Here is a 57,671-nt window from a genome sequence, read left to right on the forward strand (position 1 = left end):
ACCGCTACACCACCCACCGCAACCCCGACGGCACCTGGACCCTCACCCACCTCGGCAGAAAAGGCCGCTACGCCGGAAGATTCCGAACCTGAGCAAGAACAACAAGGCAACCGGTGCGGTTCTGTAGGGCCCACGCCCGGTTCAGCTGCCCCGCGTGGCCCAGCGGAATCTCCGCATCACCGTTCCTCGGGAGCGCCACGGCACGGCTCGGCGGGCTCAGTTGGAGACGCCGCAATCGCCGTCTCTCAGCGTGCAGTCGGCAGGGGGCTCGGCCGTGCCGTGGGCGTCGAGCGTGACTGTCACCTTGTCGACCGCGGTGAGCGGCTCATCGGACGTGATGGACAAGGTGTCGCCGTGCTGCTCCCACTGGAAACCGTCCACTGAGACGACCTGGCCGCCGATAGGGAGCTCAATCGTCCAGGACGAGAGGTCCGCGGCTTCGTTGCGGACGACCAGGCGTGCGCTGTAGCCATCCTCGTCCTGCCGCGTGACCTCGAAGGCCAGGCTGACGCGGGCGGTGTCCGCAGCCGGAGTGGCACTCCACTCGCCAGTGCCCGTTCCGGCGAAGGGTGCGGCGCCTTGCGTGGTGTCCGAACCGGCCGCCGGGTCGCCGGTCGAATCGCCGGTCCCGGCCGGAGGGCGCTCGGAGTTGCCAGAAGCGCCTGGCTTATGGGTCTTCGCGGCCTGTGGATCTCTAGTTGGTCCCATACGGCCGGCGCTCGGGATGCTGGGATTCACCGTGGGAGCCAGCGCTGAGGCAGGAGCCGGTGTGGCGAGAGAGGGCGATCCAGCGGCCGCAGGGCTCGAAGGCGTCGCCGTACCGGGCTGGGGTGTGGGGTCGTCGCCGGAAGATATGCCGGAGCCCGGGGCACCCGCGCTGGGGGGCGTCGTGGAACGGGGTGCAGCTGCGGAGGTCAGGCCCGTGGCGGTGAGCGCATCAGCCGCTGAGGCCGCGCCGCAGCGACTGGCGGAAGCACAGGTCGCGCCCGGGGGGTCGACGGTCAGCGCGGTGCGTCCGGCGACCAGCCGGACTCCGCCGAACGTCACCCCTATGGCCAGCAGTACGGAAACTCCCGACACAAGAGCCATCCGGCGAAATCGTCGCGGCGGTGCTGGTTCGTCCCACCCTGAGCCAGGAAACCCACCCCGGCCGCCACCACCCTCGTCTGAGAGCGTGTAGGCCCCGGATTGCTCGGGCGTGATTCCTCTGACCGCCAGTGTTCCGGCCTCAAGGTCTCTAGGGTCGGAGATCTCCAGTCCATGGCTGCCGAACGCAGCGCTGTGGCTTCCCGGGCTGCCGAAGGTGCGGCTCTCGGGGTCGAGGCAGTCGGCTTTGGGGCTCTCGTGCCTCAGCCGCTTGGCTTCGAGCGTTTCGGATGTGAACCGCTCCGATCCTGCGCCGGCGGCGAGGAGCGCGTTGGAGAGCCTGTCAGTAGCGGTCCCGTCCAGAAAGTGCCTGTCCACAAAGGGCCTGCCGAGGCCCAGGCGGTCGACGCCAGGGCTGTCGAAACCGGGGCTGTCGAAACCGGGGCTGTCGAAACCAGGACTGTCGGAACCAGGACCGCCGACGCCCGCAAGACCGTCTCCCGCGCGGCCGAGAGCCCGGCCGTTGGGAGAGGGACTGTCGGAAGCGGGCCTGTTGGGAGTACGCCTCTCGGGAGGGGCGCTGTCGGCACCACCGCTGTCGGCACCACCGCTGCCGAGAGCCGGGCTGCCGGAAGCGGGGCCGCCGGGGATGGGGATGAGGGCGGCGCTGCCGACAGCGGGGGCGTCGGGAGCGGGGCCGGGGCTTTCGGGAGCAGGGCCGGGGCTAGGGGGGGCGCTGTCCTCGGCTGCCAGGCTTTCGGGGGAAAGCGCGGAGAATCCCAGGTCGGTGAGGGCGTTGGAGCGCCACACGACCGTATCGGCATCGCCTGAAGAGGCTGTCCCGGGGCTGTCAGTAGGCGGGTCCGGCCAGCGGAAGGTGAAGTCGCCGCGCGCACGACCCGTCCTCGACCGATCGTCCGGAGAGGATGCCGGAACGGATGGCTGCCCATCTCCGGAGTGTCGTCCTGACGTGTGACGGCCCATTGGCGGTCCTTCCTGTTGGCGACCGCCATACTTCATAACAGATCTAATACGCCTTTGTCACAAATTTCACATCATCCCCTGAAGTGGTCCCAGCCCCCCGTGGTCTCGGGACGGCCTGTGACCTGCACTCCCTCGCCCTCTGTGACTCGGCCGACAATCCGCCAGGCAGGCGGGAGCCGTACTTCTTTGGGGAAGGTCGCGGCAAGCGCGTGATCGTCGCCGCCGGTCAGGACCCACTCCAGCGGGTCGGCGCCCAGCTCCGCCGCGGCCTCGGCGAGGATTTCGGGGACCGGCAGCGCGTCGGGATCGAGGGAGATGCGGACGCCACTGGCTGCGGCGATGTGGCCGACATCCTGAATCAGGCCGTCGCTGACGTCGAGCATGGCCGTGGCGCCCAGCCGGGCGGCCTGGGGCCCGCAGGCGTACGGCGGCTCGGGTCTGCGGTGGGCATCCACGAGACGGCCGACATACTCCCGGCTGGACTCCACCCGACCCGGCTCCACCCGACCCGGCTCCACCCGACCTGACTCCACCTGGCCGGAGTCCGCCCGGCCTGGACCCATTCGGCCGGCTTGTAGGAGGGCGAGCCCGGCGGCCGCGTGGCCGAGGCGCCCGGCGATGGCGACGACCTGGCCCGGACGCGCGCCGGAACGGGTCACCGGCGCTCGGCCGCCGAGATCTCCGAGCGCGGTCACGCCGAGGACCACGATGTCCGAGCGGGCGATATCCCCCCCTGCCACGGTGGCCTCCACGAGGGCGCATTCATCCCGGAAACCGTCGGTGAGCGCGTCGAGCCAGTCGGTGGGCGCGTCGCCAGGAAGCCCGAGACCGACCACTATGGCCGTGGGATCGGCCCCCATAGCCACTATGTCGGAAAGATTCTGTGCCGCGGCTTTACGTCCAATGTCGTACCCGCTGGACCAATCGCGGCGGAAGTGCCTACCCTCAATCAAAAGATCGGTACTGACAACGACCCGCCCGTCGGGCGCCTTCAAGATCGCGGCGTCGTCGCCGGGGCCCAGGAGCACAGCCGCACCCTGCGGTAAGCGTCCGGAAATACGCCTAATTACACGGAATTCGCCGAGATCTCCGACTGTGATGACACACCCCTTGTGCATTCGAGGTACGGTTACGCTCCGGCACTGATCTCTATCCGGAGGACGTGATGGTGCAGGCCTACATCCTTATCCAGACCGAGGTCGGCAAGGCGGCCAGCGTGGCCGGCGAGATAGCGGGAATCACGGGCGTCACCCAGGCCGAGGATGTCACCGGCCCCTACGACGTGATCGTCCGGGCCGAGGCCCGCAACGTCGACGAGCTCGGCAAGCTCGTGGTCGCCCAGATCCAGGCCGTGGAGGGAATCACTCGTACCCTTACGTGTCCGATCGTCCATATCTAGCCGCAAATCTATCCGGGAGGCCCTCCGGGCGCCTGCTCGGACCGGCTTCTCGGCCGCCCTGGAAACCGATGCGCACACCAGCCCTTCTCGCAATGGCGGCGGCCGTGCTGGCCGCCGTGACGGGATGCTCCTCGACGGTGCGGGTGGAACCACCCACGCCGATGGGCGCGGCGGCGGCCGCGTGCCGGAAACTCGACGCGGCGCTGCCCCACCGGCTCGACGGGCTCGATCGCGTCGCGTCCGAGCCCGCTTCGCCGTACGTCGCCGTCTGGGGGGCCGGGGAGATCGCGCTCCGCTGCGGCGTGGAGCGGCCCGCCGCGATGGCCGCCACCGCCGAGGTGTCGGACATCAACGGCATCGCCTGGTTCGCCGATCCTCGCAAGCCGACGCTGTTCACCGCGATCAACCGCGAGGCGTACGTCGAGGTGACGATCTCAAGGGAACACTCCTCCGGGACGGTCCTGGTCGATCTCTCCGGCCCCATCAAGGCGACCATCCCCGACTGAAGTCGCACGTCACGGAACCCGCCCAGCTTCACAGCGTGAGGCGGCTTGCAACCGGGGACGATGCCCAGACGGATCGCTAACGCAGGCCCGCCGGGCGGTTGAGCGCGAGCTGGATAAGGCGGTCCACGAGCCGGTCGTACGGCAGGCCGGTGGCGGCCCAGAGCTGCGGGGCGACCGACAGCGAGGTGAAGCCGGGCATCGTGTTGATCTCGTTGACGATCAGCTCACCTGAAGGGGTGTAGAAGAAGTCGACCCGGGACAGCCCCTCGCAGCCGAGCGCCTCGAACGCCCGGACGGCCATGGCGCGCAGGGCCTCCGCCGTCTCGGCGGGGATGTCGGCGGGCACGTCGAGCGCCATCTGATCGGGATAGTACTTGGCCTCGAAGTCGAAGAACTCGTGCTCGCCCCGGACCAGCACCTCTCCCGGAATGCTCGCCGTAGGCGGAGCGTCGCCGAGTGACTCCAGCACCGCGCACTCGATCTCACGGCCGAGGATGGCGGCCTCAACCAGCACCTTCGGGTCGTGCTCGCGGGCGTACTCGACCGCGGCCTCAAGCGACTCCACGTCGTGGGCCTTGGAGATGCCCTGGGAGGACCCCGCCCGGGCGGGCTTGACGAACACCGGCCAGCCGAGCTCCTCGACCTCCTTGAGGACCCTGGCGCGGTCGGTGCGCCAGTCACGGTCCCGGACGACGACGAACGGGCCGACGGGCAGCCCGGCGGCCTTCAGCAGGGCCTTCATGTACGCCTTGTCCATGCCGACCGCGCTGGCCAGCACGCCGGAGCCGACATATCGGACGCCGGCCATCTCCAGGAGCCCTTGGATCGTGCCGTCCTCCCCGAAGGGGCCGTGCATGACGGGGAACACCACGTCGACCTGGCCGAGGGAGCGCGGGATCTCACCGGGCTGGAGAGCCACGAGAGAGCCGGACTCGGAGGGGAGCGCGAGAGCCGTACCGGACTCGTCGACGACCGGAAGGCGGCCCGACTCGATCGCGTAGGTCTGGCTGCCAGAAGCCAGCACCCAGCGCCCGTCCTGGGCGATTCCGATGGGGACGACCTCGTATTTCGACTGGTCGATGGCCTCCAGCACGCTCCCGGCTCCCATGAGGGACACGGCGTGCTCTGAGTTGCGGCCTCCGAAGACGACTGCCACGCGCACGCGCGGCTGGGACTCGCGATCCTCGTTCATGATGCCCGAATCTACCGCGTCTGGCCGTCAAAACGGCTTGTCAGCCCCGCGTCGGGCTGGTGGAACGCAGCGTGTCGAGGGCCTGGGTGACGTCCATGATGAGGTCTTCGGCGTCCTCCAGCCCGATCGAGAACCGTACGGCTCCCGCGTCCACGCCCGAAAGGGCCTCATCGGAGCGGAGCACCGAAGCGAGGTGCGTGACCTTGGTGTGGGTCCCGCCGAGGGACGACGCGATCCCGGTCAGCCGCAGCGCGTCCGCGAGCGCCATCCCGGCCTCGTAGCCGCCGTGCGGGATCACGGTCACGCAGGCGCCGAAACGGGTGCCCTCGGGGCCGGAGTCGAACAGGTGCCGGGCGAGCTGGTGGCCGGGGTGGTTGGGCAGGCCCGGGTAGTCGACGCGGCGCACCGCCGGGTGCTTGGCCACCGACGCGGCGAACTCCATGGCGGTCGAGCACATGCGGCGCACGCGGAGCGTCAGCGTCTCCAGCCCGCGGCGCAGGAGGAACGCGTCGTCCGGGGAGAGCGAGGCGCCGGTGTCGACCCGCACCTCGCGGATCTGGCTCATGAGGTCGGGCCGGCCCACCACGACTCCCCCGGTGCAGTCGTCGTGCCCGCCGATGTACTTGGTCGCCGAGTGGACCACGAGGTCGGCGCCGTGCTCCAGTGGCCGGCACACGATCGGCGTAGCCGTGGAGGAGTCGATGACGAGCAGCGCTCCCGCGTAACGGGCGATGCGGTAGAGCCCCCGGATGTCGGTCACCATCATCGTAGGGTGGGCCAGGGTCTCCGCATAGACGATCTTCGTGGTCGAGCGGATCGCGGCGTGGACCCGCCGCAGGTCGGAGTAGTCGACGAAGTCCACCGACACCCCGAACCGGGACAGCACGTTGATCAGCAGCGAGTAGGTGCCGCCGTGGACGGGCGCCGGAGCCACCACGTGCGCCCCCGAGCGGAGGAACGCCATGAAGACGGCGTTGATCGCGGCCATGCCCGACGAGAAGGCCTGCGCCGACACGTCCTCCGGCGCGGCGGCCCCCTCCAGCGCCGCGACCGCGGCGGCGAACGCCGCGACGGTGGGATTGTCGATCCGGCTGTAGGCGAAGCCCGGCATGCGGTCGGCCAGCACGTCGGCGTACTCGCCCGAGCTCTCGAAGCTCCACGCGGCCGTCCGCCACACGGGAAGGCCTATCGGGACCTGGCGAGGCAGCGGAGGGGACGGAAGGTGGACGGCCCGGGTGTTCTCCCCGAGCTTCCTTCGACTGCGCCGCATTGAGCTCACACGCCGTAGCGTTCCGGCTTGGGAGTGCGGGACATCAGCAGCATGGCGGCCTCTCCGGGGGTCATGCCGTCGTGGACGACGCCGACGACCACTTCGGTGATGGGCATCTCCACATCGTGCTTCCTCGCGAGGTCGAGCACCGACTCGCAGGATTTGACCCCCTCGGCGGTCTGCCTCGTCGCGGCCACCACCTCGGCGAGAGTCATCCCGCGTCCCAGATTCTCCCCGAAGGTACGGTTCCGCGACAATGGGGACGTACAGGTCGCTATCAGGTCGCCCATGCCGGCGAGACCGGCGAACGTGTGCTGGTCGGCCCCGAGTGCGGCTCCGAGCCGCCCTATCTCGGCCAGGCCCCGGGTCATGAGCGTCGCCCGGACGTTGTCGCCCAGGCCCATCCCGACCGCGACGCCGACCGCCAGGGCGATGACGTTCTTCACCGCCCCGCCCAGCTCGACCCCCACCACATCGGGATTGGTGTACGTCCGGAACCACGGCAGGTGACAGGCCTCCTGGAGCCGGTTGGCCACCTCGTCGTCGGTGCAGGCGACGACCGTCGCGGCGGGCTGCCGCTGGGCCAGCTCGCCCACCAGGTTGGGCCCGGAGACCACGGCCACCCGGCTCTCCGGCACCTCGGCCACCTCGCCGATGACCTCGCTCATCCGCTTGCGGGTGCCGACCTCCACGCCCTTCATCAGGCTGACCAGCACCGCGTCCGGCGGGATCGCCGGCTTCCAGGCCGCCAGGTTGCCCCGGAGGGTCTGGGCCGGAACGGCGAGGACGACGAAGTCGGCGCCGTCCATGGCCTCGGCCGGGTCGGTGGTCGCGCGCAGCGTCTCAGGGAGCCGGAGTCCCGGCAGGTAGTCGGGGTTCTCATGCTTATTGTTGATCGCCTCGACGATCTCCGCCCGCCTGCCCCAGAGCGTCGTCCGGGTGCCCGCCTCGGCGAGGATCATCGCGAACATCGTCCCCCACGAGCCTGTACCGAACACGACCGCCTTGGTCACTGGTCGCTCACCACTCCTCCACTGCCGCCAGGCTCGCCGTCACGGGCCATCCCCTCACCGTACGCCGTAGTCAGCCGTTGGCAGCGTTCTTCGGGTCATACGGGATTTCAGGTGCCTTCTCATCACGGATCTCGGCAAGCTGGGCGGTGATGGCCGCCATGATGTCGGCGGTCGCCTCCCGGAGGACCGATCCACGCATCGGCAGACCGGCGTACTTCGACAGGTCCACCGGCGGCCCGGCCTGCACGCGGAACCTCTTGCGCGGGAACAGCCGGGGCTTCTTCTCCCCGTACGGCAGGAGCTCCTGGGCACCCCAGTGGGCGACGGGGACGACGGGCACCCCCGTGACAAGGGCCAGCCGGGCCACACCCGTCTTGCCGGCCATGGGCCACATGTCTGGATCGCGGGTGATGGTGCCCTCCGGGTAGAACAGGACGCACCCGCCGTCCCTGAGCCGCTGCTCCGCGATCTTGAGAGACTGGGTGGCCTCCGTGCTTCCCCGCGCTACCGGAACGGCCTGCATCTTCGTGACGACATGGCCGAGGACCGGCACCTTGAACAGCCCGGCCTTGGCGAGGATGACCGGCCAGCGCCCGTTGTTGTAGAGGAAATGCGACAGCAGAACCGGGTCCGACCAGGACAGATGGTTCGCGGCGATGATCAGGCCGCCCTTGCGGGGCACTCGCTCGCCCCCGCGCCACTGACGCTTGATGAAGAACAGCGCCAGCGGTTTGACGATCACGACGGCCAGGAGTTCCCAGAGGCGGGGCGGGCGCCCGGCCCGTTTACGCCTCGCCGGTTGGGCGGTGCCGGGGGGCCGCTGCTCGACCTCGTCGGGTCGTTCACTGGGCTGACTCACTCTGCCTCCAAGTCAACAGGGGATGGCCACGCGGAATGGTCACGGAATGCGCTCAAGTCTCCCGGCTGGCTCGGCGGAATGTCGAGGCGGGATGCTTAAGGTTATGCAGCTCGTGCGATGGTCCATGGTGGTGCCGGTCAAGACACTTATACGGGCGAAGACCCGGCTCGCCGGGGCGGCGGGGCCGTACCGGACCGATCTGGCGGTGGCGGTCGCCTGCGACACGGTGGCGGCGGCGCTGAGCTGCGCGCTCGTGGCCCGGGTGGTGGTGGTGACGGCGGACCCCGTCCCGGCGGAACGGCTGGCGGCACTGGGGGCGCACGTGGTGACCGATCCCGACAAGGGGCTCAACGCGGCGCTCCGGTTCGGCGCGGCGGAGGCGGCGCGGCTGGCGCCGGGCGACGCGGTGGGGGCGCTCCAGGCCGACCTGCCGGCGCTGCGGGCGGCCGAGCTGGAGAAGGTGCTGTCGGCGGCGCTGGAGTTCGACGAGTGCTTCGTCCCGGACGCCGCCGACGTGGGGACGACGTTCTACGGCGTACGGCCGGGCGTCCCCTTCCGGCCGGGGTTCGGGGGCGAGTCGAGGGCCAGGCATCTGTCGGGCGGTGCGAAGGAGTTGGCCTTGGACGGCATCTCCTCGGTCCGCCGGGACGTCGACACGGTCGACGACCTGAGAGAGGCCCTGGCCCTCGGTGTCGGCCCCGCCACCCTTGGGGTGATCACGACCGGCCTCCCACATCTGGACCGCAGGTAACCCCCTCCCCGGCGTGATCATGCACACGTTCCCCACTGTGACTCTGACCGGCACTTACCTGCGCGTGATCATGCACGCTCTCCCGAACATGGATCGTGAGCAGCCGAAACCACAAGCCTGATCATGCAGCAGACGGCTTGTGCATGATCAGGCTTGCCGATAGCGCCGCTGACCCCGGTGATGCGGGAACCTGTGCATGATCACGGCCGGTGTTCGCCGTGCTGCGCCATACAACCGGGAACCCGTGCATGATCACGCCGGGGCGGGGAGCTCCTCGGGTTCACGGGCGTGCTTGGGCAGGAGGAAGGCCACCGCGAAGGTGAGGACAAGCATTCCGGCCACCACCCAGAGGGTGGTCTTCATGGCGTGCTCGAAGCTCGTGCCGGTCGGGACGGAACCGAGCAGGTTGAAGAAGACGGTGCCGAGCAGGGCCACGCCCAGCGCGTTGCCGAGCTGCTGGACGGCCGTGAGCGTGCCCGACGCGGAGCCGTTCTCGTGCTGCTCCACACCGGCGAGCACGATGTCGAAGAACGGCGCCATCAGCAGGCCCATGCCGATGCCGCACACCACGAGGGCGGGCGTGAGCTGCCACGGGGTGACCCGCATGCCGTTCATGTCGAGGGTCAGCAGCACGCCGAGCACCCCCACAGTCATGATCAGGGTGCCGGTCAGCAGCACCTTCCGGCCGAACTTCTGCACCGCCTGGGCGACGCCGAATCCGACGATCATTCCCCCCGACCAGGGCACCATGGCGAGGCCGGCCTTCAGCGCCGAGTAGCCGAGCCCCATCTGGGTGTAGAGGTTGAACACCAGGATGAACCCGGCCATGCCGGAGAAGAACACCGTGCCGGTGAGCAGGCCCCCGGTGAAGGCCCGCTTGCGGAACAGGCTGGGCACGACCAGCGGGTCGCCGCCCTGGCGGTTCTTACGCGACTCGAACCAGCCGAAGGCCAGGAAGACCACGGCCGAGGCCGCCAGCATGACGAACGTCCAGGCGGGCCAGTCGTGCTCGCGCCCCTGGACCAGAGGGAAGATCACCAGGAAGCCGCCGAGCGAGGCGAGGACGACGCCGGGGAGGTCCAGCTTCAGCGGGTGCGGCGACCTCGACTCCGGCAGGAAGCGCAGCCCCGCGATGACCGCCGCGAGACCGAGCGGCAGGTTGACCAGGAAGATCATGCGCCATCCGGTGCCGAAGTAGTCAGCCTCGACGAGCCACCCCGCGAGGATCGGCCCGCCGACCGCGGACAGGCCCATGATGGGCCCGAACAGGCCGAACGCCGTCTGCATCTCCTTCGGCGGGAACATTTCCTTGATCATGCCGAGGCCCTGCGGAAGCATGACCGCGCCGAACAGGCCCTGGATCACCCGGGAGCCGATCAGCAACTCGGGCGACTGCGCCACGGCGCAGAGCAGGGAGCCGGCCGTGAAGCCGAGGGCTCCGATCAGGAACATCCGCTTACGCCCGAAGATGTCACCGAGGCGGCCGCCGGTGATGAGGCCCACGGCCATCGAGAGCGTGTACGCGGCGCCGAGCCACTGGATCGTGGCCCCCGTGCCGCCGAGGTCGGCCCGCATGGTCGGCGCCGCGATGTTCGTCACCACCGCGTCGAGAAGGTCCATGACCTCCGCGGCGAGGATCACGAAAAGTGCCGCCCAGCGCCACCTGTACGGCGGTGCCTCGTCGGCCGGCGCCGTGGACGCCATCACGCTGACGGGATTGCTCATCAGTCCTCCTGTTCAAAAGAACACTGTTCACATAGACGCGAGCGCCGTTCTATCATTGAACGGTGTTCAGCCACAAGTGCGATGTTCTCAAGATATATCGCCTTGTTGGGATCGACAAGATATATCTCAAGACAGGAGCGCCGTTCTTCGGACCGAGCGCCGTTCACTACGATGAGCGGGAGAGCGGGAGGCGGAAAAGCGTGGGAGGTCCTCATGAGTCAGTCGGACATGCCCACACCGCCGTGGGAGCGTCCGCGGAAACGTCCGGCGCCGGCCAGAGTCCCCCTGACGAGGGAGCGCATCGTCGACGCCGCCTTCGTCGTCCTCGACAGGGACGGCTACGAGCGGCTGAGCATGCGCCAGGTGGCCGCCGAGCTGGGCGTCGTCGTCTCCGCGCTGTACGTCCATGTGAACAGCAAGGACGAGCTGCTGGAGCTCATGTACAACACCCTGTTCGATGACATCGAGCTGCCGGAGCCCGACCCGGGGAACTGGCAGGAGCAGGTCAAGGACTTCGCGCGCGGCGGCCGCCGGCGGCTGCTGGCCCATCGCGACATGGCCAGGGTCTCCATGGGCCACGTCCCCTTCACGCCGGAGCTGCTCCCCCACGTGGAGAAGTTGTTCGCCCTCTTCCGGGCGGGCGGCCTGCCGGCCCCGGTCATAGCGATCGCGGGTGATCTGCTCTCGACCTACATGGAGGGCTTCACCATGGAGGAGAGCATGTGGGCGGAGCGCTACCGGGGGATGGACGCCAAGTCCTGGGAGACGATCCGGGACGAGATCCAGCAGTACTTCTCCTCGCTCCCGCAGGACCGCTTCCCCAACCTCGTCTCCATAGCCGAGCTGATGGTGGACGAGTCGAACGACTACCGGTTCGAGCTGGGCCTCGACATCATCATCCGCGGCCTCGCCTCATACGCCGAGAAACCAGACCATCCCGGACAACCGGCAGAGCCGGGGATCGAGGCGTGACCTACGCCACCTGGCGAATCCGAGGAGAGAGCACCACCGGCAGGTGGGCGACCACATAGCCGGCGCAGGCCGCGCAGAAGGCGGCCCGGACCCCGGCCACCTGTCCGGCGCCCACCGCCGCCAAATATCCGGTCAAAGGGATATCCGCACCCGGAAGGCGACAGAGGCTTCCGGAGGAGGCCGCGGGTTAGGCTGAGCGCGTGCAGGCCACGGTGAAGACCTTCGACGGTGAGACGCGCTCGGGCTCGGTGTTCCTCGACGACGGGACGGAGATCCCGTTCGACGCCGACGCCTTCGACGCCGGGCCGCTGCGGCACCTGCGCTCGGGACAGCGGGTCAACATCGTCATGACCGGCGAGCGCGTCACCTACGTCACGCTTTCGACGTTCCCGGTCCCCTAGCGCGCCAGCCGCACTCTCCGCGCAGTCGTCCAGCAGCGTTCGGCCAAGGTCCGTGAGAGTCAGCCGGTATGCCGCTCACCACGATCGCGCTCGCCACGATCCGCCTGAGCCCGGCATACTGGCTGGTCACGCACTGACGCCGGGACGACGGCGCCATGACGAACGGCGCCCGGTCGAGACCGGACGCCGTTCATGGCTCTGATTGGCCGCCTACTTCTTCTTGGCGGACGCCTTCCCTCCGGCGTTCACCTGGTCCCTGAAATCGGCGCCCGGGCGGAACTTCGGGGCCCAGCTCTCCGCCACCTTGATCGGGTCGCCGGTCGAGGGGTTGCGAGCCGTACGGGCGGGCTTGTGCACCATCTCAAAGGCGCCGAAGCCGGTGATCGAGACCTTGTCACCGCTGGCGACGGCGTTCTGGATAGCGTCGAGCACCGCGTTGACCGCCTCGGTGGCCGTCTTCCTGTCACCGACGCGGTCAGCGATCGCGTCGACGAGTTCCTTCTTGTTCATTTGGTTCCTCCCCCTTACGCGCTTGAAATTAGGGGACGAGGGCGCGGGACTCAATCACCGGGGGGCATGTTTCGCCTGCTCGGCGTGTCGGATGTGCCGTCCAGATAGGCGATGAAGGCGTCCAGCCGGGCGGCCGCATGGGCTATGTCCCGTTTTGCCACGTCACAGATTGCGAGCAGCCGACGCGTCAGGCGTGCCCGGTCCTCCTGTGGTAAGGCTAACGCCCTGACGCGGCGATGCGCATCACGCAGTCGCCGCGCCAGCAGGTCATCTAGCGCCTGAAGATCGTTCAGACGGTCGTCGGCAGCCATGGCTGCCGTCCATTCTCGTACTCTGCGATGTCGTCGGCGTGACGCAGGGTCAGGCCGATGTCGTCGAGGCCCTCCATGAGCCGCCACCGTGTGTAGTCGTCGATCTCGAACGGCACGGCCACGTCCCCGAAGCGGACCTCCTTGGCGTCCAGATCGACGGTGATCTCCCTGGCCGGTTCGGCCTCGACCTCGGCCTGGAGACGCTCGACGACGTCCTCGGGCAGCACGACCGGCAGCAGGCCCATCTTGGTGGAGTTGTTCCGGAAGATGTCGCCGAACCGGGAGGAGATCACGACGCGGAAGCCGTACTGCTGGAGCGCCCAGACCGCGTGCTCCCGGGAGGAGCCGGTGCCGAAGTCCGGTCCCGAGACGAGGATCGACGCGCCGGCGTAGGCCGGGTCGTTCAGGACGAACGACGGGTCCTCCCGCCAGGCGGCGAACAGGCCCTTCTCGAAGCCGGTGCGGCTGACCTGCTTGAGCCAGACGGCCGGGATGATCTGGTCGGTGTCGACGTTGCTGCGCAGCAGCGGCACGGCCCGGCCGGTGTGGGTGGTGAAGGCATCCATGATTGATCTTTCCTAGGGACGGAACGGCCGGGTCAGAGGTCGGCGGGCGCGGTGAGCCGGCCGGTGACGGCGGTCGCGGCGGCGACCTGCGGCGACACCAGGTGGGTGCGGCCACCCTTACCCTGGCGGCCCTCGAAGTTGCGGTTGGAGGTCGAGGCGCTGCGCTCGCCTGGCTGGAGCGTGTCCGGGTTCATGCCCAGGCACATCGAGCAGCCGGCCTCGCGCCACTCCGCTCCGGCGGCCTTGAACACCTGGTCCAGGCCCTCCTCCTCGGCGGCCTTCTTGACCTGCATCGAGCCGGGGACGATCAGCGTGCGCGTGACGACCGTACGGCCGCGCAGAACGTCGGCGGCGGCGCGCAGGTCCTCGATGCGGCCGTTGGTGCAGGAGCCGACGAAGACGGTGTCCACCTGGACGTCCCGCAGAGGCGTGCCCGCCGTCAGGCCCATGTACTCCAGGGCCCGCTCGGCCGCCGACCGCTGCACCGGGTCCGCGAAGTCCTCCGGGGACGGTACGGCGGAGCCGAGCGGAGCGCCCTGGCCCGGGTTCGTGCCCCAGGTCACGAACGGCGTCAGCGTCGAGGCGTCGATCTCCACGACCTTGTCGAACTCGGCGTCGTCGTCGGTGCGCAGGGTCTTCCAGTAGGCGACGGCCTCGTCCCACGCGGCCCCGGCCGGCGCGTGGGGCCGCCCGCGGAGGTACTCGAACGTCGTCTCGTCCGGCGCGATCATGCCCGCCCGGGCACCGGCCTCGATCGACATGTTGCAGATCGTCATCCGGCCCTCCATGGAGAGCTTGCGGACGGCCTCGCCGCGGTACTCGACGATGTAGCCCTGGCCGCCACCCGTGCCGATATTGGCGATGATGGCGAGGATCAGGTCCTTGGCCGTGACACCGACCGGCAGCTCGCCCTTGACCTCGATGGCCATCGTCTTGGGCCGGTAGGCGGGCAGCGTCTGGGTGGCCAGCACGTGCTCGACCTCGGAGGTGCCGATGCCGAACGCGATGCCGCCGAAGGCGCCGTGCGTGGAGGTGTGGGAGTCGCCGCAGACGATCGTCATGCCGGGCTGTGTGAGGCCGAACTGCGGGCCGATGATGTGCACGACGCCCTGACCTGCGTCGCCCATCGGGTGCAGCCGGATCCCGAACTCGGCGGTGTTCTTCCGCAGCGTCTCGACCTGGGTCCGCGAGACCGGGTCCGAGATCGGGCCGAGCACGGTCGGGACGTTGTGGTCCTCGGTGGCGATGGTGAGCTCGGGGCGGCGCACCTTCCGGCCGCTGAGACGCAGCCCATCGAACGCCTGCGGGCTGGTCACCTCGTGGATGAGATGCAGGTCGATGTAGAGCAGGTCGGGCTCACCCTCGGCACGGCGGACGACGTGCTGCTCCCAGACCTTCTCGGCCAGTGTGCGACCCATGGTGTGACGCCTCCTTGCGTTCGAACCCCCGGACGTCTCTTATGATGAGACGGAAATATCGGGATATGGACACTCTACCGGGTGTATCCCGATATCGCGTTTGCATCTCGGATAGCGAGACGGCAGTATCGGGGGATGGACAACTCTAGCGGGGTCGGAGTACTCGACAAGGCAGTTCTCGTACTCAACGCTTTGGAGGCGGGCCCCGCTTCCCTGGCACAACTCGTCCAGGCGACCGGCCTCGCCAGGCCCACGGCGCACAGGCTCGCGGTCGCGCTTGAGCATCACCGCATCGTCTCCCGCGACACGCAGGGACGTTTCATTCTGGGCCCCCGGCTGTCTGAGTTGTCCACCGCGGCCGGTGAGGACCGGCTGCTGGCGGTCGCCGGGCCGGTGCTCACCCAGCTCCGCGACCTCACCGGGGAGAGCGCCCAGCTCTACCGCCGCCAGGGCGACGAGCGCGTCTGCGTGGCCGCCGCCGAGCGGGCCAGCGGCCTGCGGGATACCGTGCCCGTGGGAGCGGCCCTCCCCATGACTGCGGGGTCGGCGGCGCAGATCCTGCTCGCCTGGGAGGAGCCCGACCGGCTGCACCGGGGCCTGCGGGGCGCCAGGTTCAACGCCGCCACCCTCGCCAGCGTGCGCAGGCGCGGCTGGGCCCACAGCATCGGGGAGCGCGAGCAGGGCGTGGCCAGCGTCTCCGCCCCGATACGCGGCGTTGGAGGCAAGGTCATCGCCGCCGTCTCCGTCTCCGGGCCGATCGAACGCCTCACCCGGACCCCGGGCCGCATGCACGCCGCCCCGGTCGTGGCCGCCGCCGAAAGGATCACCGAGGCGATGCGGCGGGCTAACTGATTAGAGAGCGGCCGCCGTTAGCCCTAGGCTGGCGGGGTGACAGATCGCATTGAGGCAGCCGCCGCTGAACTGCGTCCCCTGCTCCAAGAATTCATCCTCTGGGCGCCCGCCAACGCACCCGGCAGTGATCCCGACCTTGTGGGGCCGGCCGTCCTGTGGCACCGGTTGATCGTCCGCGACGACGTCGGGTTGTGGAAGCGTGGCGATCTGCGCACGGTGTTGCTCGAACGCATGCCTCAGGTGGTCGAGGACCCCGACGCCGCCGCCGACGGCATGATCCCGGCGCTCCGGTCCTACCTGACCTTCCTGTCCTCGACGGGCCGGTTGACGCCCGGCTCCGACTCGCTGGACACCCTCCTCGCGGAGCTGGAGGAGGTGGAGGACGACTTCGTCGACGCGATGGAGGACGCCATCGCCGAGCGGGACTGGGACGAGGAGGAGGACGAGCTCGAAGAGGGCGACGAGGACGAGAGCCTCGGCGACTTCGAGCCGTTCGCCGACGAGATCGCCGACCTGCCGACCATCCGGCTCCGGCCGGACGTCGAGCTCGCCGAGGCGGCCCGCCAGGCCCCGCTCATCGCCCAGGCCCGCGACCTGGCGCTCTGGGTCGGCACCGGCCGCAAGGTCGGCGAGGAGACGCTCCTGTCGGACGACGAGGTCCAGGAGGCCGTCACGGCCCTGGGGCTGTCCGAGCCGCAGGCCCTGTGGAACATCTGGAACCTCGCCATCGATCTGGAGTTCCTCGCTCCCGACGGGGACGACACGGTCAGCGTCGACTCCGACACCGCCGCCTGGCCGTTCGAGGACGACGAGGACGTGCTGGACGCGTGGATGCTCGGCCTCCACTCGATCGACTACGGCGATCCCGAACTCGACGACGACGATCTGACGCTGGCGCTGTCCGGGCTGACCCGCGCGCTGCTGGTCCGGGTCCTCGTCAACGGCGGCTCCCGGTCGCTGGCCGAGCTGCGGGACGAGCTGGCCGAGGCCGTCGCCGAGTACGACGACCTCGGTCCGGACGCCTGGGCCGCCGCCGGTGACCCGCTCGCGCCGGTCCTCGCCTGGCTGACCGGCTACGGCATGGTCACGGTCGAGGGCGGCGCCGAGGACGGCACGGTCACTCTGACCCCGCTCGGCACCGAGGGCGTCGTGCACCTCGTGGACGACGCGGACATCGAGGTCGACGCGCGTCCCGCCATCGACGCCATGACGGCCCTCGACCTGCTGTCGTTCAGCGCCGACATGTCCGAGGAGGAGGCCGACGCCGAGTTCGCCGCGTGGCTGGCCCTCAGGGAGCCCGCCCAGGCCGCCTCAGAGCTGCTGGCGGCCGCCGCGGAGGACGAGGCCGACGCCCTGGTCCGGGTCCAGGCCGCCAGCCTCGTGGGCTCACTCGGCGAGGTCGCCATACCGGCCTGGCTGGAGGCGCTCAAGGAGCCGTCGCTCCGGCCGTACGCCGCGACCCACCTGACCCAGCTCGACGTCGAGGACGCCCCCGAGCCGACCCAGGCGGACACCCACTGGCTGATCCTCGACATGTGGACCATCTCGGCCGGTCTGGGGCGGCCCGAGTTCGTGAGCAGCCTGGACGACATCGGTCCCGCCCAGCGGCTCATCGAGCTCCTCGACGTGATCTGGAAGGTCCCTCACCCGCACCTGGAGGAGCTGCTGGAGGCGGTCGGCGACGCCCACCCGGACAGGCAGGTGGGCAAGGCCGCCAAGCGGGCGCTGTTCAAGGCGCGATCGAGAAAATAGCGCAGGTCGTCGTGCCGTGGGCGTAGAGCTTGCCGTCGTTCGCGCCCACGAGCCGCGCCTCCGCCGTCGCGACGGTCCTTCCCACGTGTACGGCTTTCGCCTCGCACCGCAGAATCCCGGTGTGGGCGAAGGCCGGGCGCACCATGTGGACGCCCAGCTGGGTGGTCGTGTAGCCGCGCCCTGCGGGCAGGCGGGACATGACCGCGCAGCCGAGGGCCGAGTCGAGCAGGGTGGCGTAGTAGCCGCCGTGGACGGAGCCCAGCGGGTTGTACTGGTGCTCGCCGGTCTCCCCTTCGAAGATCGCGACTCCGGGCTCCACGTGGACGAGCGTGAAGCCGAGAGTGGCCGCGATCGGTGGCGGCGGGATCGTGCCGTCGATGAGGGCCTGGAGGAACTCCAGCCCGCTCAGCTCCGCGGGAGGCGTCGTCGGTGTCGCCCAGCTATGGGTACGCGAGTTCAGGGTCGTCTTCACGGTCGGCGTCATGGGTCTGATTTTGGAACCCAGCAGCCCCAGAGCGCAAACGCGAGATGTAGCCCCGACCGGATTCGCGCCCGCGCAGCGGGCCATGAACAGGGTGCGGCGTCCCGTAACGGCGAGAACCCCCGGCAGCGAGTGCCGAGGGTTCTTTGATGTAGCCCCGACCGGATTCGAACCGGCGCTACCGCCTTGAGAGGGCGGCGTCCTAGGCCACTAGACGACGGAGCCTTGCAGTGTGGTAGTCCCGAGCGGATTCGAACCGCCGCTACCGCCTTGAGAGGGCGGCGTCCTGGGCCACTAGACGACGGGACCTTGCACTGCGCTGTTTTCTATCCAGCAGAATCCCTTGTGGGGGGATCCAGCTGGGGTACCAGGACTCGAACCTAGACTAGCTGAACCAGAATCAGCCGGGCTGCCAATTACCCCATACCCCATCTGCTCGCGGAACCCGTGGGCCCCGCTTGCGACTCCGAAAGAATAGCCCAGCTTGGGACCCACTACCAAAACGATTGCGGCGTGCCCCGCGATCTCGTCTCCGGGGCCCCCTGTGCAAGGCTGGGACACACGCCATCACCGCGCCAGCACCATGTGAGGAGCCGCCAGAGATGACCTCGGCCGCGAACCCGTTCCTGAGCCCCAGCACCCTGCCCTACCAGTTGCCTCCCTTCCAGGAGATCAGGGAGGAGCACTACGGGCCGGCGTTCGAGCAGGGCATGGCGGAGCACCTCGCCGAGGTCGCGGCGATCGCGGACAACCCGGAGCCGCCGACGTTCGAGAACACGATCGAGGCCCTGGAGCGGTCCGGGCGGCTCCTCGACCGGGTCTCCGCGGTGTTCTTCAACCAGGCGTCCTCCGACACGACACCGGGCGTCCAGGAGATCCAGCAGGACGTCACGCCCAAGCTGGCCAAGCACGCCGACGCCGTCCACCTCAACGCCAGGCTCTTCGCCCGCATCCAGGCGGTCGAGGCGGCCGACGACGAGCAGCGGTGGCTGCTCGATCGCTACCTGACGGACTTCACGCGGGCGGGAGCCGTACTCGATCCCGCGGACCAGGAGCGGCTCAGGGAGCTCAACGAGCGGCTGTCCACGCTGGGGACGACGTTCCAGCAGAACCTGCTCGCCGACACCAACGAGCGCGCCGTCGTGGTGGACGACGTGGCGGAGCTGGACGGCCTCTCGGCGGACGCGATCGAGGGGCTCAAGGAGACCGCCAAGGATCGCGGGCTCGACGGCAAGTACCTCATCACACTCGTCCTGCCGACCGGTCAGCCGGCCCTCGCCGAGCTGACGAACCGGTCGCTGCGCGAGCGCGTCCACGAGGCGTCCCTCGGCCGGGGCGCGGGGAACGCCGAGCTGATCACCGAGATGGCCGCGCTCCGCCGCGAGCGGGCCAGGCTGCTCGGCTACGAGAACCACGCGGAGTACGTCCTGGCCGACCAGACCGCGGGGACCACCCAGGCCGTCACCGACATGCTGGACAGGCTCGTCCCGCCGGCGGTGGCCAACGCCCGCAAGGAGCAGTCCGACCTCGAAGAGCTCGCCGGCCATGCCGTACAGCCGTGGGACTGGTCCTTCTACGCCGAGAAGGTGCGCAAGGCGCGCTACGACATCGACAGCGCCCGCATGCGGCCGTACTTCGAGCTGAACACCGTCCTGGAGAAGGGCGTGTTCCACGCCGCGACGCGCCTGTACGGCATCACCTTCACCGAGCGGAAGGACCTGCACGGTTACCACCCCGAGGTGCGGGTCTTCGAGGTCTTCGACGAGGACGGCACGCCGATCGGCCTGTTCCTCGGCGACTTCCACGCGCGGGCCTCCAAGCGCGGCGGAGCGTGGATGAACAGCCTGGTCAAGCAGTCGGCCCTGGAAGGTTCCAGGCCGGTCGTGGTCAACAACCTCAACATCGTCAAGGGCGAGCCGACCCTGATGACGTTCGACGAGGTCAACACGATGTTCCACGAGTTCGGGCATGCGTTGCACGCGCTGTTCTCGGACGTGCGGTTCCCGCGCTTCTCGGGTACGGCGGTGCCGCGCGACTTCGTGGAGTATCCGTCACAGGTGAACGAGATGTGGGCGACCGATCCCGAGATCTTGGCGAACTACGCGAAGCACTACGAGACCGGCGAGCCGATGCCGCGGGAGCTGGTCGAGCGGATGCTGGAGACACAGAAGTTCAACCAGGGATACGCGACGGTCGAGTATCTGGCCGCCACGCTGCTCGACTGGGCCTGGCACACGGCCTACACGGGCGGCGACGCGGCGGCCTTCGAGTCCGAGGCGCTGCGTAGCGCCGGAGTGGATCTTTCGGCTGTGCCGCCTCGCTACCGCAGCACGTACTTCGCCCACATCTGGGCAGGCGGCTACAGCGCCGGCTACTACTCCTACATCTGGAGCGAGGTGCTGGACGCCGACACGGTGGAGTGGTTCACCGAGAACGGCGGGCTGCGGCGCGAGAACGGCGACCGGTTCCGCCGGGAGCTGCTGTCCAGGGGCGGCAGCGTGGACGCGATGACCGCCTTCCGGAGCTTCCGCGGCAGGGAGCCGGAGATCGCCCCCCTGCTCACCCGCCGCGGCCTCCTCTAACCCCCCTCGCGCGTGATCATGCACACTTTCCGCCAGAGGACGACTGGGCGGCACACTCCCGTGTCGTGATCATGCGCGAGTTCCTCCTTTGCGCCTCCGAGCTCGGGCGACGCAGTCCATGATCATGCACGCCAGCCCGTGCATGATCACCGAAAGCGTCCGACCTGCCCAGGTGGTACGCCCAGGACTCCGTACATGATCACCGAGCGGGGCGCGGCGGGTCAGAGGCACACACCGGGAACCCGTGCATGATCACCCCACAAGGGTGGCGAGAGCCGTACGGATCCGGTCGAGGGACCGCTCGCGGCCCAGGACCTCGATCGACTCGAACAGCGGCAGGCCCACCGTCCGGCCCGTGATCGCCACCCGGACTGGGGCCTGCGCCTTGCCCAGCTTGAGGCCATGGGCGGCGCCGACCTCCTCCAGCGCCTCCTTCAGCCACTCCGCGTGCCAGGTCATCGCCTCCATCCGCTCGGCGTAACCGGACAGGATCTCGGCCGCGCCGGGCTTCATCGCCTTGTCCCAGGAGGCCTGGTCGAAGACCGGCTGGTCCAGGAACAGGAAGTCCACGTTGGCGGTGATCTCCGACAGCACGGCGACCCGGGTCTGGGCCAGCTCGGCCACCCTGGCGAACACTCCGCGGTCCCACGCCGGGTCCAGCCATGGGTCGCAGCGCGCGATGAACACCTCGAGCGGCAGCGCCCGGATGTACTCGCCGTTGAAGGCCCGCAGCTTCTTCTCGTCGAAGAACGCCGGCGACTGGTTGACGTCCTCCAGCCGGAACAGGGGCATCATCTCCGACCAGGGCATGATCTCCCGGTCGTCACCGGGGCCCCAGCCGAGCAGCATGAGGTAGTTGACCATCGCCTCCGCGAGGTAGCCCTCGTCGCGGTAGGACTCCAGGGCGACCTTGTCGCGCCGCTTGGAGAGCTTCTGCCGCTTCTCGTTGACGATGACCGGGATGTGGGCCCAGACCGGAGGCCCGGCGCCCAGGGCCTCCCACAGGAGCTGCTGCTTCGGCGTGTTGGACAGGTGCTCCTCGGCGCGGACGACGTGGCTGATCCGCATCTCCATGTCGTCGACCACGTTGGCGAGGATGAACAGCGGCGAGCCGTCGCCGCGCACGATGACGAAGTCCTCCATCGCCGCGTTGGGGAACTCCACCCGGCCGCGGACCTTGTCGTCCACCACGGTGACGCCCTCGTCGGGCGTGCGGAACCGCACGGCGCCCTCGGTCAGGCCGCGGTCGCGGCAGAAGCCGTCGTACCCCTGGTGCTCGGAGCCCGTCCTGGCCTTGACGTCGTCGCGCGTACAGGTGCAGTGGTAGGCCCTGCCGTCCTTGAGCAGCTTGGCCGCCGCCTCGCGGTGCTGCTGCTCGTAGGCCGACTGGAAGTAGGGCCCCTCGAAATACGGCGAGTCGCCGTTGATGCCGATCCAGGCGAGGGCGGAGATGATGCCTTCGGTCCATTCCGGCCGGTTGCGCGCCGCGTCGGTGTCCTCGATGCGGAGCACGAACGTGCCGCCGGACTGCTCGGCCAGGGCCCAGTTGAACAGCGCCGAACGGGCGCCGCCGACATGGAACATGCCGGTGGGCGAAGGGGCGAAGCGCACCCTAATCACGTGAGATCACCCGGTTAGTTAGAGTTCCGATTCCTTCGATGCCGACGCTGACCTCGTCGCCGACGGCCAGCGGGCCGACCCCGGCGGGCGTGCCGGTCAGGATGACGTCGCCCGGGAGCAGGGTCATGACCGCGCTCACGTGGGCGATGAGCGCCGGGATGTCGTGCAGCAGCCACGACGTGCGGCCGCTCTGCTTCAGCTCGCCGTTCACGGTCGTGGTGAGCGCGAGGTCGCCGGCGTCGAGAGAGGTCTCGATCCACGGGCCCAGCGGGCAGAACGTGTCGAAGCCCTTGGCCCGCGCCCACTGACCGTCCTTCGACTGCAGGTCGCGCGCGGTCACGTCGTTGGCGCAGGTGTAGCCGAAGATCACGTCATTGGCTCGCTCGGCCGGCACCTCGCGGCAGAGTCGTCCGATGACCACGGCCAGCTCTCCCTCGTAGTCGACATGCCGCGACAGCTTCTCGGGGTACGCGATGGACTCCCCGGGGCCGATCACGGACGTGCTGGGCTTGAGGAAGAGAACAGGCTCGTCCGGAGGCTCGGCGCCCATCTCCCTGGCGTGGTCGGCGTAGTTCCGCCCGATCGCGATCACCTTGCTCGGCAGCATGGGCGCGACCACCCTGACCTCGGCGAGCGGATACCGCTCGCCGGTGAGCTGGACCCCGCCGAAGGGGTGCCCGTCGATTCTGGCGATGACCTGCTCGCCCTCTTCCACCACTCCGAACGCGACTCCGTCGCCTGTGGAGAACCTCGCGATACGCACGTCACGAGCCTAGTGCCGATCCCCCGGTGTCACGTTCGCCGACCATCGGCCCCCGCTGAGCTGCCATCTTCAGCAAACGTGCAGGAAAGGATCATAGATCCGACCTTATTGCGCATCTCGGTGCATCGTTACGGTCTGTCCCTATTTACGTAGAACGTGCCATTTTTGTCGCCACCTGCGGCAAGCCCTGACATCCAGCTATATTTCCGCCGTGTTTCACTCTGAGACGCAAGCGTCTCTTGACACCGCACGCCCCAAATGATCCCATCAATCAAATCAAATGTTAGGAAGCCTTCCTAACTAGTTCTCCCCTGCCCCCTTCTCCCCCCACAGATCGAACAGCAGGAGGCTCGATGAGATCTCCCACCCGAGCGCGGACAATTGTCGGCGCGCTCGCGGGCACGTTGATGCTCAGCATGCTTGCGGCCGTCCCCGCGTCGGCCGCCCCCACCAGGTACGAGGCCGAGAACGCCACCATCTCCCAGGGAATCCTGGAGACGACCCACACCGGCTTCTCCGGCACGGGCTACGTCAACGGCGACAACATCGCCGGTAGCTACTTGCAGTTCACCGTCAACGCGCCGGCCGCCGGCACGGCGACCATCGTGGTCCGTTACAGCAACGGCACGACCATCAACCGGCCCTCGGATGTCGCCGTCAACGGCACCGTGGTCTCGGCGAACCGGGCGTTCAACAGCACCACCAACTGGGACACCTGGGCGAACTCCACGCTCACGGCCCCGGTGAACGCCGGGTCCAACACCATCCGGTTCACCGCGACGAGCGCGAACGGCAACCCCAACATCGACTATGTCGACGTCGATGTGGCCGTTACTCAGCCGAGCAGCGAGTACCAGGCCGAGGACGCCACCATCTCCCAGGGTGTCGTCGAGTCGAACCACCTCGGATTCACCGGCACCGGCTTCGTGAACGGCGACAACGTCGCGGGCTCGTACACCGAGTTCAACGTGACCGCGACGACCGCCGGCAACTATGGCCTGGTGTTCCGCTACTCCAACGGCACCACGATCGATCGGCCCGGCAACATCACCGTCAACGGGACCACGGTCGCCAGCAACGTGTCGTTCCCCAGCACCACCAACTGGGACACGTGGGCGGACAAGACCATCACCGCCGGTCTGACGGCCGGATCGAACCTGGTCCGCATCACCTCGACGACGGCGAACGGCAACCCGAACCTCGACAAGCTGAGCAGCTCGGCCCCGAGCGACAGCCAGCCGCCCACGCCCCCGTCGAACCTGCACGTCGTGGGTGACGTCCGGCCCAACGCCGTGGACCTCGCCTGGGACGCGGCCACCGACAACGTCGGCGTCTCGCAGTACAAGATCTACAACGGCGGCAACGTGCTCGCCACCGTGGGCGGCAACGTCACCAGCACCACGGTGCCGAACCTGACGGCCAACACGCAGTACGTCATCACGGTCCTCGCGTACGACGCCGCGGGCAACCCGTCGCAGGCCAGCAACCCGGTGGAGATCACCACCCCGCCGAGCAACGACACCACGCCGCCGAGCACGCCGACCGGCCTGCGGGTGGCCAGCACCACGTCGACCACCGTCACCCTGCAGTGGAACGCCTCCACCGACGACATCGGTGTGACCGGCTACAACGTCTACAAGGACGGCGTCAAGTTCGCGACCGTGCCCGACACGACCGCGACCGTCGACGGCCTGACCAGCGGTACGACCTACCAGTTCTCGGTCGAGGCGTTCGACGCCAACAACAACACCTCGCCGCGCAGCGGGAACGTCCCCGGCACGCCGGCCGGCGCCGGCGGCGGTGACCCGATCTACGACAAGGACATCAACACCCAGATGGACCTGCCGTGGGGCATCACCTGGCTCCCCGACGGCAGCGCGCTGGTCGCCGAGCGCGACCGCTTCGAGATCACCCGCGTCACCCTCAGCGGGCAGCGGACGGTCGTCGGCAAGATCACCGAAGCGGTGACCACCGGCGGTGAGGGCGGCCTCCTCGGCCTCGCGGCCTCGCCGAACTACGCGACCGACCACTACATCTACGCGTTCTACACATCCTCCAGCGACAACCGCGTGGCCCGCTTCAAGTACGAGAACGGCGCGCTCGGCGCTCGTGAGCCGATCGTCACCGGCATCGCCAAGAACCGCTTCCACAACGGCGGCCGCATCAAGTTCGGCCCCGACGGCTACCTGTACATCACCACCGGTGAGGCGCAGGACGGCAACCGGGCGCAGGACCTCAACTCGCTGAACGGCAAGATCCTGCGCGTGACGCCCACCGGCGCCGGCGCTCCGGGCAACCCGTTCCCGAGCGCTCCGCGCGTCTACACCCTCGGCCACCGCAACCCGCAGGGCATCGCCTGGGACTCCCAGGGCCGCCTGTGGGAGGCCGAGTTCGGTGACAGCACGTGGGACGAGCTGAACCTGATCCAGCCGGGCAAGAACTACGGCTGGCCGAACTGCGAAGGCAAGTGCAGCAACTCGGCGTACACCAACCCGGTCCAGCAGTGGGACGTGGCCTCCGCGTCGCCGAGCGGCATCGAGATCGTGAACGACTGGATCTACATGGCGGCGGTCCGCGGCGCGCGGCTCTGGGTCATGAAGATCAACGGCAACACGACCGACACGCCCAGGGCGTTCTTCAACGGCCGGTGGGGTCGCCTCCGCACGGTCACCAAGACCCCCGACGGCGGCCTCTGGCTGACCTCCACCAACAACGACAAGAACGGCGGCACGCCGTCGACTCTTGACAACGTGATCGTCCGCCTGAAGTTCAACAGCGGCACCACGCCGTTCTCGCTGACCAGCACGGCGTTCGCCAACAACGGATCGATCCCGATCAAGTACACCTGCCAGCAGGACGGGGTGGCCGGCAACGACATCTCGCCGCCGCTGGCATGGGGCGCCGGCCCTGCGGGCACGCAGAGCTACGCCATCACGCTCATCGACACCGCCAACGGCAACAAGCACTGGACCATCTGGGACATCCCCGCCAACAAGTCGTCGCTCCCTGAGAACCTCGGCCTCGGCTACGACGTCCCGAACCAGTCGCCCGCCAAGCAGAAGGCGATGAGCACCGGCAACAAGTCCCTGCAGTACTTCGGGCCCTGCCCGGGCGGCTCCTCGCACAAGTACGAGTTCACCTTGTACGCGCTGGACACCGCGACACTGCCGGGTGTGACCTCCAGCTCCTCGGTGGCCGCGATCGAGACCGCGATCCAGGCGCACGACCTCGCGAGCGTCAAGCTCGCGGGCAACTCGTCCGCCGCCGCCGGCTGACGGAACTGAACAACTGAACAACTGAATACGCTCGGCCGGGTCGGGGTTCGCCCCCGACCCGGCCGAGCCGTTTCCAGGGCCGCTTTCAGGGCCGCTTTCAGGGCCGTTTCCAGGGCCGCTTTCAAGGGCCGCTTTCAAGGGCCATGTTCAGGGCGGCTTTCACGCACGCGCGTACGGCCGCGCCGCGCGCGGCGGCGCCGGACGGCCCCCGTATGGTGGTCCTGGTGGGCCGATCACGGGCCATGTCAGGAACGAGTCGTACGGGAGTCCATGTGCCTTCGGTCGTGAAGATCAACGTGCTGACGGTGCCCGGAGAGATGCGCCAGCAACTGGAGAAGCGGTTCGCCAACCGTGCCGGGATGGTCGAGTCGTCCGACGGGTTCGAGTGGTTCGAGCTCCTGCGGCCCGTCGAGGGAACGGACCGCTACCTCGTCTACACCCGCTGGCGGAGCGAGGAGGACTTCCAGCGCTGGCAGCAGAGCCAGGCGTTCCAGGCCGGCCACGCCCAGGCCGCCGCCGAAGCCCAGGGTCACGGACATGGGCAGGGCCAGGCGCAGGGGCAGGCGCAGGGACACGGGCATGGGCAGGGCCCGGCCGCGTCGGGATCCGAGCTGTGGACGTTCGAGGTCGTCGAGACCGCCGCGCCAAAGCAGCCCTGACGCCTCGGCGGCGCGAAGAGCCGGTCAGGCGTCGAGCGGGTTCGCCGCGATCCGCGCGCCGATCCCGCCGCTGACCGCCTCACTCGCGGCGCTGTACGGCTTCCGCTTCGCCTGCTCCTCGAAGGAGGACAGGAACTCCTCGCCGAACCCGAGCCTCAGGTAGCGGCCGATCACGTCTCGCCTGGCCTCCGGCGGGAACTCATCGGATGCGCATCGTCTTGTTAACGATGTGACTGATGTGGCTTATGTGTCCTTGACCGCGAGGCCGGGATTCGTGGAGCATGTGCCGCCCCCTCAATATGGTCGGAAGGAACCGGCGTGCGCGGCCGCAGTCGAACCCTAGGTCTGTTGGCGGCCCTGCTCCTGAGTTGCGGGCTCGCCACCCCCGCGCAGGCCGCCCCGGGCGTTCAGCGGACGGTGGAGTGCCAGGGCGACTGGCTCCCCGCCACGCCGACCTCGCCGGACATCATGAACGGGCAGCTGGAGTTCCTCGACCTCCCGGCCGTAACCGTGGGCAAGGACGTCAACTGGCACCTCGACCCGTACAAGAACAGGTCCTGGCAGATGGTGTTCCAATCCCTGCGGTGGATGGGACGCCTGGTCGCGGACTACGAGGCGACGGGCAAGGAGGCGTACCTCAGCCGGGCGATCGAGATCGCCAAGGACTGGGTCCAGGACAACCCGCCCGGCGGCAGCGCGACGAGCAAGTACGCCTGGGCGGAGCACCCCGTCGCGCTGCGCGCCCCCGCCCTGGTCTGCCTCAGCCGGCACGTCTCCGCCGCCTGGCTGACGGAGAGCCTGGCCGTGCACGCCCACAAGCTGGCCGACCCGCGGCACTACGAGAAAGGCCACAACCACGGGCTCGACCAGGACATCGGCCTGCTGCGGATCGGCTGCCGCTACGGCAACAAGGCCTGGCGGGACCTCGCCCTGAAGCGCATGGTGGGCTCGATGGAGCTCGACATCGACTCCCAGGGGGCGCTGAGGGAGCAGGCGCCCCGCTACGCCGTCTACGTCTACGACCGGCTCAGGGTCGCGATCGACACGATCGGCGACTGCAAGCTCAAGGTGCCCGCGGCGCTGGCCACCCGATGGGATGGCCTGCCCCGGCACATCAGCGCCGCCACGCAGCCCAACGGCTATATGGCCCCCATCGGGGACGGCCCGGCCGACGTCCAGCCGGCGGGGTTCGACCACGCCGACGAGACGGTGCAGGTCTTCAAGGCGGGGTACGTCTTCGGCCGCACCACCTGGGGAGACCCGCAGTCGGCCTACTACTCGATCAGGTTCGGGCCGGGCCTCAAGTTCCACGGGCACGAGGACCACCTGGGCGTGACCTACTACGCCCAGGGCCGGAGCATCCTCACCGAGGCGGGCTTCCACTCCTACGAGAACACGCCGTACCGGCGTTGGACGCTCACCCCCGAGGCGCACAACGTCCCGGTCATCGTGGGCAGGAAGCTCCGCGGCCACACCCCGACGGCGCTCACGCGCCGCTCGATCGGCAAGGACCGGCAGTCCTTCACGCTGACCGACCGGGCGTACGGCGTGAGCCGCACCCGGGCGGTGCTGGTCAACCACCGCCAGGACGTCATGGCCGTCCTCGACACGGCGAAGTCGGACCTGCGGAACCTGTGGCATCTGGACACCTCGCTGAAGGTCGTGTCCTCCGGCAAGGGCCAGGTCGTCGTGTCCGACGGCGCATGGCGCGCGACACTGGTGCAGCTCACCCTGCCCTCCTGCACGCCGATCAAGGGACAGCGGATCGTGCGCGGGCAGACCCAGCCCTACCAGGGCTGGATCTCCCCCGGATACATGCGGAAGGTGCCCGACGCGGTGGTGATCTCGCCGTCCGCCCGCTCGCTGCTGACCATCGTCGTGCCCGGCACGGACAAGCCCGCGGTGACCTGCTCCGGCCGTACCGTGATCGTCCACGCCCCGGCGGGTCCCGTGACCTTCAAGATCTCCGGCTCCGACCTGACCTGATGACCTACATGCCGATCAGGCACCGTGGCCGGCGCGGAGGAGACCGTAGGTCACGGCCTGCTCCAGGGCCTGCCAGGACGCCTCGATGATGTTCTCGTCCACGCCGACGGTGGCCCATTCGCCGGTGGCGTCACTGGAGGTGATCAGCACCCGGGTGACGGCGTCCGTGCCGTGGGTGCCCTCCAGGATGCGGACCTTGAAGTCGATGAGCTCCACCTCGGCGAGCTCCGGGTAGAGCTTCTCCAGGCCCAGCCGTACGGCCTTGTCGAGTGCGTTGACGGGACCGTTGCCCTCGCCGGTCGCGATGATGCGCTCGCCCTTGGCGTGCAGCTTGACGGTGGCCTCGCTGACGACGTCACCGGCGGGGCGGCGCTCGACGATGACGCGCCACGACTCGACCGAGAAGTAGCGCTTGCGCTCACCGGCGACGGTGTCCCGCAGCAGGAGCTCGAACGACGCGTCGGCGGCCTCGAAGGTGTGCCCGCGCGACTCCAGCTCCTTGACACGGTCGACGAGCTCCCGGGACTGGTCGCCCGTGAGCTGGTATCCCAGCTCGCGGCCCTTGAGCTCGACCGACGCCCGTCCGGCCATGTCCGAGACGAGCATCCGCATGTCGTTGCCGACGCGCTCGGGGTCGATGTGCTGGTAGAGGTTCGGGTCCACCTTGATCGCGGACGCGTGGAGCCCCGCCTTGTGCGCGAACGCCGACATCCCGACGTAGGGCTGGTGCGAGTTGGGCGTGACGTTGGTGACCTCGGTGATCGCGTGGGCGATGCGGGTCATGTCCCGCAGCGACTCCGGCGGAACGAGATCGAACCCCCGCTTGAGCTGGAGGTTCGCCACCACCGTGAACAGGTTGGCGTTGCCGGAGCGCTCGCCGTACCCGTTGGCGCAGCCCTGCACGTGGGTCGCGCCCGCCCGGACCGCTGCGAGGGTGTTGGCCACCGCGCAGCCGGTGTCGTCGTGGCAGTGGATGCCCACCCGGGCCCCCGTACCGACCGCCTTGTGGACCACGTCGGCCAGCTCGTCCGGCAACATGCCGCCGTTGGTGTCGCAGAGCGCGATGACCGATGCCCCGGCCTCGGCGGCGGTACGGAGCACCTCCAGCGCGTACGCCGGGTTGGACTTGTAGCCGTCGAAGAAGTGCTCGGCGTCGAGGAAGACGCGCTGGCCCTCCGCATGAAGGTGGGAGACCGTGTCGCGGATCATCGCGAGGTTCTCCTCGAGTGTCGTGCGGAGGGCCAGCTCCACGTGCCGGTCGTGGCTCTTGGCGACAAGGGTCACGATCGGTGCGCCGGATTCGCGCAGGGCGGCCACCAGTGGGTCGTCGGCGGCCTTCACTCCGGCCCGGCGGGTCGCGCCGAACGCGGCGAGCTGCGCGTGCTTCAGGTCGAGCTCTGTGCGAGCGCGCCGGAAGAACTCCGTGTCCTTGGGGTTGGCTCCCGGCCAACCGCCCTCGATGAAGCCGACGCCGAGACCGTCCAGGTGACGCGCGATGGCCAGCTTGTCGGCCACCGTGAGGTTCAGTCCCTCCTGCTGGGCGCCGTCGCGCAGCGTGGTGTCGTACACGTGGAAGCCGTCATCGGCCATTTCATGTCTCCTTCGCGGGATGTCGATCTCGCCGCGCGCTCTTCAGCCCAAACAAAAAGACCCCTCACGGACGTGAGAGGTCTGCGCGCTGGCGTTGTCCTTTTTAGCCAGCGCGCCTGCTGATAATGAGCAGACCGTAGTACATGGTGCCTTGGAGTCTGCCACACGCCCTCACCATCTGGCACGTCGATCTCATATTACGAGATGATTTCGGCATACGCCCTGCTAGAAGCCCTGCTGAGCGGTCAGCGACCCACCGGGGCACTCAGGACCGGGACTGCCACGTCGTCCCGCCGCGCTCCGCTCCCCCGCAATTAAGGTGGGGACCATGAAGGCTGCCAATTTCATTGACCCCGCCGTCGCCCACTACGCCGCCTCGCACACGAGCCCGCCCGACGACCTGCTGCTCGGTCTCGCCGAGGAGACCCTCAAGCTCACCGGCGACAGGGCGATCATGCAGATCGCCCACGAGCAGGGGACGCTCCTGACCATGCTCGTCCAGCTCACCGGGGCTCGCAGGGCCGTCGAGGTGGGCACTTTCACCGGCTACTCGTCGATCTGCATCGCCAGGGGTCTGCCCGCCGACGGCCGGCTCATCGCCTGCGACGTCAGCGAGGAGTGGACCTCGGTCGCCCGGCGCTACTGGGACAAGGCCGGCGTGTCCGAGAAGATCGAGCTGCGCCTCGGCCCCGGCGCCGACACGCTGAAGGCCCTCCCCCAGGAGGAGTGGATCGACTTCGCCTTCATCGACGCCGACAAGGTCGGCTACCCCGTCTACTACGAGGAGATTCTGGTACGGCTGGCGCCCGGCGGCCTGATCGCCGTGGACAACACCCTGCAGCACGGGGAGATCACCGACCCCTCCGCCGGAGGCACCGTTCCGGCGATGCGCGAGTTCAACGACCTGGTCGCGGCCGACTCCCGGGTGACCAGCGTCCTCCTCCCGTTCGCCGACGGCCTCACCCTCGTCCGTAAGAACTGACTTTCGATAACCCCTCTGTGAGCAGGGCGCCTTTGCGACTACATTGCGTATCGTGTCAATCACGTCGACGGCCGGATCGTGGTGAGGGAGCTGTCCACCGGAGAACACAACGACGTCGTGTCCCGCCTGATCCTGCAGTTGGCCGCCGTCGTCGCGAGCCGCGAATGGGGCCTGTGGACGAACATCAAGCTCTTTCTCGGCCCACAGATCGACCGCTATATCCCCGACCTCGCCGTGAAGCCCGGCTGGACACATCCAGCCGGGCTTCACCCGTTCTGCTGACCGGTGCGCGGCCTCCCCGTGCATGATCACCAGCAACGTACGGCCAGGCCCGCCGCCACATTGGGGAATCCTCGCATGATCACGAACAACGTGCGCCCAGGCCCGCGGCCATATGGGGGAACCCGTGCATGATCACCCCGGGTGGGGGTTTCAGCAGATCTTGTGGACCCAGTGGTGGGTGTCGGGGCGGGAGCCGTACTGGATGCCCATGAGCTCTTCGCGGATCTTCAGGGTCACGGGGCCGGGGGTGCCGTCGCCGACGGTCCAGCCGCGGTCGGCGCCCTTGACGGAGCCCACGGGAGTCACCACCGCGGCGGTGCCACAGGCGAAGACCTCGGTGAGCTCGCCGGACTCGCAGCCGGCCTGCCACTCCTCGATCGAGATCTTGCCCTCCTCGGCCTTGAAGCCCAGCTCGCCGGCCATGGTGAGGATCGAGTCACGGGTGATGCCGGGCAGCAGCGTGCCGGTGAGAGCGGGGGTGACGAGGCGGTCGCCGAAGACGAAGAACAGGTTCATCCCGCCCATTTCCTCGACCCAGCGGTGCTCGAAGGCGTCGAGCCAGACCACCTGGTCGCAGCCCTCCTCGACCGCCTGGCGCTGGGCGACGAAGGCCGCCGCGTAGTTGCCGCCGCACTTGGCGAAGCCGGTGCCGCCGGGGGCCGCCCGGGTGTACTCGGTGGAAAGCCACACGGAGACCGGCTTGACGCCGCCGGAGAAGTACGAGGCCGCCGGTGAGGCGATCACCATGTACTTGTAGCTCCCCGAGGGGTGGTTCACCCCGAGCGCGGGCTGCGTGGCGATCATGAAGGGACGCAGATAGAGGCTGTGCCCCTCGGTGGTCGGCACCCAGTCACGGTCGTTCTGCACCAGCAGCTCCAGCGACTGGACGAACGTCTCCTCCGGAAGCTCGGGCATGGCCATGCGGAGCGCGGACTGGTTGAACCGGGCCGCGTTGGCGTACGGCCGGAAGGTGACGATCGACCCGTTCGACTGCCGATACGCCTTGAGGCCCTCGAACAGCTCCTGGGCGTAGTGGAAGACCGAGGTGGCGGGGTCGAGGAGCAGCGGGCCGTACGGCTGGAGCCTGGCGTCGTGCCAGCCGCGCCCCTCGGTGTAGTCGATCGAGACCATGTGGTCGGTGAAGGTCTGCCCGAAGCCGGGGCTCGCCAGTACCTGCTCCCGCTCGGCCACGGTGCGGGCCTCCTGGTTGAGCTGCACATCGAAGCTGAGCTGGGTGGTCATGGCGAGCATCCTTCTTCTCTCTACGTTGTCAGAGTCATTGTGCGACGAGGCGGCTAACGAAAACCTAGGGCATCTAGAAGGTATGAAAAAGCGCATGGCGGCCCGAACCGGGCCGCCATGCGCTGTGGACGGGGTGAGCGGCCCGGCTTAGCCGGCTACTCGGGCGGCGATGTCGTCGCCGATCTCGCGGGTCTTCCTGCTGGTCCAGGCGCCCTGGCGCTCGACGAGGTCGTCGGCGACGGCCTGCTCGACGCGGGCCGCCACGTCGGCGAGGCCCAGGTGGTCGAGGAGCATGGCGACCGACAGGATCGTGGCGGTCGGGTCGGCCTTGCCCTGGCCGGCGATGTCGGGGGCGCTGCCGTGGACCGGCTCGAACATCGACGGCGCGGTGCGGACGGGGTTGACGTTTCCGCTGGCCGCGAGGCCGATGCCTCCGGCGACGGCCGCGCCGATGTCGGTGAGGATGTCACCGAACAGGTTGTCGGTGACGATCACGTCGAACCGCTGCGGCTGGCTCACGAAGAACATCGACGCCGCGTCCACGTGGCAGTAGTCGGTCTCGACCTCGGGGAACTCCAGGCTGACACGGTCGACCGTACGGGCCCAGAGGTCGCCCGCGTAGGTGAGCACGTTGGTCTTGTGGACGAGCGTGAGCTTGCGGCGCGGACGCGCCTGCGCCTTCTCGAAGGCGTAGCGGACGACGCGCTCGACGCCGAAGGCCGTGTTCAGCGACTCCTGGGTGGCGATCTCCTGCGGCGTGCCGCGGCGCATCACGCCACCGGCTCCGGCGTAGGGGCCCTCAGTGCCCTCGCGGACGACGATCATGTCGATGTCCTCGGGGCGGACACCGCCCAGCGGGGTCTCCACGCCGGGGAAGAGCTTGACCGGGCGGAGGTTGACGTAGTGGTCGAGCTCGAAGCGCAGCTTGAGCAGGAGGTCACGCTCGAGGATGCCAGGCGGCACGCTGGGGTCGCCGACCGCGCCGAGCAGGATCGCGTCGTAGCCGCGGAGCTCGTCGAGCACCGTGTCCGGCAGGGTCTCGCCGGTCGCGTTGTAGCGCTTCGCGCCGAGATCGTATTCAGCCGTCTCGGTCTTGACGCCCACGGCGTCGAGGACTTTGAGGCCTTCGGCGACGACTTCGACGCCGATCCCGTCTCCCGGGATGACTGCCAGACGGATGTTGCTCGACTCCATGCGTGTACCTTACCGGTTGTCTCGAAGATCGAAACACCGATCTCATCATCCGAGCGGCGTCATCGCCACCGCGCGCTCGAAGACGAGGTCCCGCGCCGTCGTCAGGCCGAAGGCCAGCGCACCGAGGAGCACGGCGTCGGCTCCCAGCGTGGACGCCTCGATCCGGGGCGGGCGGAGCGCCACGAGCGACTGCAGCCGCTCCGACACCGGACCGATCAGCAGGTCTCCCGCCTGCGCCCCGATGCCGCCGCCCAGCACGACCAGCTCGGGGTCGAGAACGGCGGTCACCCCGGCGAGCGCGTGGGCGACGTGGTCCGCCTCGAGGGCGACGACCTGCCTTGCGGTCTCGTCGCCGGCCCTGGCCGCGTCGAAGACGTCCTTGGAGGTGGCCGCCGCCATGCCGAGCCGTTCGGCCGTGGCGACGATTCCGTCCGCCGACGCGACCGACTCGAACATGCCGCGCCCCGGGTTGATCAGCGGGTCGCCCTCGCCGACGGGCATGTAGGAGATCTCTCCCGCGGCTCCCTGGGAGCCCCGGTAGAGCTTGCCGTCGATGACGACGCCCATGCCGATGCCGGTGCCGATGGACACGAAGACGAAGTGGGAGACGCCCTGGCCGAGGCCGTACGCCCCCTCGCCCACGGCGGCCAGGTCGACGTCGTTCTCCAGCACGTACGGTGACCCGATGACGTCGGCGAGCCGTTCGACGGCGCCGGCCTGCTCCCAGCCGGGAAGGTTGGGGGCGACCCGCAGCGCGCCAGTCTCCTTGTCGTGGATGCCCGGCGTCCCGAAAACGGTCAGCGTGATGTCGCCGGGCCCGAGACCGGCCTCCGTGGTCAGCTCGGCCGCTATCCCGGAGAGCTGGTCGAGCACCGCGTCGTAGCTCCCGGCCCGGGACGGCTCGTCCTTGCGCGCGACGATCTCGCCGACGAGGTCGGCCAGCGCGAGCCGGACGTACGCGCGGCCGATGTCGACGGCCAGGACCCAGCCGGCCTGCGGGCGGATCTCGTAGAGCAGCGCGGCGCGGCCCGCGTTGCCCGTGCGCAGCCCGACCGGGCGGACCAGTCTGGCACGCTCCAGATCCGCCAGGGCGACCGAGATGGTCGGCTTGGACAAGCCGGTCGCCTGCGCCAGCTCCGGCCGGGAGACCTTGCCGAGGCGGAAGATCTCCGCGAACACGGCTCGCTCGTTCATCACTCGGAGCAGGCTGGTCGTGTTGGCGGTCCCGCCGCCGATGCTCACCACATTCCCAAGATTGGCATACCCACCACGGAAGGCGGGCCAGTTGATCACCAGTGGATCGCCCTGCACCATCCAGCCCTCCGTGTATGTGATCTCGCCTAACCCCTAGTCATACAGCTGATAGTAAATTACCTTTCTTATCAACCCTCGGGTCATGAGAAAGGAATCGTGTGCCAATGCGTCGAGGATTGCTGGCCATCTCCGTCGCGGCGCTCATGTTCAGCGCCGCCTGCGGCAATAGTTCAGACACGGGCGCGAAGCCGTCCGAGACCAAGGCGGAGGGCGGTGGCGGTGGCGGTGGCGGGAAGACCATCGCGCTCTTCCTGCCCGAGTCGAAGACCACGCGCTATGAGGCCTTCGACCGTCCGCTGTTCGAGGCCAAGGTCAAGGCCCTCTGTCCGGACTGCAAGCTGCTCTACAGCAACGCCGACCAGGATGCCGCCAAGCAGCAGCAGCAGGTCGAGGCCGCCCTCACCCAGGGCGCCAACGTACTCGTGCTCGACGCCGTGGACGCGGCCGCCGTCGCGCCTCTGGTCAACCAGGCGAAGCAGAAGAAGGTCCCGGTGATCGCCTACGACCGGCTGATCTCCGGCATCGACTACGAGTACTACGTGTCGTTCAACAACGTCCGCGTCGGCGAGATGCAGGGCCAGGGCCTGCTGGACGCGCTCAACGCCGCCGGGACGGCGAGCAAGGGCCAGATCGTGATGATCCACGGCTCGCCCACCGACCCCAGCTCGGCCGACTACAAGAAGGGGGCGCACAACGTCCTCGACGGCAAGATCAAGATCGGCCGCGAGTTCGACACTCCGGACTGGAGCCCCGACAAGGCCCAGCAGGAGATGGAGCAGGCCATCACGGCCATCGGCCGTGACAACATCGTCGGCGTCCTGTCCGCCAACGACGGCATGGCGAGCGGCGCGATCGCGGCCATGAAGCGCGCCGGCTACAAGACCATCCCGCCGATCACCGGTCAGGACTCCGAGCTGGCCGCCATCCAGCGGATCCTCGGCGGCGAGCAGTACATGACGATCTACCTGAACATCCGGTCCGAGGCCGAGAAGTCCGCGGAGCTCGCCGTCGCACTGGCCAAGGGTGAGAAGCCCACGGCTCCCGACAAGGCGAACAACGGCACGGCGGACATCCCGTCGTTCCTGCTCGACCCCATCGCGGTGACCAAGGACAACATCGCCAGCACCATCATCAAGGACGGCTTCTACAAGGCGTCCGACGTATGCACGCCTGAACTCAAGGACGCGTGCGCTAAGGCGGGCATCCAGTAAATGATTTCGGCGACAGACGTATCCAAGCGATACGGCGCGGTCCAGGCTCTCCAAGGAGTGAGCCTGGACCTCCGTCCCGGCGAGGTGGTCGCGCTGGTCGGGGACAATGGCGCGGGGAAATCCACCCTGGTCAAGGTCATCGCAGGCGCCGTCAGCCCCGACGAAGGGGGCCTGGTCATCGACGGCGAGCGGGTGCACATCAGCAACCCTCATGACGCTCAGCGGCTCGGCATCTCGACGGTCTATCAGGATCTCGCGTTGTGCGAGAACCTCGATGTCGTGGCCAACCTTTTCCTCGGAGCCGAACGGCGGAAGTGGTCGGTTCTCAGCCACATCCGCATGGAACGCTCCGCGCGCGACCTGCTCACGTCACTCGACGTGCGCATCCGGGACATCAGGGTGCCCGTGGCGATGCTCTCCGGCGGCCAGCGGCAGTCGGTGGCCATCGCCCGGGCGCTCATCGGCGAGCCCCGGCTCGTCATCCTCGACGAGCCGACCGCCGCCCTGGGCGTCGAGCAGACCGCTCAGGTCCTCGACCTCATCAGGCGGCTGCGCGAGCGCGGCCTGGCGGTGCTGCTCATCTCCCACAACCTCGCCGACGTGCGCGCGGTCAGCGACCGCGTCGTGGTCCTGCGCCTGGGCCGCAACGCCGGCGAGTTCCGTACGGCTGACGCCTCTCAGGAGTCGATCGTGGCCGCGATCACTGGAGCCGCCGCATGATGAACGCTGCCACACTGGTGCGCAAGCCGTACACGCCCAAGGAGGCTGTCGAGCGGCTGCGGCACGGGGACCTCGGCGCGTGGCCGGTGGTCGGCGGGCTGATCGCGATCGCGATCGTCTTCGGATCGCTCAACGAGCACTTCCTCTCGCCGGAGAACCTCACCAACCTGGTCCTCCAGATGGCGGCGACGGGCACGATCTCGCTCGGCATCATCATGGTGCTGCTTCTGGGCGAGATCGACCTGTCCGCCGGCTCCGTCAGCGGCCTGTGCGCGGTGGTCATGGCCATCCTGTCCGTACGGCAGGGCTGGAACCCGTTGCTGGCCATCGTCGTCGCCCTGGCGGCGGGGGCCCTCATCGGGCTGCTCCACGGGCTGCTGTTCACCCGGATCCGGATGCCGTCCTTCGTGGTGACCCTGGCCGGTCTCATCGGCTGGCAGGGCCTGCTGCTCTACCTGCTGGGCCCGGGCGGCATCGTCAACCTGCCGTTCGACGGCTTCGTGGCGAAGCTCAGCGACACCTGGCTGCCGACCTGGCTGGCGTGGGTGGTCAGCGCGGCGCTGGTGGCAATCATGGCGGCGTCCGGGTTGATCAACCGGCGGCTGAGGGTCGCGGCGGAGCTCCCCGTCACGGCGTCGTGGTGGCTGATCGTCAAGGTCGCGGGCCTCGCGGTCGTGCTGGCGGCGGCCGTGCTCGTCATGTCGGCGGACCGCGGCGTGCCGCTCCTGCTGGTCATCTTCGGCACGCTCGTCGTGGTGTTCGACCTGATCCTGCGGCACACGGCGTTCGGCAGGTGGATGTACGCCGTGGGCGGCAACGTCGAGGCGGCCCGCCGGGCGGGCATCAGCGTGACGCGGATCCGCATCCTGGCGTTCGTGCTGTCGTCCACGCTGGCGGCCTTCGGCGGCATCCTGTCGGCCAGCCGTCTCGCGGCGGTCAACCAGGGCTCCGGCGGAAGCGACATCCTGCTGATGGCGATCGCCGCGGCGGTCATCGGCGGCACGTCGCTGTTCGGCGGCCGCGGGCGGACGTACGCGGCGCTGCTCGGCATCCTGGTCATCCAGTCGATCACCAACGGCATGTTCCTGCTCAGCGTGGACTCCTCGGTGCGCTACATGGTCACCGCGGCCGTCCTCGCGCTCGCCGTGGCGATCGACTCCCTGGCCCGACGCGGCAGCACCACGTGAGCGCCGATCGGACGCAGGGGTCCCCCCGTTACGTCCTGGGCGTCGACTTCGGCGGCACCAAGGTCGCGCTGGCCACAGCGCCCCTTGGCGCCGCCCCCCAGATGCCCCTGTCCGGAACCCGGATCGAGACCCGCGGCTCCGAGGGCGCGCCCGAGGTGGTGCGCCGCACCGTGGCCGCGTGCCGGTCCCTGGTGGCCGGCCACCCCGGCGAGCTGGCCGCCGTCGGCGTCTCCACCTTCGGCATCGTCCGCGACGGTGTCGTACGGCTCGCGCCGAACGTGCCGGGGTGGGACGGCCTGCCGCTGCCGGGCCTGCTGAGCGAGGAGTTCGGCAGGACCCCGGTGAGCGTCGCCAACGACGTGAAGGCCGCCACGGCCGCCGAGCTGCGCTGGGGCAGCCTGAAAGGAGTCAGGGACGGGATCTACCTGAACCTGGGCACCGGGCTCGCGGCCGGGTTCGTCGTCAACGGCCAGGTGGTGAACGGCGCGCACGGCGCGGCCGGCGAGATCGCCTACCTGGCCCGCCACGCGGACGACCTGCGCATCCTCCAACCGGCTGCTCCCGTGGCCGACGGGCTCGGGCCCGCCGTGACTCGGGCGCCTCTGGAGGAGTACATCTCGGGCATCGCGCTCGCGGAGCGGGGCAGCGAGCTGCTGGGCACTCCCGTGACCGCCGCCGAGCTGTTCGACCGCGGCCACGACCCCCGGGTCAGGATCCTGCTGGACGACGCGCTCGACGCGCTGGCGCTGGCCATGGCCAACCTCTGCGTCGCGCTCGACCCGTCCCGTGTCGTCATCGGCGGCGGCATGATGGGCGCTGCCCAGCTCATCGTGCCCCACCTGCGCGAGGCCGTACGGCAAGCCGTGCCGTACCCGCCGGAGATCGTGGCGGCGCGGTTCGTGGACGACGCCCCGCTCTACGGAGCGCTCGCCCTGGCGCTGGACAGGGACTCACTGGACGGGACGTCTGCCTGACGACATCCCCGTCCGCAAGATCGAACGACGTTACGACCGCCGGCGGCGCGCTTTTACCCGCTCCACCCTCGCGCCACGGCGGTCGCGGCGTCCCCGCCCCCGTCGCCGTGATCATGCACACTTTCCCGAGCACTCCCGCCAGCCTGCGCCGATCCTGCTCGTGATCATGCACGATGCGGTGTCCGCGCGTCAGCGCTGTGGGGAGCCGCCGTTGTCACGGCGGTCGAGGGCGGTCTGCAGCGCGACGGTGGCCTCGTCCTCAGTCTCTTCGGGGCTGTTCCAGGGATACATCTCGTACATGGCGGATCTCATTTCCGGCAGAGCTTTGCTAGAGGCGGATCCTGAGCGAATCCGGAAACTGGCGACTCCCGGCGGGGGCGCGGATTACGCGTCCCGCGGCGACGGAGTCAACGGCACCGTCGGCGGCGCCGCTCTCCGCGGCGGGCGGCCGGCCTACCTGATCAGGCCCCGCCGCGGCAGGCAAGGAGTGCGGTTACCTGGCGCGTCGTCATTCGCTCACCCTACCCCAGGATCTCGTAGGACGACCTAGTATCTCAGTTCTTGAGACGCGCCAGCAGTCGGTCACGGCCCTCTCCAAACGCGGAAGCCCCGGGCCGGCGCGGATGCGCGCCGGTCCGGGGCTCGACAGCAGGGTCACCCGTCACGGACCCGATCTCCAGGGACCCCGTCCTCAGAGACAGGGACCCCGTCCTCAGAGACTCAGTCCTCCAGGTCGACCGTACGGCCGCTGTCGGCGCCGATCTCCCCCGCGATCTGCTCGATGATGTCGCTCGTGATGGCCGAGTCGACGGTGAGCGCGATGAGGGCCTTGCCGCCCTTCACGTTCCGCGAGACCTGCATGGACGCGATGTTCACGCTGTGCTCGCCGAGCAGGCGGCCGACGATGCCGACGATGCCGGGCCGGTCGGCGTAGGTGAAGAACGCCAGGTGGTCGGTGGGCTCGATCTCCATCGCGAAGCCGTTGACCTCGACGATCTTCATGATCTGCCGGGGGCCGGACAGCGTGCCCGAGACCGAGACCGTACGGCCGTCGGCCAGGACACCGCGGACGGTGATGACGTTGCGCCAGTCCGGGCTCTCCGAGCTGGTCACCAGCTCGACCACGGTGCCGCGGTCCTTGGCGAGCAGCGGGGCGTTGACGTAGGTCACCGCGTCCTCGACGACGTCGGTGAAGACGCCCTTGAGCGCGGCCAGCTCCAGCACCCGCACGTCGTGGGAGGCGATCTCGCCGCGGACGTCCACGTCGAGGCGGGTGGCGACCTCGCCCGCGAGTGCGGTGAAGATGCGCCCGAGCTTCTCGGTGAGCGGCAGGCCCGGCTTGACGTCCTCGGCGACCGCGCCGCCCTGGACGTTCACCGCGTCGGGCACGAACTCGCCGGCGAGCGCCAGCTTCACGCTGCGGGCGACCTGGGTGCCGGCCTTCTCCTGGGCCTCGTGCGTCGAGGCGCCGAGGTGCGGCGTCACCACGACCTGGTCGAGCTCGAACAGCGGGCTGTCGGTGCACGGCTCCTTGGCGAACACGTCGATGCCGGCGCCCGCGACGCGGCCCTCCTTGAGGGCGGAGTAGAGCGCGTTCTCGTCGATGATGCCGCCGCGGGCGACGTTGATCAGACGGACGGACGGCTTGACCATGTGCAGCTCGCGGTCGCCGATGAGACCGACGGTCTCCTTCGACTTCGGCAGGTGGACCGTGATGAAGTCGGCCTGCTGGAGGACCTCCTCCAGCGAGACGAGCTTCACGCCCATCTGGGCGGCTCGCGCCGGCTGCAGGTAGGGGTCGTAGGCGATGAGCTCGACACCGAACGGCTGCAGCCGCTGGGCCACGAGCTGGCCGATCTTGCCGAGGCCGAGGATGCCGACGACCTTCTCGTCGAGCTCGACGCCGGTGTACTTCGAGCGCTTCCACTCGCCGCCCTTGAGCGCGGCATGTCCCTGGGCCACGTTGCGGGCGCTGGCCAGGATGAGGGCGACGGTGTGCTCGGCGGCGCTGGTGATGTTCGAGGTCGGGGCGTTCACGACCATGACGCCGGCCTTGGTGGCGGCCTCGACGTCGACGTTGTCGAGCCCGACGCCCGCGCGGGCGACGACGCGCAGCTTCGGCGCGGCGGCGACGGCCTCGGCGTCCACCTGGGTGGCACTGCGGACGATCAGGGCGTCCACGTCGGCGAGTGCCGGCAGCAGCTGGGACCGGTCGGCGCCGTCGGTGTGACGGACCTCGAAGTCCGCGCCGAGCACGGCGAGACCCGCATCGGAGAGCTCTTCTGCGACAAGTACGACGGGCTTGGTCACTGGTCAGTCCTTCGAGATGTGCGACGCACGGACAGGCGCGAGTCTATCCGGCCCTTGTGAAAGCCCTCACGAGCGATCCGCCATCCGAGACGGAACCCGCACCGAATCCACGGATGGTGTTGCCGCTGTGACGCTGGGGAGGCATGAGGCCGGCTCACTGCGGGCACTAGGGGGTCCGTTTACCCAACCTGGACCGGTCCCATCCGCACAGCCGCCATCTTGGTATTGATCGCACCTAATCTTCACGATTAGCCTGTTTAAGCCATGGTTTTCTACCTATCGTTCAGCCTATGAGCATCGGGAACCCCTCTCTCGGCGAAGTGCTCGCGCGGCACGGCGGCCCCCAGCAACTACTCGCGGCTCTCGCGGAGTGGGGGATCCTGGTCGCCGTCCGGCCCGACCGCTCCGTCGTGCTCGGCACGACCCAGAGCGGCGAGCGCGTGCTTCTCGGGTACACGGGCCCCGCCACCTACGCGCGGCACCGCGGCAGCCACTCGCTGTCGATCTGCGACGCCGACACGATCCTCGACATCCAGCGCGTCACCGGCGTCCGTGAAATCGTCATCGACGCGGCCGGCCCGGCCGCGGCAGCCGTGCCGATCGAGGACCTCCAGCGCTACCTTCAGTCGACGCGCAGCGGCCCCGCACCCGCGCTGTCGGCCATGGGATCCGCTGTGCCCTCGGCGTACGCCACGGGCGCGATGGCGACCGTGACCCGCACGCATCATGTGGCGCAGAGCGCGCCCGTCCCGGCCCCCACGCCCGCTCCGGCTCCGGTCTCGCCCCCATGGATTCCCGCGCCACGGCAGCACCTGTCCGGCGCCATGCAGGTGGTCGATCCCGGCTACCGCAGGACCAACCACCCGATCCTGCCCGCCCTCCGGGTGGCGATCGGCGAACTGCTGCGCGGTCTACCTCTCGTGCACCATGTGTGGATCTCTGAGGCGCGCACCGTCTCGGGGTCGTCCGGGATCATGCTGCATGTCAAGGTCCACACCCCCGCCGCCGAGGACATCGTGAGGGACCTGCACCGCGGAGTCCGGGCCCGGCTGCCGCAGCTCGCGGCCAGCGAGGCCCCGGTCCTCATGGCGCGGGTGGCCGACACCCACACGGAACGCCGGATGATCGAGCTCGGCGCCCACGTGGTCTGCGCCGACGTGACGGACTAGCGGCCGGCGGCGACGTACGGCGAGGCGGTGGCGGATCCGGCGGACGGGGAGGCTTCCGGTCGGGCGCTTGCTCGGCTTGAATGTCGCCATGGTCTCCGCGGCGGCGACGCCACACCCCTCCCCTGTGTCCCTCGGCACGCGCCTCGGATACGCCGTCGGCTCCTTCTGCACCGCCAACTTCTCGGCCATCCCGGGCCTGCTGCTGCTCTACTACATGACGAACGTCCTGGCCGTGCCGGCCGGTCTCGCGGGGGTCGTGCTGTTCTTCCCCAAGGCGTGGGATCTGATCATCAACCCCCTGGTCGGGCAGTGGTCGGACCGCACCACCTCCCGCTGGGGGCCGCGCCGCCCGTGGCTGCTCGCGGGGGCCGTCGTGCTGCCCGTGTCGTTCGCCCTGATGTTCATCGGGCCGCCGCTCAAGGGCGTGCCCGCCGCGGTCTTCGTGGGTGTGACGTTCCTGGCGGCGGCCACCGGATACGCCCTGTACGAGGTGCCGTACAAGGCCATGCCCGCCGAGATGACCACCGACTATCACGAGCGGACCTCGCTCCTGCAGTGGAGGATGATCTTCATCGCGATAGCGGTGGCGATGAGCGGGATCGCCGCCCCGGCCATCGCGGGCAACTCGGTGGACGGCTACCGCCAGATGGGTCTCATCTTCGCCGCCATCCTCCTCACCGCCATGCTGGGGTCCTTCTTCGGCACGGCCCGCGCGCCGTTCACCGGCCAGAACCAGTCCGAAGGGACCCTGCGGTCGCAGCTCGTGGCGGCCCGGACGAGCAGGCCGTTCATGTGGCTCCTCGGCCTCAGCACGGCCCAGACCCTCGCCGCGGGCGTGATGCTGGCGGGTGCGCCCTACTTCGCCGCCTACACGCTGAACGACACCAAGGCCACGAGCACCCTCTTCGCGGCCCTCGTCGGGCCCATGCTCGTCACCATGCCGCTGTGGGTGTGGCTGGCCCGCAGGATCGACAAGCGCGGGGCGATGATCCTCTCCGGAGTGCTGTTCACGGCCGGAGCCGTGCTGGCCGTCGCGACCCCCGCGCTCGGCTCGCTCTACGCTCACGTCGCGGTGATGGTGGTAGGGATCGGGTACGCGGGCCAGCAGCTCCTCCAGTTCTCCATGCTGGCCGACGTGATCGCCCATGACGGAGCCCTGAGCGGCGAGCGCCGCGGCGGCGTCTTCACCGGCCTCTGGACGGCGGCCGAGAGCGCGGTGGCGGCCTTCGGCGCGACCATCTACGGCGCGGTGCTCGCCCTGGGCGGCTTCATCTCCTCCGACCCGGAGCACCCCGTGACCCAGCCGGACAGCGCGTACACCGCCGTCATCATCGGGCTCACCGTCGTCCCCGCTCTGATCACCATCGCGGGCATCCTGATGACGCTGAAGTACGACCTCACCGCCGGCCGCCTGGCCGAGGCCGGCGCCCCGGAGGAGAAAGCCCCCGAAGCGCCGGCTCCCAGCCCCGCACTGCCGGAGCGCTGAGCCGGCCCCCCTTGGCCGTGATCATGCACGAATTCCTGGACCCCGGGGCCCTCAACTGAACCGCTCCGCCTGGGCGGCTCATACGAGACGGCGTGGCCTGGGAAGGCGCGACCTGGTGACTGCCCCGGAGACCAGCGCGGCCAACAGCGGCAGCCCCAAGGCCACCAGGCCGAGCAGTGGCCACGGTACGCCGACGCTGATGGCGAAAGGCGGATAGCGGTAGCCGTTGGGCGCTACCTCCGGCCCCAGCAAACGGAGGCGGGTCATAGTCTCTACGGCGAAGGCGATGCCCGGCACCAGCCCGATAGCCAGGCCCGCCGGGACGCCCATGCCCGAGATGATGGCGGCCTGACCGGCCACCACAAGCCGGCGAGTCCGGGGCTGTGCCCCGATCGCGGACAACGTCTCCAGATCTGGACGGGAATCGGCTGCCGCGAGCCCGGTGGCGGTGAAGGTCGCGCCGAGCACGATGGCGGATGCCACGATCGCGAACACCAGAAGCGCCCAGTTGCCGTCCGCGCGGTATCCGCGCTCCAGCGTCACCGCGACCTTGGATGTGACCGCCCGCACCGGCCCGCTGAGCCGTTGTTCGTCCGCCGGGGTCAGCCGCTTGACCGCCGGATCCACGATGAGGTGGGTCAGCTTTAGCGAGTAGCCGAGCGAGGTGAACGCGGCCAGCGGCGCGACTCCGGCGGCCTCCGTTGGCCGGTCCACCGTCACGGCTACCGCCGGCAGGGAGATGGGAGGCAATTCACCATCGTCGCTTACGGTTCGGGCCGTCAACTGAACTCGCACCTTGCCCTGCCGCACCGCGGCGGGATTGAAGACGACCGCCCTGCCCTCTGCGAGCGCCTTCTCAGCCCCGGCGTCCGTACGCCCGAGCAGGTAACGCAGCAGATCCGGACCACCCACCGGGAGAGCACCCAAGGAGCCGCCGAAGGTGACGCACCCCTCACAGTTTCCGTCCAGCAGGGTGGGATCCAGGTGCCTGCCCTTGCCGTCGACCACCGCCCGGACCTCGACCAGCGATACCCCGGGCAGCGCCTTGTCGACTATCGGCCGGATCTTGCGCCACGACTCGGCGGTGACATCGTCACCGTAGACCGCGGTCGTGTCCATTCTGAAGGATCCCTTGTAGGACTGCCGAACTCGCGCGTGATCGCTGACCGTGACAACCGCAACCATGCTGAACCCGGCCGCAGCGGCCAGCACGGCCGCGACAGCGGGAGCCGTACGACCTCGGTTGCGGGAGGCGTCGCGGGCCGCCAGCCGGAGCCACAGCGGAAACCGTGTCCCCAGCAGCCCGATCACACTGATCAACCGAGGTGTCAGGGCGACAAGCCCGAGTTCCCCGAGTACGGCACCGGCCAGGATGGCGTTCTGCCCGTGCCAGACGCCGTACGCGGTGACCGCGAGGCCCACGGCCACCAGGAGCGCCCCGAGCAGGGGCCACCCCGCCCGGTCGCGCATCTGCCCCCGCCGCCCGGCCAGTGCCGCGACCACGTCAGCTCGTGCCGCCTGGATCGCGGGAACCACCGCGGCGATCACACCACTCAGGATCCCGAGGGCGACGACCGTGACGACCTGTCCGACGGGGACGTCGAACGGCCCCATCTCGCCATCGGGCCACTGGCCGAGAACAGCGACGATGATGCGGGCGACCCCCACTCCGAGGACAGCGCCGAGGATCGCGGCGCCGGCCCCCAGGACCAGCCCGTCGGAGACCACGATCAGCTTCAGGTGGTCCCCGGAGCCGCCCTGAGCTGCGATGAGCGCCAACTCCCGACGGCGCCGCCGCAACCCCACGGCGAAGGCCGGACCGGCGAGCAGGACGACCTCCAAGGTGACGATCGTGGCGGTGAGCGCGGCTGTTTCCGCGATATAGGCCTGGCGTGGGGCCCGCTCTCCGATGGCGTCGTCCGGTGAGTCACCCTCCGGTGGCGGATCCTGCACGACGGCCCGCGACAGCACCGACAGGCCGCTCCGGTTCGCGTGACGAACCTGTTCCCAGGTGACAGGCCCTGGGGTGTCGACCAGCCATGTGGTTCTCCGGTTTCCCCCGCCGGCGCCTTTCAGCAGTGTTCCGGGGAGCGCGATGATCTGCCGGCCGTACTCCAGGAGAGGAGGGGGACCCACCACGACGCCCACGACACGCTTGGGCGTGTCGTCGCGGGTCACGCGTAGGACGGCACCCACGCCCACCCCGACGGGGACGCTCACCGCGACTTCGTCGGCGGCTTGCGGAAATCGCCCCTGCCGCAGATGGAACATGCCCGAGGCCATCGGATCACGGCAGTCGATCTCATCTATCCACACGTCCTCATAGCCGTCAGCGTTCCGATACTCCTGGAAGTCCTCGACCATCGGGATCGCTCGCGTGCCCGCGCCGAACACCGCCTCGACTTCGGCCCTGGTCAGCGGCGGCCTGACAGCATCCCGATCCTGCCTGAACCACTCCGGCTCCGTAGCGCTCTGCCTGATCGGGGCCGCCAGCCCCAGATCGGTCACCGTGGCGTCCGCGGCGCCCAACTTGAAGGGGAGCCGCTCACTCGGGTCGAGGTCTCGCGTGGCCACGAGGGTCGCGGCCACCGTGATCAGGAGAACGGGCAGGCCGATCATGACCATGATGAGAGCGCTGCGGCCCTTGGCCCGCCAGGCGTCGCGCCGGGAAATGCGCACAGCCGCGCGGATGGCACTCATCGAGCGGTCACCATCGCCTCGGCCGTATCGGTGATCCGGCCATCGCGGAGGAACACGACTCGGTCGGCGTACGCGGCGTACCGCGGCTCGTGAGTGACGAGCAGCACCGCGATTCCGGTGTCACACCGCTCTCGGAGCAGCTTCAGGATCCCGTCACCGGTGGGGGTGTCGAGAGCGCCGGTGGGCTCGTCGGCCAGCAGCAGCCGCCGGTCCCCGATCAGGGCCCTGGCGATGGCCACACGCTGCTGCTGGCCGCCCGAGATCTCATCGGGAAAGCGGTCGGCGACCTGGGTCAGGCCCACCTCGCCGAGCACCTCCGCCGCCTCGCCTCGCGCCTGGCGGGCGCCCGCTCCGTCCAGCTCGCGCGGCAGGGCGACGTTCTCGGCCACGGTCAGCGACGGGATCAGATTGAGGTCCTGGAAGACGTAGCCCACGCTCCTGCGTCGCAATGCCGCTAGTCGCTTCGGCGTCAGGCCGCCCAGCGCGGTCCCCTCCACCACAACGGAACCGCTGGTCGGCCGATCGAGCCCCCCGGCCAGGTTGAGCAGGGTGGACTTGCCGGACCCGGACGGGCCCATCACCGCGACCAGTTCCCCCGCTGCGACGTCCAGGCTCACCTCCTTCAGGGCGTGTACGGCATGCTCGCCCTCTCCATGGACGCGGGTCACGTCACGCAGGCGGACGACGGACGCGTCCGCCGTACCGGACGAACCCTCAGCGGGCCAGGCGGGACCGGTTCCAGGTGAGGCGTCCGGTCTGGACTGATCCGGACGGGCGGACGGGTCGCGCTCGGTCACTTGGTCTCCTGGGGGGTGGGGTGGGATGAGGCGGCGAGGACTGCCTCGCAGTGGTCGAGCCAGCGCTGCTCGGCCTCGGCCTGGAAGATCATCGAGTCGAGGACCAGCCGCCGGGCCGTGTCGTTCCGGGCGTCCACGCCGCGCTTGACCTTGGTGAGCTCCTGCAGGGTCCGCATCGTGGCGGAGCGCTGGGCCTGGACCACCCGCGCGACGTCGACGCCGGGCGCGGTGACGGCCATCGCCAGCTTGATGACCAGTTCGTCACGCGGCCGGTCCGCCTGCGCGACGGGCGTGGCGAACCACTGGTCGAGCTCGGCCTGGCCCTTCGGGGTGATGGCGTACACGACACGGCCCTGCTCGTCCTGCTCCCCCGGAGCCACGAGGCCGTCCCGCTCCATGCGCGACAGCGTCGTGTAGACCTGGCCGATGTTCAGCGGCCAGGTCGCCCCTGTGGACGCCTCGAACTCGGACCGGAGCTGGTAGCCGTACCTCGGGCCCTGACTCAGGAGGGCGAGCAGGCCGTGTCGGATGGACATGGATACTGAGTATGCATACTCAGTATGCCCTCGGCAACATGAATCTGTTGCGGGTGTGACTGGTGAGGCTGAAGTGAAGGTAGATCTTTACGAGCAAAGAGTGATTTATTCGGACATTTGATGTCCAGGCGGACCATAATGACGATTTCCATCCAGCGTCCCAACCCCCCTGGAGGAGAGATCGTGAACAGAGCACTCGGAGCTGTCCTGTGCCTCGGGAGCCTCGCGGCGATCGGTGCCCCCACCGTCCCGGCCCTGGCCGAGAGCCAGGTCGAGAGCCAGGTAAAGACGCAGAACGCGGTCTGCCGCGTCGCCGCGGCCAAGCCGTACGTCGCCTCTGACGGGAAGATCAACGCCGCCGGGTCCCGGGCCGGCTGCATTGGCAAGGCGACGTTCCGCGTCCGCGTCTGGAAGGCCCAGCCGGGCCCCGACCGGGTCGTGAAGAGCGGCGCCAAGGCGGTCCAGAACGGGCGGGTCACGCTGAACCTCCGCTGCGCCGGCGGCACGTTCTACACCGTCGCCACCGACTACCACGGCCACACGTCGAAGTCGAAGGCCATCCGCCTGACCTGCGACACGGCGGCGACGGCGAAGAGCGGCGTCGGCACGGCACTGGAGAACGAGGTGGTGCGCCTCACCAACGTCGAGCGGGCGAAGGCCGGCTGCGGCCCGCTGAAGCACGAGGCCAAGCTCCGCGCCGCGGCCTACGGCCACTCGGCCGACATGTCCGCCAAGAACTACTTCGACCACACCTCCGCGGACGGCCGCACGATGAAGGACCGCATCGAGGCGGCCGGCTACACCTCCTGGAAGGCACTCGGGGAGAACATCGCCAAGGGCTACGGCACCGCGGCCTCCGTCGTCCAGGGCTGGATGAACAGCCCAGGGCACCGGCAGAACATCCTCAACTGCGCCTACACCGACATCGGTGTGGGATACGTCAAGGCCGGCGGGCCGTACTGGACGCAGGACTTCGGCAAGCACTAGGAACTCGTAGTGGGGAGCGGACCGGCGGCGCGATTAGGCGGAGAATCGTAAAGAACAGGACCCTCGCGGGACCGGCAAGGTCCGGAAAAGGGAGGGAATGCGATGGTCTTCTGGACACCTCGCGTTACTCCGTCGGATACTCCAATCATGAGCTCTCCCCCGGTTCGCGCCTCGGACGGGGATCGCGAGCGCGCCCTCAACGAGCTCCGCGACCGCGCCGCCGAGGGGCGCCTGTCGATGGACACCTTCGTCGGCCGAGTCGACATGGCGCTGCGCGCGCGTAGCCGCAGCGAGCTGGACGAGCTGATCTCCGATCTCCCGCATCGCGGGCGCTGGCGCAGGCGGATCACCGAGGCCGTCGCCTCGGTGTCCGACCTCACCAGCCGGATCGAGACCGCCTGGCGCCGACCGCGCCTCCCCCGGCTGGCGCTGCCGGTCGACAGCCGGATCCGCTACGTCGTGGGCCGGGGCTCGGCGTGCGACCTTGTGCTGGCGGACCTCACGGTCTCCAGAGTCCACGCCGAGCTGCGGCGCGAGAACGACTCCTGGCTGCTCGTCGATCTGGGCTCGATGAACGGGACGAGGCTGAACGGCTGGCGCCTGGTCGGCCCCGCGCGGGTGCGGGCCGGCGACGAGGTGTCCTTCGGCGACTGCGCGTTCCTGATTTCGGCCTCCGCCTGAGCGCGGCCCTGCGCTCCTGATCTCGGCACCCGCCTCACCGCGGCCTCGCGCTCCTGATCTCGGTACCCGCCTGAGCGTGGTGTCCTGACGCCGCGCGCGGCCAGGCGGGGTTCCTCTGGGTATACCGGACAAATGCGCAAATTTCCGTTGTGATGCGCCGCCGCGAGCCACGCTCGCGGCATGCCACTCATCCGGAAGCTCATCCGGGAGCCGACAGTGCGGTTATCACGAAGAATTCCGATCATGCTGGCCGGCGCGGTGTTGGTGGCGGGAGTCGCGGGCCCTGGCATTCCGGCCGGCGCTCGCGACGCCGCGCCCGGCGTCGCCGACCTCACTCACGATATCGACCAGATCCTCAGCGATCCCCGCCTCACGGCCGCGCGCGTGGGCGTGGTCGTGAAGAGCGCCGCGACCGGCGAGGACCTGTACGCCGTGGACGCGGACAAGCTGTTCACGCCCGCCTCCAACAACAAGCTGCTCACCTCGGCGGCCGCCGTGGAGACGCTGGGGCCGGACCACCGGTTCCGCACCCAGGTCCTCGCCACGTCGAGGTCCGGGGCGAGGTCTGGGGCGAGGGTCACCGGCGACCTGGTCCTGAAGGGCACGGGCGATCCGACCATGCTCGCCGCCGACTACGACGCGCTGGCCGCCAAGGTCGCCGCGGAAGGGATCACCGTGGTCAGGGGACGTCTGGTCGCCGACGACACCTGGTTCGACGACGTACGGCTCGGCGCCGACTGGACCTGGGACGACGAGCCGTACAACTACGCGGGCCAGATCTCGGCGCTGACCGCGTCACCCGACACCGACTACGACGCCGGATCGGTGAAGGTCACGGTGACACCGGGCGACACCCAGGGCGGCCGTGCCGAGGTGTCCGTCACGCCGGAGACCGACTACGTGAAGATCGTGAACAGGGCGGTCACCGGCACGAGCACCGACGTGAAGGTCAATCGGGAACACGGCACCAACACGATCGTGGTCACGGGGACCGTGGCCGACCGCCACGACGAGTGGATGTCGGTGTGGGACCCCACGCTCTACGCGGCGTCGCTGTTCCGCGAGCGCCTGGCGAACCACGGCGTCCGCGTCCTTGGCCCGACCGTGCGCGGGGCCGCGCCGGAAGGGGCGACGGCGCTGGCCACCCACGAGTCCATCCCGCTGAGCCGCCTGCTGGTGCCGTTCATGAAGCTGAGCAACAACATGCACGCCGAGATCCTGACCAAGACGATGGGGCGCAAGGTCTCCGGGCAGGGCACCTGGGCCGCCGGGCTGGCCGTCACCGAGGCGTTCGCCAGGGCCAACGGCGTCGATACGCTGCGGCTCCGGGACGGCTCCGGACTCTCCCGCGCCGACGGCCTCACGCCCGCGGGCCTCACGTCACTGCTGGTCGCCCTGCGGAGCAAGCCGTGGTTCAGGACGTGGTACGGCTCGCTGCCCGTCGCGGGCGACCCCGACCGGATCACCGGAGGCACCCTCCGCAGCAGGATGCGCGACACTCCGGCGGCGGGCAACGTTCACGCCAAGACCGGCACGCTCACCGGCGTCACCGCGCTGTCGGGCTACGTGAGAAGCGCCGACGGCGAGCCGCTGGTCTTCTCGATCCTGGCGAACAACTTCCTGTCGGAGGATCCGCCCAAGGACCTGGAGGACCGGATCGCCGTACGGCTCGCCCAGTTCAGGCGGTCGGCCCCCGTGGACGGGGCCGCGGTGATCCTCATGGGAGCCCCGCCGACCGGCGGCCTGGAGTGCTCCTGGCTCAAACCCGTGGGCTGCTGAGCCGTACACGCGGCTGATCAGACACCACCGGCTCCGTCCCCTGCTGAAGGGCGGCGGAGCCGGTAATGATGATCGATCTGGAGCAGCCTGCTATGGACTACTTCTCCTTGAGCCAGCTCATCATCGGGCGGAGCTTGGCGCCGGTCTGCTCGATCGGATGTCCGGCCAGTTCCTCGCGGTACTTGTTGAAGTTGCCCTGGCCGGAGTCGAACTCCTCGACCAGCTCGCGGGCGAAGCGGCCGTCCTGGACCTCGTCCAGGATGCGGCGCATCTCCTTCTTGGTCTCGGCGTTGACCACGCGCGGGCCACGGGTGTAGCCGCCGTACTCGGCGGTGTCGGAGACCGACCAGTACATCTTGGAGATGCCGCCCTCGTACATCAGGTCCACGATCAGCTTCATCTCGTGGAGGCACTCGAAGTAGGCGACCTCGGGCTGGTAGCCCGCCTCGATCAGCGTCTCGAACCCGGCCTTGATCAGCTCCGACACGCCGCCGCAGAGCACGGCCTGCTCGCCGAACAGGTCGGTCTCGGTCTCCTCGGTGAAGGTCGTCTTCAGCGCGCCGGCGCGGGTGCCGCCGATGCCCTTGGCGTACGACAGGACCAGCGGCCAGGCGTTGCCCGTGGCGTCGCGCTCGACGGCGACGAGACAGGGCACGCCGCGGCCCGCGGCGTACTGGCGGCGGACGAGGTGGCCGGGGCCCTTGGGCGCCACCATCGCGACGTCCACGCCCTCCGGCGCCTCGATCAGGCCGTACCGGATGTTGAGGCCGTGGCCGAAGAACAGCGCGTCACCCTCGACGAGGTTCGGCTGGACGTGCTCCGCGTAGAGGTGCCGCTGGATGTGGTCCGGCGCGAGGATCATCGTCAGGTCGGCCTCTTCGACGGCCTCCGAAGGCGACAGCACGCGAAGACCGTCGGCCTCGGCCTTCTCCCTGCTCTTGGAGCCCTCGGGCAGGCCGACCCGGACGTCCACGCCGGAGTCGCGCAGGCTCAGGGCGTGGGCGTGCCCCTGGCTGCCGTACCCCAGGACGGCCACGTGCCGCCCCTGGATGACCGACAGGTCGGCGTCGTCGTCGTAGAAGATCTCAGTCACATGCTTGCCTTTCGGAATCGGTTGGTCGCGCTCGCTCGGGGTGCTCGACATCGCGTACGGCCGTGCGGGCCGTACGGCTAGGCGATGCGGTCGAGTGCCCGCAGCGAGCGGTCGGTGATGGAACGGGCGCCGCGGCCGATGGCCACCATGCCCGACTGCACGAGCTCCTTTATGCCATACGGCTCCAGCACCCTGACGAACGCCTCCAGCTTGTCCGTCGTGCCGGTGACCTCGATCGTCACCGCGTCCGGGGCGACGTCGACGCAGCGGGCGCGGAACAGGTTGACCAGCTCCAGGACGTGCGACCGGCTCTCGGCGTCGGTCCTGACCTTGATCAGCATCAGCTCGCGCTGCACCGACTGGCTGTTGTCCAGCTCCACGATCTTGAGGACGTTGACCAGCTTGTTGAGCTGCTTGGTCACCTGCTCCAGCGGGAGCTCCTCCACGTTGACCACGATGGTCATCCGCGAGATGTCGTCGTGCTCGGTCGGCCCGACGGCCAGCGAGTCGATGTTGAACCCGCGGCGGCTGAACAGCGCCGCGACCCGGGCCAGGACACCCGGCTTGTTCTCCACCAAAACGGACAGCGTATGACGGCTCATGCGGCCCTCCCCTTGGCGCAGCTGCAGTTGCTCCGCTCGGTCATTCTTCGCTCTCCCACTTCGGCGCCATGTCGCGGGCGTACTTGATGTCGTCGTTGCTGGTGCCGGCCGCGACCATCGGCCAGACCATCGCGTCCTGGTGAACGACGAAGTCGATCACCACCGGGGCGTCGTTGATCTCCATGGCCTTGCGGATGGTGGCGTCGACGTCCTCCGGCCGCTCGCACCGCAGGCCGACGCACCCATATGCCTCGGCCAGCTTCACGAAGTCCGGAATCCGCTTGACCCTGTTCAGGTCGCTGTTGGAGTACCGCTCGTCGTAGAACAGCGTCTGCCACTGCCTGATCATGCCGAGGTTACCGTTGTTGATGACCGCCACCTTGATGGGCACGCCCTCGATGGCGCAGGTGGCCAGCTCCTGGTTGGTCATCTGGAAGCAGCCGTCGCCGTCGATGCACCACACCGGGGTGTCCGGCCGGCCCATCTTGGCGCCCATCGCGGCCGGGACGGCGAAGCCCATCGTCCCCGCGCCGCCCGAGTTGATGAACGTCCCCGGCTTCTCGTAGCCGATGAACTGCGCCGCCCACATCTGGTGCTGGCCGACGCCCGCGGTGTAGATCGCGTCCGGGCCGACGAGCGCGCTCAGCCGCTCCATGACGTACTGCGGGGCCAGGGAGCCGTCCTCGTACTGGTCGTAGCCCAGCGGGTAGGTCTCCTTGTAGCTGTTGAGGACCCGCCACCAGTCGGCGTAGTCGCCCTTGCGGCCCTCGTTGTGCTCGTTGCGCACCGCGTTGACCAGGTCACCGAGCACCTCGCGGCAGTCGCCCACGATCGGCACGTCCGCGTGGCGGTTCTTGGAGATTTCCGCCGGGTCGATGTCGGCGTGGATGACCTTGGCGTTCGGCGCGAAGCTGGACAGCTGGCCGGTCACGCGGTCGTCGAACCGAGTGCCGAGCGCGATCAGCAGATCCGAGCGCTGCAGGGTCCCGACCGCCGAGACGCTGCCGTGCATGCCCGGCATGCCCATGTGCTGCGGGTGGCTGTCGGGGAACGTGCCGCGCGCCATCAGCGTGGTCACGACCGGGATGCCCGTCAGCTCGGCCAGTTCGAGCAGCTCCGCCGAGGCGCGCGCCTTGTGCACGCCGCCGCCGACGTAGAGGACCGGCCTCCGGGCCTCGATCATCAGCTTGGCGGCCTCGCGGATCTGCTTGGAATGCGGCCGGGTCACCGGCCGGTAGCCGGGAAGCTGCATGACCGGCGGCCAGGAGAACGTGGTCATCGTCTGGAGCGCGTCCTTGGCGATGTCCACCAGCACAGGGCCGGGGCGGCCCGTGGACGCGATGTGAAACGCCTCGGCGATGATCCGGGGAATGTCGTCGGCGTGGGTCACCAGGAAGTTGTGCTTGGTGATCGGCATCGTGATGCCGGAGATGTCCGCCTCCTGGAAGGCGTCCGTCCCGATCAGCGGAGTCGACACCTGCCCGGTGATCGCGACGATCGGCACCGAGTCCATGTACGCGTCGGCGATCGGCGTGACCAGGTTCGTCGCCCCCGGGCCGCTGGTCGCCATGCACACCCCGACCTTGCCCGTGGCCTGCGCGTACCCCTCGGCGGCGTGGCCTGCGCCCTGCTCGTGCCGTACAAGCACGTGCCGGACCTTGGTCGAGTCGTAGAGGGGATCGTAGGCGGGGAGAATCGCGCCGCCCGGGATCCCGAACACCGTGTCGACCCCGACGTGCTCCAGTGCCCTCACGAGGGCCTGAGCACCTGTCATCTGTTCGGTCATCGGCTCGTTCCTTGTGGCTGAGCTGTCTGCTGGGTGTCTGCTGGCATAAAAAATGCCCCGTCCGCTGAGCGGAGCTGGGGCGCGCGCAGGACCGAGTGCTTCGTCAGGCTGCGCGCCTGCGAAGTACTACGAGGATCCCATCGCCATGCATTGCTACACCATGTCCGATCGACAGCCCCCGCGTCAAATCATCTGGGATAGCCATCTCACCATCCGGACAGTGTTTGATTGCCGCGCCGGCGGCGCGGCGGGCTCGTGCATGATCACGATGGACGTCGGTGCAGTCCGGAGGAATTCCCGGGAAGCTGTGCGTGATCACGCTGGGAGTCGGTTCAGCCCAGACGTGCTGTCGGGGAACCCGCGCATGATCACCACAAATTAGGCGGTGTTCTGGAGGGTGGTGCGCATGAGGGAGTCGACTCCTCGGGCGGCCATGGGGCGGGCGACGAGGTAGCCCTGGCCCCTCGTGCAACCCATCTCGCGCAGGAGCTCCAGTTGCTCGGGACGCTCGATGCCCTCGGCGACGACGATCAGGCCGAGGTCGTGGCCGAGCCGTACGATCGTGCGGGTCAGCAGGGTGAGGGTCTCGTCACGGCCGAGTCCGGAGACGAACGACGGGTCGATCTTGATCATGTCGACCGGGAGCTGGCGGAGGAAGGCCAGCGACGCGTAGCCGGTGCCGAAGTCGTCGATGGCCAGCCGTACGCCGAGGGCTCGCAGCTCCGAGAGCTTGGCGATCGTGTCGTCGGCGTCCTCGACCAGCATCTCCTCGATCACTTCGAGGGTCAGCGCGCTCGCGGGCAGCCCGCTCTCGGCCAGCGCCTCGGACACGGTCTCGACGAACCGGGGCGCGGTGATCTGGCGGGCGGACAGGTTGAGCGACAGGCCGATGTCCCATGACGAGGCCCGCCAGGCGGCCACCTCCTGGCACGCCTCCCGGAGGATCCACTCGCTCAGCGGCACGATCAGCCCCGTGTCCTCCGCCGGGCCGAGGAACTGCTCCGGCGGCACGAACGTGCTGCCCCGCCACCACCGGACCAGCGCCTCGACCGCCGTGACGCGGGAGGTGGCCAGGTCGACCACGGGCTGATACTCGACGGTGAACTGGTTCTCCAGCAGCGCGCGTTGCAGGTCCGCGGCGATCTCCAGGCGGCGCACGACATCGGCGTGCATGTGGGTGGCGAAGACCTCGACCCGGCGTCCGCCCAGCTCCTTGGCGCGCGACATCGCGACATCGGCGTTGCGCAGGAGGTCTCCCGCGGGCAGGCCGTCCTCCGCGAAGGCCACGCCCACGCTGGCCGTGAGGGCCATGTCCCGATCGGCGACGCGGAACGGCTCGGACGACACCGCGCGGACCAGCCGTTCCGCCAGGTCGATGGCGGTCTGCGCGTCGGCGCCGCTGGACACGCCGCCCTCCAGCAGCACCGCGAACTCGTCCCCACCCCACCGGGCCAGCGTGTCGTCGGCCCGTACGGCGGAGCGCAGCCTGCGGGCGGCCTGACCGAGCAGGTAGTCGCCGCTGGCATGGCCGACCGAGTCGTTGACCCCGGTGAAGCCGTCGAGGTCGAGGAAGATCACCGCGGTGCGGCCGGCGCTCCGCCGGGCGAGCACCTCCCGGGCGCGCTCCTCGAAGTAGGCCCGGTTGGGCAGCCCGGTCACCCCGTCGTGGAAGGTCAGGTGGGTGACCTGGTTCCGCAGGGCCACCTGGTCGGTCATGTCCCGGACGCTGACGAGGATGAGGTCCTCGCCGCGGACGTGGCGGGTGGCGACCGACTCGGTGGGCCGCCACGTGCCGTCGGCCGCGCGGACGCGGCAGGCGATCCGGCAACTCGCGTGGATCTCCGACACGTCCTCGTCGGCGGCGGCGATCCTGCGCAGCAGCGCATGGATGCCCGGAACGTCTTCGGGGTGGATGTAGTCGAAGATCGGGTGTCCGGCGAGATCGCCGGGGCGGTAGCCGTACGTCGCGTCGACCCCGGCGCCGATCTCGCGGATCACGCCGTCGAGGTCGCAGACCAGCACGACGTCGCCCGTGTTCTCGGCGAGCTGGCGGAGCTGCTGCTCGCCGACGTCGACGAGGCGGCGCATCCCCGCGGTCTCCACGAGCAGCACGAAC

Annotated in this window: 50 protein-coding genes and 3 tRNA genes (1 of these 53 running past the window's edge); 22 read left to right on the forward strand and 31 right to left on the reverse strand. The window is 69.2% G+C overall.

All coding sequences use genetic code 11. The features are described from left to right. Window positions 1-216 precede the first annotated feature (216 nt). On the reverse strand, window positions 217-738 hold the full coding sequence (locus tag ABH927_RS18045; RefSeq protein WP_370022960.1) for a hypothetical protein: 522 nt from the start codon (window positions 736-738) through the stop codon (window positions 217-219). Window positions 739-2,141: 1,403 nt separating this feature from the next. Next, window positions 2,142-3,188, reverse strand: coding sequence for a thiamine-phosphate kinase (locus ABH927_RS18050; RefSeq protein ID WP_370022962.1), 1,047 nt, complete (start codon window positions 3,186-3,188; stop codon window positions 2,142-2,144). Between the two features lie 47 nt (window positions 3,189-3,235). On the opposite strand from ABH927_RS18050, the gene ABH927_RS18055 reads away from it, so the two are divergent. Next, on the forward strand, window positions 3,236-3,469 hold the full coding sequence (locus tag ABH927_RS18055; protein WP_261584269.1) for an Lrp/AsnC family transcriptional regulator: 234 nt from the start codon (window positions 3,236-3,238) through the stop codon (window positions 3,467-3,469). Window positions 3,470-3,537: 68 nt separating this feature from the next. After that, the gene (locus ABH927_RS18060; RefSeq protein WP_370022964.1) at window positions 3,538-3,975 is read left to right on the forward strand and encodes a DUF3515 domain-containing protein; all 438 of its coding nucleotides are present in this window, start codon (window positions 3,538-3,540) and stop codon (window positions 3,973-3,975) included. Between the two features lie 76 nt (window positions 3,976-4,051). Here the strand turns inward: ABH927_RS18060 and ABH927_RS18065 are convergent, their stop codons facing one another. The 4 genes from ABH927_RS18065 to ABH927_RS18080 form a co-directional block, all read right to left on the reverse strand. Continuing rightward, a complete protein-coding gene (locus ABH927_RS18065; protein ID WP_370022966.1) occupies window positions 4,052-5,167 on the reverse strand; it encodes a D-alanine--D-alanine ligase family protein in 1,116 nt (371 codons plus the stop codon). A 40-nt stretch (window positions 5,168-5,207) separates the two neighbouring features. Next, a complete protein-coding gene (locus ABH927_RS18070) occupies window positions 5,208-6,437 on the reverse strand; it encodes a PLP-dependent aspartate aminotransferase family protein (RefSeq protein WP_370022968.1) in 1,230 nt (409 codons plus the stop codon). A gap of 5 nt (window positions 6,438-6,442) precedes the next feature. Then, window positions 6,443-7,450: an NAD(P)H-dependent glycerol-3-phosphate dehydrogenase gene (locus ABH927_RS18075; RefSeq protein WP_370022970.1), complete on the reverse strand. Its 1,008-nt coding sequence runs from the start codon at window positions 7,448-7,450 to the stop codon at window positions 6,443-6,445. A 70-nt stretch (window positions 7,451-7,520) separates the two neighbouring features. Further along, window positions 7,521-8,309, reverse strand: coding sequence for a lysophospholipid acyltransferase family protein (locus tag ABH927_RS18080; RefSeq protein WP_370022972.1), 789 nt, complete (start codon window positions 8,307-8,309; stop codon window positions 7,521-7,523). A 103-nt stretch (window positions 8,310-8,412) separates the two neighbouring features. Here ABH927_RS18080 and cofC point away from each other — a divergent pair, with 103 nt between their 5' ends. Next, window positions 8,413-9,060: a 2-phospho-L-lactate guanylyltransferase gene (cofC, locus tag ABH927_RS18085; RefSeq protein WP_370022974.1), complete on the forward strand. Its 648-nt coding sequence runs from the start codon at window positions 8,413-8,415 to the stop codon at window positions 9,058-9,060. Between the two features lie 252 nt (window positions 9,061-9,312). Here cofC and ABH927_RS18090 read toward each other — a convergent pair whose 3' ends face one another. After that, a complete protein-coding gene (locus ABH927_RS18090; protein WP_370022976.1) occupies window positions 9,313-10,785 on the reverse strand; it encodes an MFS transporter in 1,473 nt (490 codons plus the stop codon). A 213-nt stretch (window positions 10,786-10,998) separates the two neighbouring features. Between ABH927_RS18090 and ABH927_RS18095 the strand changes: the two genes are divergently transcribed. After that, a complete protein-coding gene (locus tag ABH927_RS18095) occupies window positions 10,999-11,757 on the forward strand; it encodes a TetR/AcrR family transcriptional regulator (RefSeq protein ID WP_370022978.1) in 759 nt (252 codons plus the stop codon). 1 nt (window position 11,758) lies between these two features. On the opposite strand, the gene ABH927_RS18100 is transcribed toward ABH927_RS18095, so the two are convergent. Continuing rightward, on the reverse strand, window positions 11,759-11,893 hold the full coding sequence (locus tag ABH927_RS18100; RefSeq protein ID WP_370022980.1) for a hypothetical protein: 135 nt from the start codon (window positions 11,891-11,893) through the stop codon (window positions 11,759-11,761). A gap of 64 nt (window positions 11,894-11,957) precedes the next feature. On the opposite strand from ABH927_RS18100, the gene ABH927_RS18105 reads away from it, so the two are divergent. Beyond that, a complete protein-coding gene (locus tag ABH927_RS18105) occupies window positions 11,958-12,158 on the forward strand; it encodes a hypothetical protein (RefSeq protein ID WP_370022982.1) in 201 nt (66 codons plus the stop codon). A gap of 210 nt (window positions 12,159-12,368) precedes the next feature. On the opposite strand, the gene ABH927_RS18110 is transcribed toward ABH927_RS18105, so the two are convergent. Genes ABH927_RS18110 through leuC form a run of 4 tightly spaced genes read right to left on the reverse strand, consistent with a single transcriptional unit; the run spans window position 12,369 to window position 14,963 of the window. Then, on the reverse strand, window positions 12,369-12,668 hold the full coding sequence (locus ABH927_RS18110) for an HU family DNA-binding protein (RefSeq protein ID WP_261584248.1): 300 nt from the start codon (window positions 12,666-12,668) through the stop codon (window positions 12,369-12,371). A gap of 50 nt (window positions 12,669-12,718) precedes the next feature. Continuing rightward, a complete protein-coding gene (locus ABH927_RS18115; protein ID WP_370022984.1) occupies window positions 12,719-12,979 on the reverse strand; it encodes a hypothetical protein in 261 nt (86 codons plus the stop codon). After that, on the reverse strand, window positions 12,958-13,545 hold the full coding sequence (gene leuD, locus ABH927_RS18120; protein ID WP_370022986.1) for a 3-isopropylmalate dehydratase small subunit: 588 nt from the start codon (window positions 13,543-13,545) through the stop codon (window positions 12,958-12,960). Before leuD ends, ABH927_RS18115 begins: the two co-directional genes overlap by 22 nt. 32 nt (window positions 13,546-13,577) lie before the next feature. After that, window positions 13,578-14,963: a 3-isopropylmalate dehydratase large subunit gene (gene leuC / locus ABH927_RS18125; RefSeq protein ID WP_370022988.1), complete on the reverse strand. Its 1,386-nt coding sequence runs from the start codon at window positions 14,961-14,963 to the stop codon at window positions 13,578-13,580. A 135-nt stretch (window positions 14,964-15,098) separates the two neighbouring features. Between leuC and ABH927_RS18130 the strand changes: the two genes are divergently transcribed. Both ABH927_RS18130 and ABH927_RS18135 read left to right on the forward strand, forming a co-directional pair. Further along, on the forward strand, window positions 15,099-15,815 hold the full coding sequence (locus tag ABH927_RS18130; RefSeq protein WP_370022990.1) for an IclR family transcriptional regulator: 717 nt from the start codon (window positions 15,099-15,101) through the stop codon (window positions 15,813-15,815). A gap of 36 nt (window positions 15,816-15,851) precedes the next feature. Continuing rightward, the gene (locus ABH927_RS18135; RefSeq protein ID WP_370022992.1) at window positions 15,852-17,567 is read left to right on the forward strand and encodes a hypothetical protein; all 1,716 of its coding nucleotides are present in this window, start codon (window positions 15,852-15,854) and stop codon (window positions 17,565-17,567) included. On the opposite strand, the gene ABH927_RS18140 is transcribed toward ABH927_RS18135, so the two are convergent. From ABH927_RS18140 to ABH927_RS18155, 4 genes are all read right to left on the reverse strand, one after another. Further along, a complete protein-coding gene (locus ABH927_RS18140) occupies window positions 17,545-18,051 on the reverse strand; it encodes a PaaI family thioesterase (protein WP_370022994.1) in 507 nt (168 codons plus the stop codon). The two genes, ABH927_RS18135 and ABH927_RS18140, sit on opposite strands and share 23 nt — an antisense overlap. A gap of 149 nt (window positions 18,052-18,200) precedes the next feature. Further along, window positions 18,201-18,273 (reverse strand) — tRNA-Glu (locus ABH927_RS18145). A gap of 8 nt (window positions 18,274-18,281) precedes the next feature. Next, window positions 18,282-18,357 (reverse strand) — tRNA-Glu (locus tag ABH927_RS18150). 50 nt (window positions 18,358-18,407) lie between these two features. Further along, a tRNA-Gln gene (locus ABH927_RS18155) sits at window positions 18,408-18,479 on the reverse strand. 171 nt (window positions 18,480-18,650) lie between these two features. On the opposite strand from ABH927_RS18155, the gene ABH927_RS18160 reads away from it, so the two are divergent. Continuing rightward, a complete protein-coding gene (locus ABH927_RS18160; protein WP_370022995.1) occupies window positions 18,651-20,630 on the forward strand; it encodes a M3 family metallopeptidase in 1,980 nt (659 codons plus the stop codon). A gap of 252 nt (window positions 20,631-20,882) precedes the next feature. Here ABH927_RS18160 and gltX read toward each other — a convergent pair whose 3' ends face one another. Together gltX and ABH927_RS18170 are read right to left on the reverse strand one after the other, a co-directional pair. Next, entirely contained in the window at window positions 20,883-22,214 is a 1,332-nt protein-coding gene (gene gltX, locus ABH927_RS18165; RefSeq protein ID WP_370023334.1) for a glutamate--tRNA ligase, read from the reverse strand. A 28-nt stretch (window positions 22,215-22,242) separates the two neighbouring features. Beyond that, window positions 22,243-23,013: a fumarylacetoacetate hydrolase family protein gene (locus ABH927_RS18170; RefSeq protein WP_370022997.1), complete on the reverse strand. Its 771-nt coding sequence runs from the start codon at window positions 23,011-23,013 to the stop codon at window positions 22,243-22,245. Between the two features lie 353 nt (window positions 23,014-23,366). Here ABH927_RS18170 and ABH927_RS18175 point away from each other — a divergent pair, with 353 nt between their 5' ends. Both ABH927_RS18175 and ABH927_RS18180 read left to right on the forward strand, forming a co-directional pair. Then, window positions 23,367-26,288: a YbhB/YbcL family Raf kinase inhibitor-like protein gene (locus ABH927_RS18175; protein WP_370022999.1), complete on the forward strand. Its 2,922-nt coding sequence runs from the start codon at window positions 23,367-23,369 to the stop codon at window positions 26,286-26,288. Between the two features lie 272 nt (window positions 26,289-26,560). Next, window positions 26,561-26,947, forward strand: a complete 387-nt coding sequence (locus tag ABH927_RS18180; protein ID WP_370023001.1) for an antibiotic biosynthesis monooxygenase — start codon at window positions 26,561-26,563, stop codon at window positions 26,945-26,947. 24 nt (window positions 26,948-26,971) lie between these two features. On the opposite strand, the gene ABH927_RS18185 is transcribed toward ABH927_RS18180, so the two are convergent. Beyond that, window positions 26,972-27,121 (reverse strand): hypothetical protein, encoded by a 150-nt coding sequence (locus ABH927_RS18185; protein ID WP_370023003.1) that lies wholly within the window; start codon window positions 27,119-27,121, stop codon window positions 26,972-26,974. A 174-nt stretch (window positions 27,122-27,295) separates the two neighbouring features. On the opposite strand from ABH927_RS18185, the gene ABH927_RS18190 reads away from it, so the two are divergent. After that, window positions 27,296-28,933, forward strand: coding sequence for a heparinase II/III family protein (locus tag ABH927_RS18190; protein WP_370023005.1), 1,638 nt, complete (start codon window positions 27,296-27,298; stop codon window positions 28,931-28,933). Between the two features lie 15 nt (window positions 28,934-28,948). On the opposite strand, the gene cimA is transcribed toward ABH927_RS18190, so the two are convergent. Further along, complete coding sequence (cimA, locus tag ABH927_RS18195) at window positions 28,949-30,523, reverse strand: citramalate synthase (protein ID WP_370023007.1); 1,575 nt, start codon at window positions 30,521-30,523, stop codon at window positions 28,949-28,951. A 328-nt stretch (window positions 30,524-30,851) separates the two neighbouring features. Between cimA and ABH927_RS18200 the strand changes: the two genes are divergently transcribed. After that, window positions 30,852-31,505, forward strand: a complete 654-nt coding sequence (locus ABH927_RS18200; RefSeq protein WP_370023009.1) for an O-methyltransferase — start codon at window positions 30,852-30,854, stop codon at window positions 31,503-31,505. 81 nt (window positions 31,506-31,586) lie between these two features. Then, window positions 31,587-31,787 carry a hypothetical protein gene (locus tag ABH927_RS18205; protein ID WP_370023011.1) on the forward strand — a complete coding sequence of 67 codons (201 nt, stop codon included), beginning with the start codon at window positions 31,587-31,589 and terminating at the stop codon, window positions 31,785-31,787. A gap of 150 nt (window positions 31,788-31,937) precedes the next feature. On the opposite strand, the gene ABH927_RS18210 is transcribed toward ABH927_RS18205, so the two are convergent. The 3 genes from ABH927_RS18210 to ABH927_RS18220 all read right to left on the reverse strand — a co-directional run bounded on the left by ABH927_RS18210 (window position 31,938) and on the right by ABH927_RS18220 (window position 35,240). Further along, window positions 31,938-33,029, reverse strand: coding sequence for a branched-chain amino acid aminotransferase (locus ABH927_RS18210; RefSeq protein ID WP_370023013.1), 1,092 nt, complete (start codon window positions 33,027-33,029; stop codon window positions 31,938-31,940). 147 nt (window positions 33,030-33,176) lie between these two features. After that, window positions 33,177-34,223 (reverse strand): 3-isopropylmalate dehydrogenase, encoded by a 1,047-nt coding sequence (locus tag ABH927_RS18215; RefSeq protein ID WP_370023015.1) that lies wholly within the window; start codon window positions 34,221-34,223, stop codon window positions 33,177-33,179. 45 nt (window positions 34,224-34,268) lie between these two features. Next, window positions 34,269-35,240 carry an ROK family protein gene (locus ABH927_RS18220; protein ID WP_370023336.1) on the reverse strand — a complete coding sequence of 324 codons (972 nt, stop codon included), beginning with the start codon at window positions 35,238-35,240 and terminating at the stop codon, window positions 34,269-34,271. Window positions 35,241-35,641: 401 nt separating this feature from the next. Between ABH927_RS18220 and ABH927_RS18225 the strand changes: the two genes are divergently transcribed. From ABH927_RS18225 to ABH927_RS18240, 4 genes are read left to right on the forward strand one after another with little or no spacing between them, the layout of a single operon-like run. Next, window positions 35,642-36,748, forward strand: coding sequence for a sugar ABC transporter substrate-binding protein (locus tag ABH927_RS18225; protein WP_370023017.1), 1,107 nt, complete (start codon window positions 35,642-35,644; stop codon window positions 36,746-36,748). Continuing rightward, window positions 36,749-37,468, forward strand: a complete 720-nt coding sequence (locus ABH927_RS18230; RefSeq protein ID WP_370023019.1) for an ATP-binding cassette domain-containing protein — start codon at window positions 36,749-36,751, stop codon at window positions 37,466-37,468. It abuts the gene before it with no gap. Next, window positions 37,465-38,655 carry a sugar ABC transporter permease gene (locus ABH927_RS18235; protein WP_370023021.1) on the forward strand — a complete coding sequence of 397 codons (1,191 nt, stop codon included), beginning with the start codon at window positions 37,465-37,467 and terminating at the stop codon, window positions 38,653-38,655. The genes ABH927_RS18230 and ABH927_RS18235 overlap by 4 nt, the downstream gene beginning before the upstream one ends. Next, window positions 38,652-39,629 carry an ROK family protein gene (locus ABH927_RS18240; protein WP_370023023.1) on the forward strand — a complete coding sequence of 326 codons (978 nt, stop codon included), beginning with the start codon at window positions 38,652-38,654 and terminating at the stop codon, window positions 39,627-39,629. Before ABH927_RS18235 ends, ABH927_RS18240 begins: the two co-directional genes overlap by 4 nt. Window positions 39,630-40,349: 720 nt before the next feature. Here the strand turns inward: ABH927_RS18240 and serA are convergent. Next, window positions 40,350-41,939, reverse strand: coding sequence for a phosphoglycerate dehydrogenase (gene serA, locus ABH927_RS18245; RefSeq protein WP_370023025.1), 1,590 nt, complete (start codon window positions 41,937-41,939; stop codon window positions 40,350-40,352). A gap of 290 nt (window positions 41,940-42,229) precedes the next feature. Here serA and ABH927_RS18250 point away from each other — a divergent pair, with 290 nt between their 5' ends. Next, on the forward strand, window positions 42,230-43,108 hold the full coding sequence (locus ABH927_RS18250) for a hypothetical protein (protein WP_370023026.1): 879 nt from the start codon (window positions 42,230-42,232) through the stop codon (window positions 43,106-43,108). Between the two features lie 67 nt (window positions 43,109-43,175). Next, window positions 43,176-44,594 carry an MFS transporter gene (locus ABH927_RS18255; protein ID WP_370023028.1) on the forward strand — a complete coding sequence of 473 codons (1,419 nt, stop codon included), beginning with the start codon at window positions 43,176-43,178 and terminating at the stop codon, window positions 44,592-44,594. A gap of 78 nt (window positions 44,595-44,672) precedes the next feature. Here ABH927_RS18255 and ABH927_RS18260 read toward each other — a convergent pair whose 3' ends face one another. The 3 genes from ABH927_RS18260 to ABH927_RS18270 form a co-directional block, all read right to left on the reverse strand. Continuing rightward, the gene (locus tag ABH927_RS18260) at window positions 44,673-47,294 is read right to left on the reverse strand and encodes an FtsX-like permease family protein (protein WP_370023030.1); all 2,622 of its coding nucleotides are present in this window, start codon (window positions 47,292-47,294) and stop codon (window positions 44,673-44,675) included. Further along, window positions 47,291-47,971: an ABC transporter ATP-binding protein gene (locus tag ABH927_RS18265; protein ID WP_370023338.1), complete on the reverse strand. Its 681-nt coding sequence runs from the start codon at window positions 47,969-47,971 to the stop codon at window positions 47,291-47,293. Before ABH927_RS18265 ends, ABH927_RS18260 begins: the two co-directional genes overlap by 4 nt. Before the next feature lie 116 nt (window positions 47,972-48,087). After that, complete coding sequence (locus ABH927_RS18270) at window positions 48,088-48,627, reverse strand: PadR family transcriptional regulator (RefSeq protein WP_370023031.1); 540 nt, start codon at window positions 48,625-48,627, stop codon at window positions 48,088-48,090. Between the two features lie 183 nt (window positions 48,628-48,810). On the opposite strand from ABH927_RS18270, the gene ABH927_RS18275 reads away from it, so the two are divergent. The 3 genes from ABH927_RS18275 (at window position 48,811) to dacB (ending at window position 52,074) form a co-directional block, all read left to right on the forward strand. Then, window positions 48,811-49,614: a CAP domain-containing protein gene (locus ABH927_RS18275; protein ID WP_370023033.1), complete on the forward strand. Its 804-nt coding sequence runs from the start codon at window positions 48,811-48,813 to the stop codon at window positions 49,612-49,614. A 147-nt stretch (window positions 49,615-49,761) separates the two neighbouring features. After that, window positions 49,762-50,295, forward strand: coding sequence for an FHA domain-containing protein (locus tag ABH927_RS18280; protein ID WP_370023035.1), 534 nt, complete (start codon window positions 49,762-49,764; stop codon window positions 50,293-50,295). Between the two features lie 243 nt (window positions 50,296-50,538). Beyond that, the gene (gene dacB / locus ABH927_RS18285; protein WP_370023037.1) at window positions 50,539-52,074 is read left to right on the forward strand and encodes a D-alanyl-D-alanine carboxypeptidase/D-alanyl-D-alanine-endopeptidase; all 1,536 of its coding nucleotides are present in this window, start codon (window positions 50,539-50,541) and stop codon (window positions 52,072-52,074) included. Window positions 52,075-52,171: 97 nt separating this feature from the next. Here dacB and ilvC read toward each other — a convergent pair whose 3' ends face one another. The 4 genes from ilvC to ABH927_RS18305 form a co-directional block, all read right to left on the reverse strand. After that, window positions 52,172-53,218, reverse strand: coding sequence for a ketol-acid reductoisomerase (gene ilvC, locus ABH927_RS18290; RefSeq protein WP_370023039.1), 1,047 nt, complete (start codon window positions 53,216-53,218; stop codon window positions 52,172-52,174). Window positions 53,219-53,244: 26 nt separating this feature from the next. Beyond that, complete coding sequence (ilvN, locus tag ABH927_RS18295; protein WP_370023041.1) at window positions 53,245-53,769, reverse strand: acetolactate synthase small subunit; 525 nt, start codon at window positions 53,767-53,769, stop codon at window positions 53,245-53,247. 40 nt (window positions 53,770-53,809) lie between these two features. Continuing rightward, complete coding sequence (locus tag ABH927_RS18300; protein ID WP_370023340.1) at window positions 53,810-55,609, reverse strand: acetolactate synthase large subunit; 1,800 nt, start codon at window positions 55,607-55,609, stop codon at window positions 53,810-53,812. A 324-nt stretch (window positions 55,610-55,933) separates the two neighbouring features. Further along, window positions 55,934-57,671 carry the 3' portion of a putative bifunctional diguanylate cyclase/phosphodiesterase gene (locus ABH927_RS18305; protein ID WP_407072833.1) on the reverse strand. It continues 899 nt past the right edge of the window, so the window shows 1,738 of its 2,637 coding nt (coding positions 900-2,637); its start codon lies beyond the right edge, outside the window; its stop codon occupies window positions 55,934-55,936.

The organism is Planotetraspora sp. GP83 (genome assembly GCF_041262585.1).
Classification (GTDB): Bacteria; Actinomycetota; Actinomycetes; order Streptosporangiales; family Streptosporangiaceae; genus JAOEGB01.

Coding starts and splice junctions, on each gene's coding strand:
- ABH927_RS18270 (WP_370023031.1), bottom strand. CDS start 48,627: ATGTCCATCCGACACGGCCTGCTCGCCCTCCTGAGTCAGGGCCCGAGG.
- ABH927_RS18070 (WP_370022968.1), bottom strand. CDS start 6,437: ATGCGGCGCAGTCGAAGGAAGCTCGGGGAGAACACCCGGGCCGTCCAC.
- ABH927_RS18260 (WP_370023030.1), bottom strand. CDS start 47,294: ATGAGTGCCATCCGCGCGGCTGTGCGCATTTCCCGGCGCGACGCCTGG.
- ABH927_RS18215 (WP_370023015.1), bottom strand. CDS start 34,223: ATGGAGTCGAGCAACATCCGTCTGGCAGTCATCCCGGGAGACGGGATC.
- ABH927_RS18090 (WP_370022976.1), bottom strand. CDS start 10,785: ATGAGCAATCCCGTCAGCGTGATGGCGTCCACGGCGCCGGCCGACGAG.
- leuD (WP_370022986.1), bottom strand. CDS start 13,545: ATGGATGCCTTCACCACCCACACCGGCCGGGCCGTGCCGCTGCTGCGC.
- dacB (WP_370023037.1), top strand. CDS start 50,539: ATGCTGGCCGGCGCGGTGTTGGTGGCGGGAGTCGCGGGCCCTGGCATT.
- cofC (WP_370022974.1), top strand. CDS start 8,413: ATGCAGCTCGTGCGATGGTCCATGGTGGTGCCGGTCAAGACACTTATA.
- gltX (WP_370023334.1), bottom strand. CDS start 22,214: ATGTTCCATGTCGGCGGCGCCCGTTCGGCGCTGTTCAACTGGGCCCTG.
- ABH927_RS18060 (WP_370022964.1), top strand. CDS start 3,538: ATGCGCACACCAGCCCTTCTCGCAATGGCGGCGGCCGTGCTGGCCGCC.
- cimA (WP_370023007.1), bottom strand. CDS start 30,523: ATGGCCGATGACGGCTTCCACGTGTACGACACCACGCTGCGCGACGGC.
- ilvN (WP_370023041.1), bottom strand. CDS start 53,769: ATGAGCCGTCATACGCTGTCCGTTTTGGTGGAGAACAAGCCGGGTGTC.
- ABH927_RS18225 (WP_370023017.1), top strand. CDS start 35,642: ATGCGTCGAGGATTGCTGGCCATCTCCGTCGCGGCGCTCATGTTCAGC.
- leuC (WP_370022988.1), bottom strand. CDS start 14,963: ATGGGTCGCACACTGGCCGAGAAGGTCTGGGAGCAGCACGTCGTCCGC.
- ABH927_RS18050 (WP_370022962.1), bottom strand. CDS start 3,188: ATGCACAAGGGGTGTGTCATCACAGTCGGAGATCTCGGCGAATTCCGT.
- ABH927_RS18235 (WP_370023021.1), top strand. CDS start 37,465: ATGATGAACGCTGCCACACTGGTGCGCAAGCCGTACACGCCCAAGGAG.
- ABH927_RS18140 (WP_370022994.1), bottom strand. CDS start 18,051: ATGACGCCGACCGTGAAGACGACCCTGAACTCGCGTACCCATAGCTGG.
- ABH927_RS18210 (WP_370023013.1), bottom strand. CDS start 33,029: ATGACCACCCAGCTCAGCTTCGATGTGCAGCTCAACCAGGAGGCCCGC.
- ABH927_RS18095 (WP_370022978.1), top strand. CDS start 10,999: ATGAGTCAGTCGGACATGCCCACACCGCCGTGGGAGCGTCCGCGGAAA.
- ABH927_RS18055 (WP_261584269.1), top strand. CDS start 3,236: ATGGTGCAGGCCTACATCCTTATCCAGACCGAGGTCGGCAAGGCGGCC.
- ABH927_RS18200 (WP_370023009.1), top strand. CDS start 30,852: ATGAAGGCTGCCAATTTCATTGACCCCGCCGTCGCCCACTACGCCGCC.
- ABH927_RS18250 (WP_370023026.1), top strand. CDS start 42,230: ATGAGCATCGGGAACCCCTCTCTCGGCGAAGTGCTCGCGCGGCACGGC.
- ABH927_RS18110 (WP_261584248.1), bottom strand. CDS start 12,668: ATGAACAAGAAGGAACTCGTCGACGCGATCGCTGACCGCGTCGGTGAC.
- ABH927_RS18130 (WP_370022990.1), top strand. CDS start 15,099: ATGGACAACTCTAGCGGGGTCGGAGTACTCGACAAGGCAGTTCTCGTA.
- ABH927_RS18175 (WP_370022999.1), top strand. CDS start 23,367: ATGAGATCTCCCACCCGAGCGCGGACAATTGTCGGCGCGCTCGCGGGC.
- ABH927_RS18065 (WP_370022966.1), bottom strand. CDS start 5,167: ATGAACGAGGATCGCGAGTCCCAGCCGCGCGTGCGCGTGGCAGTCGTC.
- ABH927_RS18160 (WP_370022995.1), top strand. CDS start 18,651: ATGACCTCGGCCGCGAACCCGTTCCTGAGCCCCAGCACCCTGCCCTAC.
- ilvC (WP_370023039.1), bottom strand. CDS start 53,218: ATGTCGAGCACCCCGAGCGAGCGCGACCAACCGATTCCGAAAGGCAAG.
- ABH927_RS18280 (WP_370023035.1), top strand. CDS start 49,762: ATGAGCTCTCCCCCGGTTCGCGCCTCGGACGGGGATCGCGAGCGCGCC.
- ABH927_RS18115 (WP_370022984.1), bottom strand. CDS start 12,979: ATGGCTGCCGACGACCGTCTGAACGATCTTCAGGCGCTAGATGACCTG.
- ABH927_RS18230 (WP_370023019.1), top strand. CDS start 36,749: ATGATTTCGGCGACAGACGTATCCAAGCGATACGGCGCGGTCCAGGCT.